The 54451-nt window shown below is 63.2% G+C and carries 49 protein-coding genes, 1 tRNA gene and 1 pseudogene; 29 read left to right on the top strand and 22 right to left on the bottom strand.

Annotation, left to right across the window (positions count from 1 at the left end; genetic code table 11):
- The 4 genes from HMPREF3114_RS21455 to HMPREF3114_RS10920 all read left to right on the top strand — a co-directional run.
- On the top strand, positions 1-881 hold an 881-nt coding region (locus tag HMPREF3114_RS21455; protein ID WP_256337642.1), incomplete at its 5' end, for an RHS repeat-associated core domain-containing protein.
- A gap of 3 nt (positions 882-884) precedes the next feature.
- Positions 885-1304 carry a hypothetical protein gene (locus HMPREF3114_RS10930; RefSeq protein WP_134955282.1) on the top strand — a complete coding sequence of 140 codons (420 nt, stop codon included), beginning with the start codon at positions 885-887 and terminating at the stop codon, positions 1302-1304.
- Positions 1305-1606: 302 nt separating this feature from the next.
- Positions 1607-2041, top strand: coding sequence for a hypothetical protein (locus HMPREF3114_RS10925; protein ID WP_053497347.1), 435 nt, complete (start codon positions 1607-1609; stop codon positions 2039-2041).
- Positions 2038-2487, top strand: a complete 450-nt coding sequence (locus HMPREF3114_RS10920) for a Rossmann-fold NAD(P)-binding domain-containing protein (protein ID WP_053497349.1) — start codon at positions 2038-2040, stop codon at positions 2485-2487. The genes HMPREF3114_RS10925 and HMPREF3114_RS10920 overlap by 4 nt, the downstream gene beginning before the upstream one ends.
- 39 nt (positions 2488-2526) lie before the next feature.
- Here HMPREF3114_RS10920 and HMPREF3114_RS10915 read toward each other — a convergent pair.
- Positions 2527-2603, bottom strand: a tRNA-Arg gene (locus HMPREF3114_RS10915).
- A gap of 149 nt (positions 2604-2752) precedes the next feature.
- Here HMPREF3114_RS10915 and ubiA point away from each other — a divergent pair.
- From ubiA to HMPREF3114_RS21195, 3 genes are all read left to right on the top strand, one after another.
- Complete coding sequence (gene ubiA, locus HMPREF3114_RS10910; protein ID WP_053497351.1) at positions 2753-3646, top strand: 4-hydroxybenzoate octaprenyltransferase; 894 nt, start codon at positions 2753-2755, stop codon at positions 3644-3646.
- A gap of 176 nt (positions 3647-3822) precedes the next feature.
- Positions 3823-5247, top strand: a complete 1425-nt coding sequence (locus tag HMPREF3114_RS10905) for a short-chain fatty acid transporter (RefSeq protein WP_170944951.1) — start codon at positions 3823-3825, stop codon at positions 5245-5247.
- A gap of 272 nt (positions 5248-5519) precedes the next feature.
- A complete protein-coding gene (locus HMPREF3114_RS21195) occupies positions 5520-5684 on the top strand; it encodes a hypothetical protein (protein WP_005414774.1) in 165 nt (54 codons plus the stop codon).
- Between the two features lie 54 nt (positions 5685-5738).
- Here HMPREF3114_RS21195 and HMPREF3114_RS10900 read toward each other — a convergent pair whose 3' ends face one another.
- Positions 5739-6365, bottom strand: a complete 627-nt coding sequence (locus HMPREF3114_RS10900) for a YiiX/YebB-like N1pC/P60 family cysteine hydrolase (RefSeq protein WP_053497353.1) — start codon at positions 6363-6365, stop codon at positions 5739-5741.
- A gap of 205 nt (positions 6366-6570) precedes the next feature.
- Between HMPREF3114_RS10900 and HMPREF3114_RS10895 the strand changes: the two genes are divergently transcribed.
- From HMPREF3114_RS10895 to HMPREF3114_RS10880, 4 genes are all read left to right on the top strand, one after another.
- Positions 6571-7095, top strand: coding sequence for a hypothetical protein (locus HMPREF3114_RS10895; protein ID WP_053497355.1), 525 nt, complete (start codon positions 6571-6573; stop codon positions 7093-7095).
- Between the two features lie 52 nt (positions 7096-7147).
- Complete coding sequence (locus HMPREF3114_RS10890; protein WP_227836791.1) at positions 7148-7720, top strand: hypothetical protein; 573 nt, start codon at positions 7148-7150, stop codon at positions 7718-7720.
- Positions 7721-7860: 140 nt separating this feature from the next.
- Positions 7861-9585, top strand: a complete 1725-nt coding sequence (locus HMPREF3114_RS10885; RefSeq protein ID WP_053497357.1) for a peptidoglycan-binding protein — start codon at positions 7861-7863, stop codon at positions 9583-9585.
- A 139-nt stretch (positions 9586-9724) separates the two neighbouring features.
- Positions 9725-11137, top strand: coding sequence for a TPM domain-containing protein (locus HMPREF3114_RS10880; RefSeq protein ID WP_053497452.1), 1413 nt, complete (start codon positions 9725-9727; stop codon positions 11135-11137).
- Between the two features lies 1 nt (position 11138).
- On the opposite strand, the gene HMPREF3114_RS10875 is transcribed toward HMPREF3114_RS10880, so the two are convergent.
- From HMPREF3114_RS10875 to HMPREF3114_RS10865, 3 genes are read right to left on the bottom strand one after another with little or no spacing between them, the layout of a single operon-like run.
- Positions 11139-11810, bottom strand: a complete 672-nt coding sequence (locus tag HMPREF3114_RS10875; protein ID WP_053497358.1) for a VOC family protein — start codon at positions 11808-11810, stop codon at positions 11139-11141.
- Positions 11811-11864: 54 nt separating this feature from the next.
- Complete coding sequence (locus HMPREF3114_RS10870) at positions 11865-12944, bottom strand: alpha/beta hydrolase family protein (protein ID WP_053497360.1); 1080 nt, start codon at positions 12942-12944, stop codon at positions 11865-11867.
- 13 nt (positions 12945-12957) lie between these two features.
- The gene (locus HMPREF3114_RS10865) at positions 12958-13785 is read right to left on the bottom strand and encodes an AraC family transcriptional regulator (RefSeq protein WP_053497362.1); all 828 of its coding nucleotides are present in this window, start codon (positions 13783-13785) and stop codon (positions 12958-12960) included.
- Positions 13786-13986: 201 nt separating this feature from the next.
- Between HMPREF3114_RS10865 and HMPREF3114_RS10860 the strand changes: the two genes are divergently transcribed.
- Positions 13987-16389 (top strand): TonB-dependent receptor plug domain-containing protein, encoded by a 2403-nt coding sequence (locus HMPREF3114_RS10860; protein WP_080375058.1) that lies wholly within the window; start codon positions 13987-13989, stop codon positions 16387-16389.
- Positions 16389-17690 (top strand): aminotransferase class V-fold PLP-dependent enzyme, encoded by a 1302-nt coding sequence (locus HMPREF3114_RS10855; protein ID WP_053497366.1) that lies wholly within the window; start codon positions 16389-16391, stop codon positions 17688-17690. The genes HMPREF3114_RS10860 and HMPREF3114_RS10855 overlap by 1 nt, the downstream gene beginning before the upstream one ends.
- Before the next feature lie 261 nt (positions 17691-17951).
- Here HMPREF3114_RS10855 and HMPREF3114_RS10850 read toward each other — a convergent pair whose 3' ends face one another.
- From HMPREF3114_RS10850 to HMPREF3114_RS10835, 4 genes are read right to left on the bottom strand one after another with little or no spacing between them, the layout of a single operon-like run.
- Positions 17952-19466 (bottom strand): aminotransferase-like domain-containing protein, encoded by a 1515-nt coding sequence (locus HMPREF3114_RS10850; RefSeq protein WP_053497368.1) that lies wholly within the window; start codon positions 19464-19466, stop codon positions 17952-17954.
- A gap of 9 nt (positions 19467-19475) precedes the next feature.
- Positions 19476-20075: a DUF6436 domain-containing protein gene (locus HMPREF3114_RS10845; RefSeq protein WP_053497371.1), complete on the bottom strand. Its 600-nt coding sequence runs from the start codon at positions 20073-20075 to the stop codon at positions 19476-19478.
- Positions 20075-20353 (bottom strand): hypothetical protein, encoded by a 279-nt coding sequence (locus HMPREF3114_RS10840; protein ID WP_229765995.1) that lies wholly within the window; start codon positions 20351-20353, stop codon positions 20075-20077. The genes HMPREF3114_RS10845 and HMPREF3114_RS10840 overlap by 1 nt, the downstream gene beginning before the upstream one ends.
- Before the next feature lie 55 nt (positions 20354-20408).
- On the bottom strand, positions 20409-21824 hold the full coding sequence (locus HMPREF3114_RS10835) for an aminotransferase-like domain-containing protein (RefSeq protein ID WP_053497373.1): 1416 nt from the start codon (positions 21822-21824) through the stop codon (positions 20409-20411).
- A gap of 183 nt (positions 21825-22007) precedes the next feature.
- On the opposite strand from HMPREF3114_RS10835, the gene cyoA reads away from it, so the two are divergent.
- The 5 genes from cyoA to HMPREF3114_RS10810 are packed head-to-tail and all read left to right on the top strand — an operon-like array spanning position 22008 to position 26553.
- The gene (gene cyoA, locus HMPREF3114_RS10830; protein ID WP_005420037.1) at positions 22008-22913 is read left to right on the top strand and encodes a ubiquinol oxidase subunit II; all 906 of its coding nucleotides are present in this window, start codon (positions 22008-22010) and stop codon (positions 22911-22913) included.
- A 5-nt stretch (positions 22914-22918) separates the two neighbouring features.
- A complete protein-coding gene (gene cyoB, locus HMPREF3114_RS10825; protein WP_053497375.1) occupies positions 22919-24895 on the top strand; it encodes a cytochrome o ubiquinol oxidase subunit I in 1977 nt (658 codons plus the stop codon).
- Positions 24892-25527 carry a cytochrome o ubiquinol oxidase subunit III gene (cyoC, locus tag HMPREF3114_RS10820; protein ID WP_005420033.1) on the top strand — a complete coding sequence of 212 codons (636 nt, stop codon included), beginning with the start codon at positions 24892-24894 and terminating at the stop codon, positions 25525-25527. The genes cyoB and cyoC overlap by 4 nt, the downstream gene beginning before the upstream one ends.
- A gap of 1 nt (position 25528) precedes the next feature.
- Complete coding sequence (cyoD, locus tag HMPREF3114_RS10815; protein WP_005411473.1) at positions 25529-25861, top strand: cytochrome o ubiquinol oxidase subunit IV; 333 nt, start codon at positions 25529-25531, stop codon at positions 25859-25861.
- Positions 25862-25872: 11 nt separating this feature from the next.
- Positions 25873-26553 carry an SCO family protein gene (locus tag HMPREF3114_RS10810; RefSeq protein ID WP_053497377.1) on the top strand — a complete coding sequence of 227 codons (681 nt, stop codon included), beginning with the start codon at positions 25873-25875 and terminating at the stop codon, positions 26551-26553.
- 211 nt (positions 26554-26764) lie between these two features.
- On the opposite strand, the gene HMPREF3114_RS10805 is transcribed toward HMPREF3114_RS10810, so the two are convergent.
- On the bottom strand, positions 26765-27343 hold the full coding sequence (locus HMPREF3114_RS10805) for a hypothetical protein (RefSeq protein WP_053497379.1): 579 nt from the start codon (positions 27341-27343) through the stop codon (positions 26765-26767).
- Complete coding sequence (locus HMPREF3114_RS10800; RefSeq protein WP_070489766.1) at positions 27343-29109, bottom strand: S8 family serine peptidase; 1767 nt, start codon at positions 29107-29109, stop codon at positions 27343-27345. Before HMPREF3114_RS10800 ends, HMPREF3114_RS10805 begins: the two co-directional genes overlap by 1 nt.
- 251 nt (positions 29110-29360) lie before the next feature.
- Here HMPREF3114_RS10800 and HMPREF3114_RS10795 point away from each other — a divergent pair, with 251 nt between their 5' ends.
- The 3 genes from HMPREF3114_RS10795 (at position 29361) to HMPREF3114_RS10785 (ending at position 31623) form a co-directional block, all read left to right on the top strand.
- Positions 29361-29771: a hypothetical protein gene (locus HMPREF3114_RS10795; protein ID WP_229298491.1), complete on the top strand. Its 411-nt coding sequence runs from the start codon at positions 29361-29363 to the stop codon at positions 29769-29771.
- A 108-nt stretch (positions 29772-29879) separates the two neighbouring features.
- Positions 29880-30320, top strand: a complete 441-nt coding sequence (locus tag HMPREF3114_RS10790; protein WP_053497385.1) for a DUF2231 domain-containing protein — start codon at positions 29880-29882, stop codon at positions 30318-30320.
- Positions 30313-31623: a PQQ-dependent sugar dehydrogenase gene (locus HMPREF3114_RS10785; RefSeq protein ID WP_053497386.1), complete on the top strand. Its 1311-nt coding sequence runs from the start codon at positions 30313-30315 to the stop codon at positions 31621-31623. The genes HMPREF3114_RS10790 and HMPREF3114_RS10785 overlap by 8 nt, the downstream gene beginning before the upstream one ends.
- Positions 31624-31711: 88 nt before the next feature.
- Here the strand turns inward: HMPREF3114_RS10785 and HMPREF3114_RS10780 are convergent, their stop codons facing one another.
- Positions 31712-32374, bottom strand: a complete 663-nt coding sequence (locus tag HMPREF3114_RS10780; protein ID WP_053497388.1) for an exopolysaccharide biosynthesis protein — start codon at positions 32372-32374, stop codon at positions 31712-31714.
- Positions 32375-32523: 149 nt separating this feature from the next.
- On the opposite strand from HMPREF3114_RS10780, the gene yidA reads away from it, so the two are divergent.
- From yidA to HMPREF3114_RS10760, 4 genes are all read left to right on the top strand, one after another.
- The gene (gene yidA, locus HMPREF3114_RS10775; RefSeq protein WP_053497390.1) at positions 32524-33357 is read left to right on the top strand and encodes a sugar-phosphatase; all 834 of its coding nucleotides are present in this window, start codon (positions 32524-32526) and stop codon (positions 33355-33357) included.
- Positions 33358-33370: 13 nt separating this feature from the next.
- On the top strand, positions 33371-33658 hold the full coding sequence (locus tag HMPREF3114_RS10770; RefSeq protein ID WP_032954607.1) for a colicin immunity domain-containing protein: 288 nt from the start codon (positions 33371-33373) through the stop codon (positions 33656-33658).
- Positions 33659-33943: 285 nt separating this feature from the next.
- A complete protein-coding gene (locus HMPREF3114_RS10765; RefSeq protein WP_053497392.1) occupies positions 33944-36262 on the top strand; it encodes a TonB-dependent receptor in 2319 nt (772 codons plus the stop codon).
- Positions 36263-36440: 178 nt separating this feature from the next.
- Positions 36441-36827 (top strand): hypothetical protein, encoded by a 387-nt coding sequence (locus tag HMPREF3114_RS10760; protein ID WP_053497394.1) that lies wholly within the window; start codon positions 36441-36443, stop codon positions 36825-36827.
- Positions 36828-36852: 25 nt separating this feature from the next.
- On the opposite strand, the gene HMPREF3114_RS10755 is transcribed toward HMPREF3114_RS10760, so the two are convergent.
- The 3 genes and pseudogenes from HMPREF3114_RS10755 to HMPREF3114_RS10745 form a co-directional block, all read right to left on the bottom strand.
- On the bottom strand, positions 36853-37797 hold the full coding sequence (locus HMPREF3114_RS10755) for an IS481-like element ISStma12 family transposase (protein WP_053497396.1): 945 nt from the start codon (positions 37795-37797) through the stop codon (positions 36853-36855).
- Positions 37798-37926: 129 nt separating this feature from the next.
- Complete coding sequence (locus HMPREF3114_RS10750; protein WP_053497398.1) at positions 37927-38592, bottom strand: Abi family protein; 666 nt, start codon at positions 38590-38592, stop codon at positions 37927-37929.
- A 163-nt stretch (positions 38593-38755) separates the two neighbouring features.
- Positions 38756-39415, bottom strand: a pseudogene (locus HMPREF3114_RS10745) (ATP-binding protein); the annotation flags it as partial.
- Between the two features lie 236 nt (positions 39416-39651).
- On the opposite strand from HMPREF3114_RS10745, the gene HMPREF3114_RS10740 reads away from it, so the two are divergent.
- Genes HMPREF3114_RS10740 through HMPREF3114_RS10730 form a run of 3 tightly spaced genes read left to right on the top strand, consistent with a single transcriptional unit; the run spans position 39652 to position 43004 of the window.
- Positions 39652-40221, top strand: a complete 570-nt coding sequence (locus HMPREF3114_RS10740) for a heteromeric transposase endonuclease subunit TnsA (protein WP_070489764.1) — start codon at positions 39652-39654, stop codon at positions 40219-40221.
- A 3-nt stretch (positions 40222-40224) separates the two neighbouring features.
- Positions 40225-42123, top strand: a complete 1899-nt coding sequence (locus HMPREF3114_RS10735; RefSeq protein WP_070489762.1) for a Mu transposase C-terminal domain-containing protein — start codon at positions 40225-40227, stop codon at positions 42121-42123.
- Positions 42123-43004, top strand: coding sequence for a TniB family NTP-binding protein (locus HMPREF3114_RS10730; protein WP_070489760.1), 882 nt, complete (start codon positions 42123-42125; stop codon positions 43002-43004). Before HMPREF3114_RS10735 ends, HMPREF3114_RS10730 begins: the two co-directional genes overlap by 1 nt.
- A gap of 2553 nt (positions 43005-45557) precedes the next feature.
- Here the strand turns inward: HMPREF3114_RS10730 and HMPREF3114_RS10715 are convergent.
- A complete protein-coding gene (locus HMPREF3114_RS10715; protein WP_070489755.1) occupies positions 45558-46361 on the bottom strand; it encodes a hypothetical protein in 804 nt (267 codons plus the stop codon).
- Positions 46362-46489: 128 nt separating this feature from the next.
- The gene (locus HMPREF3114_RS10710) at positions 46490-47770 is read right to left on the bottom strand and encodes a hypothetical protein (protein WP_070489753.1); all 1281 of its coding nucleotides are present in this window, start codon (positions 47768-47770) and stop codon (positions 46490-46492) included.
- Between the two features lie 246 nt (positions 47771-48016).
- Between HMPREF3114_RS10710 and HMPREF3114_RS10705 the strand changes: the two genes are divergently transcribed.
- The gene (locus HMPREF3114_RS10705; protein ID WP_141750804.1) at positions 48017-48535 is read left to right on the top strand and encodes a hypothetical protein; all 519 of its coding nucleotides are present in this window, start codon (positions 48017-48019) and stop codon (positions 48533-48535) included.
- 105 nt (positions 48536-48640) lie between these two features.
- Here the strand turns inward: HMPREF3114_RS10705 and HMPREF3114_RS10700 are convergent, their stop codons facing one another.
- The 5 genes from HMPREF3114_RS10700 to HMPREF3114_RS10680 form a co-directional block, all read right to left on the bottom strand.
- Entirely contained in the window at positions 48641-49600 is a 960-nt protein-coding gene (locus tag HMPREF3114_RS10700; protein WP_070489748.1) for an AlbA family DNA-binding domain-containing protein, read from the bottom strand.
- A 53-nt stretch (positions 49601-49653) separates the two neighbouring features.
- The gene (locus tag HMPREF3114_RS10695) at positions 49654-49995 is read right to left on the bottom strand and encodes a hypothetical protein (protein WP_070489746.1); all 342 of its coding nucleotides are present in this window, start codon (positions 49993-49995) and stop codon (positions 49654-49656) included.
- A gap of 57 nt (positions 49996-50052) precedes the next feature.
- Entirely contained in the window at positions 50053-50904 is an 852-nt protein-coding gene (locus tag HMPREF3114_RS10690) for a hypothetical protein (RefSeq protein ID WP_070489744.1), read from the bottom strand.
- Positions 50905-50918: 14 nt separating this feature from the next.
- Positions 50919-51845: a hypothetical protein gene (locus tag HMPREF3114_RS10685; RefSeq protein ID WP_070489743.1), complete on the bottom strand. Its 927-nt coding sequence runs from the start codon at positions 51843-51845 to the stop codon at positions 50919-50921.
- Positions 51846-52373: 528 nt separating this feature from the next.
- Positions 52374-54332 (bottom strand): hypothetical protein, encoded by a 1959-nt coding sequence (locus HMPREF3114_RS10680; protein WP_070489740.1) that lies wholly within the window; start codon positions 54330-54332, stop codon positions 52374-52376.
- Positions 54333-54451: the final 119 nt, after the last annotated feature.

Here is a 54451-nt window from a genome sequence, read left to right as displayed (position 1 = left end):
CGGGCCAGGCGCAGCAGCAGGCCATCTGGCTGGACAACTATCCGGTAGCGCTGATCAACGTGCCGAGCGCCGGCGTGCCGGAACTGACCTACGTGCAGCCGGATCATCTGGGTACGCCGCGCGTGGTGATCGATCCGGTGCGCGATGTCGCGATCTGGGAGTGGAGCAACAAGAGCGAAGTGTTCGGCAACCAGATTCCGAGTGCCGACCCGGATGGCGATGGCGTGGCATTCGAGCTGGCACTGCGCTTCCCGGGCCAGCAGGCCACGGATGCGAGTGGGTTGTTCTACAACTACCAGCGTGAGTATGAACCAATGGTGGGGCGGTACTCGCAGAGTGATCCGATTGGTTTGGTTGGAGGCATCAGTACTTATTCATATGTGAGTGGGAACCCTGCGTCTGCTTTGGATCGTCTTGGCTTACAGTCCGGTGCAGCTCGGGCTATGCGATTGCCACCTCCAGCGTATCGGCCTGGAAGTGGTTACCAGCAGTGGAATCCTGACCTCCCGGGCTATGGGGAAGGGCAAGCTCCTGCGCCATACATTGATATGAGTCCGATCCACTCGCCAATCGATGCTTTCATTGGTGCGACGGTAAGTTTGCCAGTAATCGTGGATGCTCTCGCCAACCTCTACTTCAGCAAGAAAAAGGACGGTGCGCGATCCAAGCCTACGAACTGTCCAGTAGGAACACTCCCTATAGACACGGCCAAAAAATCCTTCGGGCTTGATCATGGTGCCGTTGAAACCATTAAGGAAGGTTCCGCTGCTAGCCCGACGCACTGGACTGGTATAGCCCCAAATGGCGATATTTGGGTTGGGACGCAGGACGGCAAAGGTAGAATAGAGGGGAATATTAGTGATTATGGTTTTGGGAGGTGATGCGTGAGTGGTCTTTTGGTGAATATTTCACTTAGGTTTTTCCATCCCTCTGTTTCTGCTGAATCCATTAGGGAGGAAATTGGTTTGGAGTCCCGCTTTGCCCGCAGTGCAGGCGAGCCTAGACCAGCTCGGCAGGGTGAGGATCAGCAGCTCTATGAATTTACCTATCTATCTATTCCTCTCGCGAGGAAGGTGAATGTCGAGTTGGATGAGGAGATCTCCCGTTGGTGCGATTTTCTGATAAACAAGCGTGAGTTCATTGGCCACATCACAGATACGGGAGGGAGGGCAGAATTCTATATCAGCATCTTTGTGGGCGGACTTGGCGGATTTGAACTGGATCGTGCAGTTCTCACCAGAGTCACAACTTTGGGCCTCGGTTTGGCGGTGGAAATTTACCCGCCTTCGGGCGACGAGACGTAGAGCGCCTCGGGTGCGCGGTCGAATCGGCTGCATCGGTAATGTGGTCGGCAGAGGGGATGTCATCTATCTATCCCTGGATCCAGATGCGGTTCTGGAGGAGGACGTCTGGGAACTGGCCGCATTGTTCAGGAGGTATCGGATTCCACTGGCCCAGCTGCGAACGCTGGAGGCAGGCAGGTACTTTCGAGCGCTGCGCGATGCCTTGCGCGAGTTGGGCGCCAAGCGGGAGGCAAGGTGCATGAGCTCCCGCACTCCTCCACAAAAGAACGCGATCGGGCTGCACGCCCTCGGAGAGGTACAAGATGAAAGCCAGGCAGATTCTTCGGTACGGGCTGGCCTACGCGGTGTCGTGTGGAGCACTCTGGCTGTTCCTGCACTTTGTGGGCAGGGCGCTTTACGCCTTCGACTCACATCGAGTTTTCTTCTGGCTGTATGCCGTCAGCCTTTTGTTGCTGGGAATCTGCGCACGGGTTCCCGCCGCGGGCCGCCTTACGGTCAGGCGGCTTGCCAAGGGGGCTGGCTTGGGGCTGCTCGCGGGCCTTCTGGCCCAGGTCGTGGTGCTTGTACTGGAAGCCTATAGATTCAGCGGATTCAGCCCATCGCTGCTCTGGCAGGTACCGGTTTCGCTGACGGTGATGAGCGTCGTGCTGCTCACGCCGCTCTGGGGCGTAGTGCTGGTTGCCCTCACTGCCGAACACCGCCGCGACAACCACCCACATCAGGCCTCGAAGCCATGAAGCACCTGACCGCCTTCTGCCTCGTGGTTGCACTGACATCCTGTGCAGCGCATCCGAACCGCACCACGAAGTGTCCGCCGGCCCATTTCACCTACGTCGGCACCGAGAGCGTCGACGGACTGACCTACGGGCGCTTCCAGGTCACCCACAATGCTGATCAGCCGCTTCAGCTGTGGGTGGATGAGAGACGCAGGTTGAACCCAAGGACCGCTCGCGCAGAAATGAGGCGCACAGGCGAGGATGCCTGGCGGCCTTACAACGTGATCCTTGAGGAAATCACACCGGGAGCGATCGGGCTGTCGATCGGGCAGGATGAACAGCAGAGCGTTCTGTTCGATGGTGATGGCCTGTTCCTGCCCGGCGCATCCAGCGCGGGCGCGAATTACTCCATCGTGGTACAGGACGCTGCCGGTTGCGAGCATCGCTCGGCAACGTTCATTCCCTGACATTTCTGGCGGCGCGCCGGCCAGGCAACGAAGGAAAAATGGCGCGCCCGGAGGGATTCGAACCCCCGACCAATGGCTTCGGAAGCCACTACTCTATCCGGCTGAGCTACGGGCGCGTTGTAGAACCGCCGCGCCGTCGGCCAGTGCCGGGGCGGGCATCGCAGCGCCATGAGGCGGTGCGGGACCGGCATTCTATCCAGTTTCGTCGAACAAATCTCCCCCCACCGGCAAAGCCCTGCCAGAGGGGCAGGAGTATCCTATCGCCATGGCTGATACCCCCCTCACTTCGCCGCAGTCGCAGGCGACGCCGCGTTGGCGGCATTACTGGAGTCTGATGCGCGCTGATCGCCCGATCGGCACGTTGCTGCTGCTGTGGCCCACGTGGTGGGCGTTATGGCTGGCTGCCGGCGGCCTGCCGCCGCTGTGGACGCTGTTCGTGTTCACCGCCGGCGTGTGGCTGACCCGCTCGGCCGGTTGCGTCATCAACGACTACGCTGACCGCTGGCTCGACCCGCATGTGGAGCGCACCAAGGCGCGGCCGCTGGCCACCGGCGCGATCAGCGGTCGCGCAGCGCTGGCGCTGTTCGCCGTACTGATGCTGGTGGCCTTCGGCCTGGTGCTGACCCTGAACGGGCTGACCATCGGCCTGAGCTTCATCGGCGTGTTCCTGGCCGCCAGCTATCCGTACCTGAAGCGCTACACCCATCTGCCGCAGGTCTACCTGGGCATGTCGTTCGGCTGGGGCATCCCGATGGCGTTCGCCGCCGTGCAGGGCGAGGTGCCGATGCTGGGCTGGCTGCTGTATGCCGGCAACATCCTGTGGTCGACCGCCTACGACACCTGGTATGCCATGGTCGACCGCGAGGACGACCTGAAGATGGGCTCGCACTCCACCGCGATCCTGTTCGGCGATCTCGATCTGGTCATCCAGGGCGTGCTGTACGCGCTGTTCCTGGCCACCATGGCGCTGGTTGGCGTGCGCGGCGGGCTGGGTGGCTACTACCTGGCCGGCGTGGCCGTGGCCACCGCGCTGGTGGTGTACGAATTCTGGATCTGCCGCAACCGCGAGCGCGGCCCGTGTTTCAAGGCGTTCCTGCACAACAACTGGGTCGGCGCCGCGCTGTTTGCCGGTATCGCCGTGGACCTGGCGCTGCGTTGAGAAGCGCAGCCGAGCGTGGGCTCGGCTCTACAGCTGAGAGTGCTTCTGTAGCGCCCGAGCCTACGCTCGGGCGGCGGCGCGCAGCGCCGGGCCTACCGCCACCTACGACCAATAGGTGGCAGACAGCCCACACCCCACCGCCCAGAATCGGTCCATCGAACCTGGGAGGGTAGGCGATGGCCTCGACGGCAGCAGTACAGGACGGCTGGATGGCGCGCGCAGCGCTGCGCTCGGCCGCCTGGGCGGAAAAGTGGTTCCCCGATGCGTACGTGTTCGCGGTGCTGGGCGTGGTCATCGTCGCACTGGCCGCGATGGGCTTCGGTTCGACCCCTCAGGCCACCGCCAGCGCCTTTGGTGACGGCTTCTGGAGCCTGATCCCCTTCACCATGCAGATGGCCTTCGTGGTCATCGGCGGCTACGCCGTGGCGACCGCGCCGGTGGTCGCACGCTTCATCGACTTCCTGGCCCGGGTGCCGCGCACCGGTCGCGGTGCGGTGGTGTACGTGGGCCTGGTCAGCATGCTCGCCTCGCTGCTCAGCTGGGGCTTCTCGCTGGTGTTCGGTGGCCTGCTGGTCCGCGCGCTGGCCCGTCGCACCGAACTGCGCATGGACTACCGCGCCGCCGGTGCGTCGGCCTATCTCGGCCTGGGCGCAGTGTGGGCGATGGGGCTGAGCTCGTCGGCCGCACAGTTGCAGGCCAACCCGGCCAGCATGCCGCCGGGGCTGGTGGAGATCACCGGCGTATTGCCGTTCACCGAAACCATCTTTCTGTGGCAGTCGATCGCCCTGACCGCAGTGCTGATCCTTGTCTCGCTGCTGATCGCCTGGCTGACCGCGCCTGCAGCCGGCAGTGCGCGTACCGCCGAGGAATTTCCCGGCGCTGCGCAGGCCGAGCCGGAACCGCTGCAGCGACGCACGCGCCCGGGCGAATGGCTGGAATACAGCCCGTTGCTGACCGTGCTGCTCTCGCTGCTGGCGTTCGGCTGGCTGTTCAACGAGTTCGCCAACAAGCCGGTGGTCACTGCCATCGCCAACCTCAACACCTACAACTTCCTTTTCATTTCGCTGGGCCTGCTGCTGCACTGGCGCCCACGCAGCTTCCTCAACGCGGTGGCCAAGGCGGTGCCGAGCACCACCGGCGTGCTGATCCAGTTCCCGCTGTACGGCGGTATCGCGATGATCCTCACCCACGCCGCCGGTGGTGACGGGCAGACCCTGGCGCACCGGCTGTCGAGCCTGTTCGTGCACGTGGCCAGCACCGATAGCTTCGCGCTGGTGATGGGCATCTACTCGGCGGTGCTGGGCTTCTTCGTGCCGTCCGGTGGCGGCAAGTGGATCATCGAGGCGCCGTACGTGATGCAGGCCGCCAACGAGCTGAAGGCGCACCTGGGCTGGGCAGTGCAGGTCTACAACGCGGCCGAAGCGCTGCCGAACCTGATCAACCCGTTCTGGATGCTGCCATTGCTGGGCGTGCTGGGGCTGAAGGCACGCGACATCGTGGGCTTCACCTTCATCCAGTTGCTGGTGCACATCCCGCTGGTGCTGGGCCTGTTGTGGCTGCTGGGCATGACCCTGGCGTATGTGCCGCCGGTGATGCCGTGAGTGCAGGGCTGGCGTCCGTGCGCGAGCAGGACGCCAGCTCCGTTCAGCGCGTGTTTCCAGCAGAGCACGCCATGAATGCGCGCAGTCGGGCTGACGGCATGAGCACATGCCGAACCCATATGAATCCTTCATCGGCTTGTGCCGCAAGGGGCTTTGCCCGTTCATTCACGCGCGTACACACCAATGTAGCCGCCCACCAACGCGCGATTAACTCTTCGCTGCAGACGATGGCCCCGTCCACCGCATTCCGCGTGTGGCTTTGGAGATCGGACATGGCACAGCAGAACCAGAACCCGAACCAGAAGCAGCAGGGCCAGCAGAACCAGCAGGATCAGCAGCAGGGGCGTGGCCGCGACCAGCAGCAGCAACAGCAGCAGGAACAGCAGCAGCGCAACCAGCGCAACCAGCAACAGGGTGGGCAGGACGAGGAGGAGTGACTTCGGTACCCACTTCCTGTGATGCGCGAAGCCCCGCCCCGTGCGGGGCTTCGCTTATTCCAGCACGCCAATGCGTTGCAGCACCGGCGCTGCTGACATGTCGTTCGGGTTGGTGCCCGGCTGATCCTGCGGCACCTCCATGCCCATGGCGCGGTAGAGATCGACCCAGTGCTGTGCGATCTGCCCGGTCTTCGGGTTGCGGAAGTTCATCGGCTGCAGTGCGAACACATGGTGCGCACGGAACGCACGTTCGATGAAATCCGAACAGTAGTAGCTGTCCTCATTCAACACATACGACGTGTTGTAGGGCTTGCCCAGCATCATGCGTGCGGTCGCGATCGCATCCTTGATGGCAGCCTGCTGCGATGCGCGCAGCCGATAGACCACGACCTGCCGCTGCTTGCCTCGGGCGTCCTCGCGGAACTGATCCAGCGTCTGCCGGCGCGAGCCTTTCTCATCCGCATGCAGTACCTCCCAGCCGTCTGGCGCCGCAGCGACCAGGGCCACGTGATCGAAGCTGGGTGCGCCCTGCTTGCCGGTGGCATCGTCGATGGCCGCGCTCAGGCCGGCATGGCCGGCGGTGACGAACAGCAGATCGCCTTCCCGGACCTCCAGCGCGGCCGCACCACCAGGCCACAGCGTTGGCAGCAGCAGGGAGAGGGCAAGCAGGAATGCGCGCATGGGGCCAGGGTCGAAGCGTGTGCGGCGTAGTCTAACGGCTGCTGCGATGACGTTGATTTCAGTATTAGTGTGATATTGGTCACAATTCGGCATGTCGGGATATTCCTGACAGCGGATGTTGAAACTGAATTGACCGAGGCATGGCTATCCTTGCCTCCCTACCGCGCCGGAACCGCGCGCGACCGCCCGGAATCAGGAGGATCCCGTGAACCAGCTCCGCCCCGTTGCCCTGCTTGCGCTTGCCCTGGGGCTTGCGCTGTCCGGCTGCAAGCCTGCGCCCCAGGCAGCCCCCGCTGACGCCGCCGCACCGGCTCCGACCAGCACGGCCACTGCCACGACGCCGGCCACGCCGGTTGCCGCGGCCCCGGCAGACGCTTCTGCCAGCTGCCCCCATCCGGTCTTCGACGACTTCCTCAAGCATTTCGGCAACGAGATCGCGCTGCAGGAAACGTCCACTGCCGATCCGCTGCTGGACAGCCACATCGACAGCGAAGCCGAGCCGGAGCCACGCAAGGTGGAGGAGAAGGTGCCGCTTGCCAAGGTCGAATGGCCGGTGATGCCGGACCCGGCCACGCTGCAGCGCCAGGGCCGCGAGATGCAGGTCACCCGCCTGCCCGATGGCCAGGTACAGGTGCAGATGCGCACTCCCGATACCAGCGACCAGCAGATCTACACCTTTGCCCAGAAGCCGTGCTGGCAACTGGTCAAGCGTGAGGACGAATCGATCTGACCCCTGAGCGACCGCCTGCGAGCGGTCGTGTGATTCACCCAAGGAGCCCCGCATGCGTCTGTCTCCCGTTGCCCCCGTACTGGCCCTGATGCTTGCTGCCTGCAGCGGCCCTGAGGCGGCTGCACCGGCGGCCCCTGCTTCCACTGACCCGGCAGCGACGCCGGCCGCACCTGCGGCTGCCGTTGCGGACCATTCCACCTCTCTTACGCGCGACGAGACCGGCATGCATATCGATTGCCAAGGCACCCGCCTGCACCTGGCGGCCCAGCCCACCCAAGACACGGACGCTTCCCGGCTGACCACGCTGGAAATTGAAAAGGACGGCGCACGCCAGGCCATTGCTGCGCCCAAGGAGATGGACGGCTATACCGCCGTTGGCCTGGCCTGCGTGCAGGACCGCAGCGGTACGCCGTACTTCGTCGTGCAGTACGGTGAACTGCCGTTCGGCTGCAGCTTCTGCGAGTGGTACTACCTGTACGACGCCAGTGGCCGCCAGTTGACCCACAGCACACCGCCGCTGCGCGGCGCGGAAGGCGAGGAGCAGGAGCCCAACAACGACGAGTACGAGAAGTTGATCGACTCGCTCGGCATCAAGCACCCGGAGGTGAACTACATCGAAGACTGAGCGCAGCGGCAGGACGTCGCACGCGCGCTGTGAACGCAGCACTGCAGTACCGCAGTACCAGAAGTACCAGAAGTACCAGAAGTACCAGGAGCAGTACCCCTTAAGGAAATTCCCTTTTTCATAGAATGGATAGCACAGACATGGCAGACATCTACCAGGACATGGTCCAGCCCCGCGGGGCGGCCTACAGCAGTGACCGCATCAAGTCGTGGAGCCACTACCGCGAGCCGATCGACCAGAGCGACGGCCGCCTGCATGGCAACTCCCGTCGGTGGGGCGATGCGACCCCGGAAGTACAGTCACGGGTGATCGACACGATCATCGAGTCGGCGCGCGAGAAGGGCCTGACCCCACGCGAAACGGCGCACGTACTGGCCATCGCCCGCGTTGAATCGGGTTTCAACCCCGATGCCGCCGCTGGCACCACCTCGGCCTCGGGCCTGGGCCAGTTCATCGACAAGACCGGCAACCACTACCACCTCAACAACCGCAACCGCTTCGACGTCGGCGCACAGTCCGATGCACTGGTTGACCATTACATCGATAACCGCACGCTGGCGCACAAGCGCGGCCAGGGTGAGGAGTACATCTACAAGTACCATCACGACGGCCCGACCCGCGATTACGGCGGCCTCACCCTGTCTGAAAAGAAGGTGATGCCGTACGTGGACAAGTACGAGCGGTTCGTGGAGCAGCGCCTGGGACTGACCCACGGCCAGCCCCAGGGCAGCCACGCGGCCCCCGCCGTAGCCGCGGCCACGCACGCGCAGGCCAAGCCGGCAGCGGCGCATGCCGAAGCCCAGACCCGCAACTTCGAGCAGACGATGCAGGTGATGCTGCCCCCGCAGAACGGGGTCAAGCCGCACATTACCGGTGAGTTCGGCGAACACCGCGCGCACAAGCCGCACGGTGGCACCGACTTCAACTATGTCGGCGGCCAGCACGGCCGTAATCTGCAGCACCCGACCGTCAACGCGCCGATCTCCGGAACGGTGACGTTCGTCGGTGGCGACTACGGTACGGTGAAGATCAGGGATGCACAGGGCAACTCGCACGAGATCCTGCACCTGCAGTCGACCCAGGTGAAGGAAGGCCAGCCGATCAAGGCGGGCGAGCCGATCGGCACCATGGGCGGGCGTGGCCCGGGCGGTGCGGGTCAGTATGCCCAGCACGTGCATTACCAGTTGAAGGATCCGCACGGCAAGCTGCTCAGCCCGCAGGACTTCTGGGACCACGGCAAGCTGAAGGAAACCGGCAAGGGTGGCCATTCGCATGATGCCGACCACAACGGTGTGCTGCGCCAGGGGGCCAAGGGCGAGGAAGTGACTGCGCTGCAGAAGGAACTCAACCGCCTGGGCGTGCGCGACGGCCAAGGCAATCCGCTGAGCGAGGACGGCAAGTTCGGTGCCAATACCAGGGACGCACTGATCGCCTACCAGAAGCAGCACGGGCTCTCCGCCGACGGCGTGGCGGGTCCGGCGACGCTGGGCAAGCTGGCCGAAGGCCGCAGCCATGCCGAGGCGGCGCCGAAGGGGCCGCAGCTGGGCGACAAGGCGCATCCGGATACGCCGCTGCACAATGCGATCCGTGGCCACATGCCGGGCATGATCTCCAACGAGATGAGCGCGCATGTGACCGCCCAGGCCAAGGCCGCCGGCATCGATTCGCCGGAAAAGCTGCAGGGCGTCACCGTGCAGGATGGCAAGGCCTTCGTCGTGGGCACCGTTCCCGGCTTCCGTACTGCGGTGGACATGACCCAGGCGGCACCGAGCCTGCAGGAGACCAGCGCTGCAATGCTGGCCAAGCATGAGCCTTCGCAGCAACACGTGCAGGACGAGCAGCAGCGGGTGGCCATGGGCCGTTGACCGCTGCGTGTGAAGAAGTGTGTGGTAAAGGAGGCCGGCCGGGGTAATCCGGCCGGCTTTTCCGTTCATGGGGCAAGGACATACACGGATGCCGTTTCGCATGATGCGCAGCACCGCCATTGCAAGGCACGGCGTCCACATGAGCCGGGTGCTGCCGTGGCGCAACGCATGGCAGTGGGTAGGGCTGGCACTGCTGCTCTGCCTGCTGCCGCTGCCAGTGCTGGCGGCGGCCCCGATTCCGGCACTGGACGACCCGGTGGTGGACACCGCCAACGCGCTGTCCGCCAGCACCCGCGCCACGCTGCGCGAGCAGGCATTGCAGCTGCAGGCACGCAAAGGCGCGCAACTGCAGGTGCTGGTGGTGCCCAGTGTTGGCGATGACGGCATCGAAGCCTATGCACAGCGTGTCTTCGACCAGTGGCAGCTGGGCCGCGCCGGTGTCGATGACGGGGTGTTGCTGCTGGTGGCGGTGCAGGACAGGCGCGTACGCATCCAGACAGGCTATGGCCTGGAAGGCACCATTCCCGATGCCTATGCCGCGCGCATCATCGACAAGGCGATCGTGCCGCGCCTGCGCGAAGGAGACCTGGACCAGGGCATGCTGGACGGCAGCAGGGTGCTGGTGGCGCTGATCGATGGCGAGCCGCTGCCGCCCGAGCAGGATTCATCCGCACGCAACCTGTTGCCAGCGGATTGGCGTACAGGGGATTCGGTCGTTGCCCTGACCTTGCTGGTGGGGTTCCTGGCCGGTCTGTGGCGATCACCGCCACGCCTGCTGGCCACCAGGACCGAGGCCGAGTTCAGCGGTAAGCGCCGTGAGCGGCGGCGCAAGGCACTGGCAGCCAATGCGGCAATGCCCAGGCCGAATTGGCCGACATTGCCTGCCTGGGGCAGACCGTTGCTGGTAACGGCAGTGATGGCCGCTGGGTTGGTTTCGGCGACGCTGCTGCTGCCGCGGCATGTGCTGCCTGCGCTGTTCTTCGTGCTGTTACCGGCCGTACCGGTGGCGGCGCTGCTGGGGTGGTGCTGGCGTCGCAGCCGTGGTGTGCGCATCGTGCTGTCCGGCATGTTGGCCGTCAGTATCGGTTTCTTCATGGTGATGCTGGTTCGTGGTCAGTTGCCGCCCAGCCTTGCCCTGCACACGTTGCTGAACCTGGCGGTCGCCATTGCCGCCATGCTGGTGTTCTTCCTGGTGCAGGCCGGCCGCGCGCGCTGGCGGAAGAACCGCAACAGCTTCGCCGTGCGCCTGGTGGTGCTGGTGCTGTTGACCGGCGGCTATGCGCTGGGCGCGCTGCTGGCCATCGACCAGGCCAGCGACGAGAACGCACGCGAGTTGGCGACGATCGTGTCCTGCGCAAGCACGCTGTTCCTGTACTTCATCTGGGTGTTCACCCTGTTGCCCGGCGAAAAAGCACGCAGCGGACAAAGGTCGTCCCAAGGCTACCGTTCCTCGTCCAGCACCTCGTCGTCGAGTTCGTCCTCGAGCAGTTCCGGCGGCTGGTCCGGTGGCGGTGGTCGCAGCGGCGGTGGCGGCGCTTCGGGCAGCTGGTAGCTCAGGCCGCCCACACCCGCCAGCCCAGCGCCGCATCGCGCAGTTCGCCGCTGCCGCTCACATCACCCACCTGCAGCTGCACGCCCTGCGCATTGGGCAGGTCTTTCTGCTCGGGGAACCAACGACGGTCGGCGGCGACGATGATCAGCAGGCCCTCGTCGTCGCCCACCGGTGCGAACTGCGGCGAAGGCGGGCTGATCGGCTGCAGGCCGAAGCGCTGGCTGGACTGTTCGCGCACCGCATCGACATCGTGGCTGGGCAGGCCAACCTCGCTCAGGCAGGTCAGCTCGCTGCCATGGAAAGCGCCTGCGCGCGTGCTGACTGGCAGACGGCGCCGGCCGATCAACTCGAGGATCAGGCCATCGGGACCGGTGAAGTACACCGACTGCGACTGCCAGCTGCTCTCCAGCGCAAAGTAATCCAGGCCCTCAGGATTACGTTGCAGCGGGGTACGTTCGCGCAACCAGGCCATCGCCTCGCTGAAGCGGTTGTCCGGTACGTTGAAGGCCAGGTGCACGCCACCGACGGGGTGATCACCCGCCGCCTGCAGTTCGATCGTGCTCCAGCCGATGTGCACATGGTTGCCGACCACGCGCTGCTGCAGCACATCGTGGAAATACGCGGCGACGGTGGCGACGTCGGACACCGGCAGGGTGAGGTGAAGCAGGCGCATGACCGATTCTCCATGGACGCGCTCACTGTAACGCTGGGGCCTGCCCGGCGGCCACTAGCGCAGTGAATGGTTGAAGAATCGTATTGCTGCGTCCACTGCCTGGGCGTGGGTCTGCGCCTTCGGCACCGACGTCCTGCACAGGTCCTGCAGCCGCCGCTGTCCGGTCGGGGTGCATGCGGCGAGGAAATCGTAATGGCCGACACCGGGCAGCGCCTGCAGTGCAGCGCCCGCAATCACCGCACGCGCAGCCTCGCCATTGGTCTGCGGTGGCGCAACCGTGTCAGCCTCGCCCAGTACGATCGACACGGGCTGTTCCAGCGAGGAGAGCTGCTCGGGCGCAAAGGCCTGCACGATTGCCGGTGCCAGCAGGAACACCGCGCGCACGCCGGGAATGGCGCGCGCGTCGTTGGCGTGGGACATCCACGGCGACAGCTCGGGCGACGCCGCAGCGGCAACACGCGCCTCCATCGTGTGCGTGGCCGCTTCCTGCTGGGGCCGGCAGACGCCGTCATCCGGATGCGCCGTGCAGAAGGCCAGCAGTCGCTGCAGGTCCGGTCGCGCACCGGCCGCCACCAGTGCGGTGTAGCCGCCGGCCGAGAATCCGGCGACCCCCAGGCGCTCGGGATCGACATGGGGGCCCAGCACCGGATCGGCCTGCACAGCCGCCAGTGCGGCACGCAGGTCATCGGCGCGCAGCCAAGTCAGCACGCTGCCGGGCAGGGTCATGCTGTCAACGCCGTTGTTGCCCGGATGATCAACTGCGATCACCAGATAGCCTGCCCGCGCCAACGCGGTGCCCAGCCAGCCCATCATGCGCGCGCTGCCGCCGTTGCCATGGGAGAGCAGCAAGGTCGGCAGGCGATCACCGGCGACCGGCGCATCCTTGGACGACCGGCCGACCTCGAACAGCGGCGCGTCGGGTGGACCGATGGTCAGCACGGTCTCCCGGCTGCCTGCAGGTGCCGGATACCAGACCGTGTAGCGCAAGGCGTCGCGGCGCTCTGCGTCGCGCACGGCCGCGCTGGCCAGCGTCGTTGTGCCGTGGCGCTCGCCGGCCACCCCGCTTTCGCGAGCGGCGCCGGTGCTTGTGAACGCCATCAGCATCGCTCCCAGCACAGCAGCGGTCATGCGCATCTTCAACTCCTTGTCAGTGGGGACGGTCGTCGACGGGCAGCCAGATTTCCACGCCGCCCTGGCCGGTGTGCTCGTCGAACCGGGCGTCGTAGCGCTCCAGATCCGGCGCATCGGCGAGGCTCAGGTTGGAAGCAGGAAGATAATGATCCAGCAACCAGAACCAGGTCGAGCGGATGGCCGAGATGTGCCCGCTGTGCCAGGCCACTAGGTAGCGGCGCGCCGGGATGTCCACGCGTTGCCAGTGCGCAGGCACGCTCGGCACCGTGCTTGCCGGCAGTGCCGCGATGTAATCGAAGCCACCCTTGTCATCACTGTTGCAGCACACGCCGAAGCTGATCGGCGCCGGCATCGGCCATTCGCGGTTGAGCTGCGCCCACTGGCCGGGAATCGCGCCGCCACTGTCACGGGTATGCCGCACGCCGATGCCGGCCACCTGGAACGCGGGCGTCTCGAGCAGGCGGGGGGCTTCAATGCAGGCGGACGGGGCCTCGTCCATGCGGATCGCCTGCACCAGCGCCAGCCCATCGGTGCCCTGTTCGCGTACGCGCTCCGGCGTCTGTCCGAACTGTTCGCTGAAGGCACGCGTGAAGGCGGCATGGGTGGTATAGCCGGCACCCAGCGCCACCTGCAGGATGTCGCCGGCGCCGTTGGCCAACTGCTGCGCGGCAGCGGTCAGGCGGCGCCCGCGCAGGTAGCGCACCACCGAGGTGCCGGTGCGGGCCTGGAACAGGCGCGACAGATGGAATGGCGACAGGCCCGCCGCAGCGGCAATGTCGGCCAGCGCCAGTGGCTGGTCCGCGTGGGTTTCGATGTACCACAACGCCTTGCCTGTCGCGCTCATCCTGCCGTTCCTTGAATCCAATGCTGGGCACAGTAGCGGATCGGCAGGCGCGGCGTTTAGCAGTTCTTGCGCCTGTGCGGACTCAAGCTGTCGCACTGACGTCATGCCTCCTTCACACATCGCGCCGAGACTGCGCGCCTTGTCCAGGCCTGTTGTGTGTGCACAGGTGCTGGCCCTGTCGCGTCCTCCCGGAGCCCTGCCGTGCATCGTTCGAAGCTTTCGCGTTCCATCCTCCTTGCCCTTTGCATGGCCAGCGCAGGAGGCGCGATTGCAGCGGAGGCCGATGCGGTCGATGCCGCCGGCGGCAGCCGCGCCGTGCCCACCCAGCTCGACGCGATGCTGGTCACCGGTACCCGCGCGTCCAACCGCACCCAGTTCGAAACGCTGGCGCCGGTGGATGTGTTCAGCAAGGAAGACATCAGGTCCGTCGAATCCACCGACCTGAAGGACGTGCTGGCGCAGCTGGTGCCATCATTCGTGGTGCAGCGCCTGCCGATGGCGGACGGCCAGGTGTTCGTGCGTCCGGCCACCCTGCGTGGCCTGTCGCCGGACCAGACCCTGGTGCTGGTCAACGGTCGCCGCTTCCATCGCAGCGCGCTGCTCGGCAACCGCGGTGCGCAGGCGGCTGATCTGGCACAGATTCCCACCAGTGCGATCAAGCGCATCGAGGTGCTGCGTGATGGCGCGTCGGCGCAGTACGGCTCGGACGCCATCGCCGGTGTCATCAACATCATCCTCGAGGATGGCCCGGGTAGCGAGATCACCGCCGGCTATTCGCAGTACGCGCAGGGTGACGGTGCCTCGCGCGATTTCAGTGCGCGCACCGGCTGGTCGCTGGGCGACTATGGCAGCCTGGTGCTGTTCGCCGAATCGTCCAACTCCGACGCTACCTCGCGCACGCGCCAGCGCCCGGACGCGATCGCCTTCCAGGCTGCACATCCGGAGCTGGACGTGCCCAATCCGGTGCAGCGCTGGGGCCAGCCGGAACTGGAAAGCCGCCGCGTCGGCTTCAACGTGAAGGCCAATGCCAGCGAGACGCTGGAGTTCTATGCCTTCGGCTTGTACAGCCACAGCGATGGCGTCAGTGATTTCAACTGGCGCAATCCGGACACTACCACCGGTGCGTACCGCACCACCGCCATCTTCCCGGGCTGGAACCTGCGCTCGCTGTATCCGGTCGGCTTCAGCCCGCAGTACGGCAACGTCCAGAACGACCTGCAGCTGGTCGGTGGCCTGCGCGGCGAGATCACGCCCAAGCTGCGCTGGGATGTCAGCGCCTCGTATGGCCGAAACGCCATCGACTACAGCTTGAAGAACTCGATCAATGCCTCGCTCGGCCCGGCCAGCCCGACCGCGTTCGATCTTGGCCGACTGACCCAGACCGAGAAGAACGCCAACGCAGACTTCAACTACGAGTGGGACGTGGCCGCGCTGTCCCAGCCGGTCAACGTCGCCTTCGGTGGCGAGTTCCGCCAGGAGACCTACCAGGTGCGTGCCGGCGACCCGGCCTCGTACGCGGTGGGTCCGGGCGCGGCTGCAGGCCTGGAGGCCAATTCCAATGGCGCGCCCGGCTTCTCGGCCAGCCAGGCCGGGCAGTGGAGCCAGCGCAGCAAGGCCGCCTACGTGGACATGGAAGTACCGCTGGGCGAGCGCTGGAGCATCGGTGCGGCCAGCCGCTACGAGGACTTTTCCAGCTTCGGCAGCACGCTGGACGGCAAGCTCTCGGCGCGCTTCGCGATCACCCCGGACGTAGCCCTGCGCGGTACCGTGTCCAGCGGCTTCCGTGCGCCGACGCCGGCGCAGCTCAATACCACCAGCACCACCCAGGGGTTGGATACGCGCACGCTGCAGATCTTCACCAGTGGCCGTCTGTCGCCGAACGATCCGCTGGCGCAGCTGCTCGGCGCCAGGCCGCTGAAGCCGGAACAATCGCGTACCGCGTCGCTGGGCCTGGCCTGGCGCACCGACCTGGGCCTGTCCGGCTCGGTGGATGTCTACCAGATCAAGCTCAGCGACCGCTTCAGCCAGTCGGCCAGTTTCGCCATTCCGGCCGGTACGCCCAATCCGCTGGGCTATACCTCGGTGAACTATTTCACCAACGACTTCGATACCACCACTACCGGCGTGGACGTGGTCGGCAACTACCTGCGCGATCTCGGCGCCGGCCGCATGACGCTGACCCTGGCCTACAACTACAACCGCACCCGCGTGGACAACGGCAGCACCTCGGTGGCCACCAACGAGACCCAGCGCGTGCTGTTCGAAGATCGCCTGCCCGAGCACAAGGGCAGCCTGACCGGCAGCTGGGACATCGGCGCCTGGTCGCTGATGGCACGCATGCGCTACTACGGCGCCTGGACCGATTCCAGCGGCAATGCAGTGGGCGATATCTACCAGCGCTTCGGCGCGATGAGCTTCCTCGACCTGGCCGTCGGCTATCGCATCAACGAACATCACAGCCTGCGTGTGGGGGCCGACAACGTATTCGACCGCTATCCGGACGAAGCCACCTTCCAGGCCAGTCGCGGCCTGGTCTACTCGCGCAACGCGCCGTACGACACCGACGGCGCCAAGCTGTACGCACAGTACCGGCTGAGCTTCTGATGGACCCGGCCCGCCGCTCCCTGTTGCGTGCCGGCACCTTGCTGCCGGCCGCAGCCGCACTTTCTTCACTGCCGGCCATGGCTGCCACGCGTTACGCTGCGTCCATGCAGATTCCCGCAACGACCGTGGCGCCGGACGTGCTGGCCCGCGATGAAAACTACTGGGCCGCCGTGGCCAGCCACTTCGATGTCACCGACGAAGTGAACCATCTGGAGAACGGCTACTGGGGCGCGATGGGCCGCGAGACGCTGGCCAGCTACCAGCGCCACACCGCGGAAGTGAACCGAGGCAATGCCTGGTATGGCCGCCGTGAGTTCCCGGCGCAGTACATGGCGGTGCAGCGGCAGGTGGCCGAACTGCTGGGCGTGGGCGCCGACGAGATCGCACTGACCCGCGGTGCCACCGAGGCGATGCTGGCGCTGATCGGCGGCTACAACCGCCTGCAGCCCGGCGACCAGGTGCTGTACGCCGATATCGACTACGACAGCATGATCGGCGCGATGCGCTGGCTGCAGCAGCGCCGCGGCGTGCAGGCCGAGCGCATCGCGCTGCCGGCAGTGCCCGACCATGCGCAGATCCTGCAGGCCTACGAGGCTACGTTCGCGCGGCTGCCTCGCCTGAAACTGGTGCTGCTGACCCAGGTCAGCCATCGCCATGGACTGGTGCTGCCGGTGGCCGAAATCGCCGAACGTGCGCGCGCACGCGGCATCGACGTGATCGTTGATGCCGCACACGGGTTTGGCCAGATCGACTACGCGGTGCCGCAGCTCAAGGCCGATTTCGTTGGCATCAACCTGCACAAGTGGATCGGTGCGCCGGTCGGCGTCGGCGCGATGTATGTGCGCAAGGGCCGCGTTGCGGACCTGGACCCGTACATGGGCGAGACCGACGATGGCCGCGTGGGCAGCCGTGTGCACACCGGCACGGTCAACTTCGCCGCTTACCTGGCGCTGCCGGAAGCGATCGGGCTGCACCAGCGTATCGGCGCGGCCAACAAGCAGGCGCGCCTGCGCTACCTGCGCGAGCGCTGGACCGTCCCTGCGCGGCAGATGGCGCATATCGAAGTGCTGTCGTCGCCTGATCCGGCGCTGGCCAGCGCATTGGCCAGCTTCCGCCTGCGCGGGCGCACCAGCGTGGCAGACAACATGGCGCTTCAGAAGCGCCTGCTGGACGAGCATCGCGTGTTCACCACGCATCGTGACGGGTTGGACTCCGGCGCCTGCGTGCGGGTGACGCCGTCGGTGTTCACCCGGCCGGCGCAGATGGATGCGCTGGTACAGGCCCTCGCGGCCCTGGCCTGACCCTGCTTTGGTGGGTGCCAATCTTGGTTGGCACATTCCCACCGTGCCGGGGAATCTTCCGCCGGCCAGCGGCCGGCGCTACCGGTCGGGTGGGTGCCAACTGTTGGTCGGCACATCCCATTCCACGATCTACCTCCGATCTGGTGGGTGCCAACCTTGGTTGGCACATTCCAACCGTGCCGGAGAATCTTCCGCCGGCCAGCGGCCGGCACTACCGGTCGGGTGGGTGCCGACCGTTGGTCGGCACATCCCATTCCAGGGCTACCGCTCGATCGCCGGCAACGCGTCCGACAACAGCAGCCGGTCAACCCGCCGCAACGCGCTCTCCAGCTGCCGTCGGTCCGCCGCCAGCCCCAACGACAGCCGCATGCCGTGCTGATGCTGCACCCCGGGCGGACAGAACGCCGATGAAGGAGCGATGGCCAGCCCCTGCAGCTGCGCGGTACGCACCAGCGTGGCGTCGGTCCATGGCGCTGGTACCCTGCACCAGGCATGCAGGCCTTCGGCGCGCAGCAGCAGCGACGGCGCCAGCAGGTAGCGGGCCATGCGCACGCGCTCGCGCGCCTCGGCACGCACCTGCGCCAGCAGCGATTGTGCCGAACCATCCAGCAACAGTTGGCTGGCCAGCGCCGACACCAATGGATGGCCCATCAGCCGCGTCGCCCGCAGCGCGGCGGTCATCGCCTCGGCATGCGCGGCACTCGGGCAGCGCACGAAGGCGGTGCGCAGGCCCGGGCTGATCACCTTCGACAGCGTCGCCACATGGAACACATGGCGCGGTGCCAGCATCGCCAGGGGTACCGGCGCCTCTTCGGCAAGGTGCCAGTACGGATCATCCTCGATCGCCAGCAGGCCTTCACTCTCCAGCACACGCGCCAGCGCTTCGCGCCGCTGCAACGGCAACGTCAGCGCGGTCGGGTTCTGGCAGGTGGGGTTGAGATAGAGCAGCCGCGCGCCACTCCCGCGTGCCTGCCGCACCAGCGCTTCAGGGCACATGCCGTGTTCGTCGCAGTCCACCGGCAGCAGCCGCCGGCCAAGCGCCGCTGCGGCCTGCAGCAGGCCCGGATAGACCAGCGCATCGCACAGGATCGCGTCGCCATCGCGGCCCTGGCTGAGCAGGATCGCGGCCAGCGCCACCTGGGCGCCTTCGGTCAGTAGCAGGCAGGCATCGTCCACCGTGCCCAGCATCGGTTGCAGCCAGCGCGCTGCCGCATGGCGGTCGGTCGGGTTGCCGCCGCCCAGGTGGTAGGTCATCAGGTTCGGTGCATTGCTGCGCGCAAGCACGGCGGCGGCACCGCGGCGCAGGGTCTCGGCCAGCGCGTCGGCATCGGGTACCGGTGGCACGTTCATGCTCAGGTCCACCACCTGGTCGAAGCCAGCCTTGGGCGGTGCGATGAAACTGCCTTGTGGCCCACGCGCTTCGATCAGGCCGCGCTTGCGCGCTTCATCGAATGCCCGCGTTACCGTGGTCAGGTCGACGCCGAGCTGCTGCGCCAACGCGCGCTGCGAGGGAAGGCGCTGCCCCGGTGCAAGACCACCGCGACGCACCGTGCGCTCCAGCGAATTGACGATGCGCAGATAGATCGGCCCGTTGTGCGCGAGCACGTCCTGCACCCATTCGCGCGCTGCGACATCCGGTCGCGGCATGTACGGAGCATGTCGGGGCGTATCGTTGCTTCCAACGGCGGGAGCCTGTCCATAACCATCGGTCGGTTCGGACAGGTGACCGCCGTTGTTGTTTGCGGCGGCCACGCCACCCAGAGCCAGTGATGTCATTGCGCGTCCTCAGCGCTTGGCCTGCCACGGGCAGTAACAGCCCACGGCGAGCAGTCCTTTCGGGCGCACGGATTCGCCGCGCACCAGTCTGTCCAGCAGCGGTTCGACGAAACTGTTGGCCGAGTTGCAGACCATGCCGATGCTGTACGGCCCAGCGTAGGCCAGATGACCCTGCCGGTCCCAGATCGCCACGGCAGGGCTGGCCGGAATGTGCTCGATGCCATCGATGGTCGGCAGGTTGATCACCTTGTTGCGCAGCGGCTCGGGCAGTTCGCCCTGCGTGCCAGGGCGACGGATCGCGTAGAAGTCGATGCCGGCGCGGCGGTACATGCTGATCAGGTAGCTCAGGTGCGCACCAGTCTCGCGGTTGCACACGCCGCAGGCCGGGTCCCAGAAATGCACCACGCGGATGCGGCCGGTATTACCGGCCAGATCGGCCGGCAGGCGCAGCTGCGAGTCGTCGAAGACGATGGCCTGTTCGGTGAACGTGGACTGCGCGCTGTAGCCGAAGTACTGCCACAGCGCCGCCGCCACGCCGGCCATGAACAGGCAGGCGAGGGCGATCATCGTCGGCAGCAACCAGCGGCGACGCGGCGCGGCTGCGCCCATCAGGACGCGTCCCCGCCGAACTTGTGCACATATTGCTTGCGCATCTCGCGGCAGGAATCGGCCTGCGCCCGGCGCTGGATCTCGCTACGCGACGGATCCTCGCTGCGATGCACGCATTGCTCGATGGCGTGGCGTTCGGCGGCCTGCACCTCCACGGTCTGCGGCTGCAGGCAGACCCAGGCCAGCGCGGCCAGCATCAGCACCACAAAGCCACCGCAGCCGGCCATCACCAGGTGGAACTTCAGTTTCTCCGCGCGCATCGAGGCACGTCCCTTCATCCATACATTGCATACAAAATATCATCTTGTATGGATGAAGTGCCATGCACCCGGTTCAGACGATGGCGTTATGCCGGGCCTCGGGGGCCTCCGACAGGATCTCGTTCAGCTTGGCCAGCGCCCCGGCGAGCGCACCCTGGTCAACCGCGCCGCCCAGTGACAGGCGGATCGCGTTGCCCGGAGGCGGTTCTTCCACGCTGAAGGCGTCGGAACTGGCGATGCCCAGCCCCTGTTCCTGCGCGGCCTGGATCAGCCGGTACTGGTCCAGCCGTGGCGGCAGCGGCAGCCACACATGCAGGCCGGCCGGATGGGCCTGGGCACGGGACGGCAAGTACTGCGCAGCAATCGCCTGGCGCTCGCGCAGCTCCTGCTGGAAGCGCTGCACCATGTCCTGGGCCTTGCCGCTGCGGATCCACTGCGAGGCCACCGCCACCATTGACTGGGTCGGCATCAGCGCGATCGCACGCAGGGCGTCCAGCACCGGTTCCATCGGTTCGCCGGCCGGCACCACCAGGTAGGCGGTGCGCAGGCCCGGTGCCAGGCACTTGGACAGGGTGGAGATGTAATACACCGGGCAGCCGGCGTCGCGGTGGGCGGCCAGCGGCGGTGCGGCGTCCCCGGCCAGCAACCAGTAGGGATCGTCTTCGATCACGGTCAGATCGTGGCGCTTGGCGACCGCCAACAGGGCCTGCCGGCGTTGTGCCGACATCGTTGCCGTGGTCGGGTTCTGGATGGTCGGTACCAGGTACAGCAGGCGCGGGCGGCGCAGCTGGCAGGCTTCTTCCAGCGCATCGGGCAGCATGCCTTCGGCGTCCATCGCTACCGGCACCACGCCCCGCTGCAGCACGCGCGCGGCGGCCAGCAGGCCCGGGTAGGTCAGCTGCTCGGCGGCGATCAGCTCGCCCGGCTGGGTGCGGGCCAGGATCAGCGCGCACAGTGCGGTCTGCGCACCGGGGCAGATCACCACCTGGTCGGCACCGACCATCCCCAGCATCGGTAACAGCCACTGCACGGCGGCGGCGCGGTCCTCGCGGGTGCCGGCGCCGACGTGGTAGCTCATCAGTTCGCCCTGGCCCAGCTGCTGCCCGACGTGCTGGAAACCGGCCTCCATGCCCTGTGCGAACGGCGCGCTGCCCAGCAGCGGCGGGATGTTCATGCTCAGGTCCACCGAGGTGCTGCGGTTTCCGGCCGACAGCGCGATGAAGGTGCCGCCGGCGCCCTGCGCGTCGAGCAGGCCGGCCTGGCGCAGCTCGGCGAACGCCCGGGTAACCGTGGTCAGGTCCACGCCCACCTGCTGGGCCAGGTCGCGCTGCGGCGGCAGGCGGTCGCCCGGGCGCAGCACGCCGTCATCCACCGCCTCGCGCACCTGCTGGGCAATCTGCAGGTAGAGCGGGCCGGCGCCCTCGCGGAAAGGGCGAACCCAGGTGCGATTGGGGTGTTTCAGGCGGCGGCCGGCGGCAGGTGGCGTCATCGGTCAGGTTTTTCCATACGTGCAGGTGCACAAGTCCATACAATGATGTATCTTGTATGGGCTTGATTGGAGTGGTTCGCCCTCTTGTAGGCGACCTCGTACCCACAGTGTAGCCGCTCCACGCCCGGGCGCTGCGCGCAGGCGAGCCGGTCAAGCGCGCTTCTTCAACAGGGTTGACCTCCAATGAATATCTGCTGGAACCGCATCCGCCTGGCGCTGGTCGCCCTGGCCTGCGTCGGCCTGTCGGGCTGTGACTGGGTGCTGCTGGATTCGAAGGGCATGGTCGGGCTCGCCCAGCGCGACCTGATCCTGATCTGCATCGGCCTGATGCTGATCGTGGTGATACCGGCCATTGTGCTGACCTTCGTTTTCGCCTGGCGCTTCCGCGCCGGCAACACCCAAGCGAAATACACGCCGGACTGGTCGCACTCCACCAAGGTGGAAATCGTGGTCTGGGGCGTGCCGCTGCTGATCATTGCCGGCCTGGCAGTGATCGTGTGGAAGTCGACCCACGAGCTGGACCCGTACAAGCCGCTGGACGTGGCCGGTGAACCGCTGCACGTGGACGTGATCGCCACCGACTGGAAGTGGGTGTTCGTGTACCCGGACCTGGGCATCGCCACGGTCAACCAGCTCAACTTCCCGGCCAACCGCCCGCTGGCGTTCAACATCACCTCCAACTCGACGATGAATACCTTCTTCATCCCGCAGCTGGGCGGGCAGATCTACGCGATGGCGGGCATGCGCACGCAGCTGCACCTGATCGCCAACGAGCCTGGCCAGTTCCGTGGCATGTCCGGCAACTACAGCGGGCATGGCTTCTCGAACATGAAGTTCATTGCCACCGCCAGCAGCAACGAAGACTTCGAGCGCTGGGTGGCCGAGGTGCGCAGCGCGCCGGACGCGCTCAGCTTCGCGCAGTTCAAGGCGCTGGCCGCGCCGTCGAAGAACGCACCGGTGCAGCACTTCTCCAGTGTTGAACCGCTGCTGTTCAAGAAGGTCATCGACCAGTTCATCGGCGTCGGTGAGAACACCGCTGCGGCTACCCCGGCGGGCGCTGCCGGCGGTGCCCAGGTTTCCCAGGAGTAACGAACATGTTGGGTAAATTGACGTGGGAGGCCGTGCCGCTGCACGAGCCGATCGTCGTGGTCACATTGGTGGCCATGGTGCTGGGTGGCCTCGCGCTGCTTGGCGCGGTGACGTACTTCAAGCTGTGGGGCCCGTTGTGGCGTGACTGGTTCACCACCGTGGACCACAAGAAGATCGGCATCATGTACGTGGTGGTGGCGCTGGTCATGCTGGTGCGTGGCTTCGCCGATGCGCTGATGATGCGCGCGCAGCTGGCGGCGGCCGGGCCGGGCAGTGATGGCTTCCTGCCACCGGAGCACTACGACCAGATCTTCACCGCGCACGGCGTGATCATGATCTTCTTCGTGGCCACCCCGTTCGTGGTCGGCCTGATGAACATCATCGTGCCGTTGCAGATCGGCGCTCGCGACATGGCGTTCCCGTTCCTCAACGCCTTCAGCTTCTGGATCTTCGTGGTCGGCGCAGCGCTGATGATGATCTCGCTGGGCGTTGGCGAATTCGCCATGACCGGCTGGGTGGCTTATCCGCCGCTGTCGGGCATCGAGTTCAGTCCAGGCGTGGGCGTGGACTACTACATCTGGGCATTGCAGGCTTCGGGCATCGGCACCTTGCTGACCGGCGTCAACCTGTTCATCACCATCCTGCGCATGCGTGCGCCGGGCATGACCCTGATGAAGATGCCGGTGTTCACCTGGACCGTGCTGGTCACCAGCGTGATCATCATCGCCGCCTTCCCGATCCTGACCGTGGCGCTGGGTGCGCTCACCCTGGACCGCTACCTGGACTTCAACTTCTACACCAACACGTTGGGTGGCAACCCGATGATGTACGTGAACCTGGTGTGGGCCTGGGGCCACCCGGAGGTGTACATCCTGGTGCTGCCGGCGTTCGGCATCTTCTCTGAAGTCACCGCCACGTTCGCGCGCAAGAAGCTGTTTGGCTACAAGTCGATGGTCGGTGCAACGCTGGCGATCGGCATCCTGTCGTTCATCGTCTGGTTGCACCACTTCTTCACCATGGGTTCCGGTGCCAGCGTCAACGCCTTCTTCGGCATCATGACGATGATCATCGCCATTCCCACCGGCGTGAAGATCTTCACTTGGCTGTTCACCATGTACGGCGGCCGCGTCGAGTTCAGCGTGCCGATGCTGTGGACCATCGCCTTCCTGGTTACCTTCACCATTGGTGGCATGACCGGCGTGCTGCTGGCCATCCCGGGCGCGGACTTCCTGCTGCACAACAGCCTGTTCCTGGTCGCGCACTTCCACAACACCATCATCGGTGGCGCGCTGTTCGGCTACCTGGCCGGCTTCGCGTACTGGTTCCCGAAGGTGTTCGGCTTCACCCTCAACGAGCGCCTGGGCAAGTGGTCGTTCGCGTGCTGGGTGATCGGCTTCTACCTGGCCTTCATGCCGCTGTACATGCTGGGCTTCATGGGCATGACCCGCCGCATGAACCAGTACGACAACCCGGCGTGGACGCCGTACCTGATCGCCGCCTTCATCGGCGCGCTGTTCGTGTTCGCGGGCATCATCCTGATGCTGGTGCAGATCTACGTGAGCGTGCGCGACCGCAAGCGCAACCTGGACCTGACCGGCGACCCGTGGAACGCACGCACGCTGGAATGGGCCACGCCGTCGCCGCCGCCGTTCTACAACTTCGCCGTGGTGCCCAAGGCCGACGAGCTTGACGCCTTCCATGAAGCGAAGAAGCGCGGCCTGCCGCCGCCGCCGAAGACGTACGCCCCGATCCACATGCCGAAGAACACCGGCGTGCCGCTGATCCTCAACATCTGGATCCTGGTGCTGTGCTTCGCCCTGGTCTGGCACATCTGGTGGATGGCCGCGGCCAGCTTCATCGCGATGATCGTCACCCTGATCGTGCGGTCCTACGACGAGGACGTGGACTACTACGTCAGTTCCGAAGAGGTGGCGCGCACCGAAGCGGCCAACCTTGCCAAGCTGAAGGAGGTGCGCGCATGAACCTGTTGACCCGCCCCGAGCTGGCCAGCGACACGCAGGCGCACGAGGACCACCACGAGCACGACCACAGCCACGAGCAGGGCGGCATGAAGGTGTTCGGCATGTGGGTCTACCTCATGTCCGACCTGGTGCTGTTCGGTTCGCTGTTCGCCTCGTACGCGGTGCTCAGCACCGCCTACGCCGGCGGCCCTACCGGCAAGGAGCTGTTCTCGTTGCCGTTCGTGATGGCCGAGACCTTCCTGCTGCTGGTGTCCAGCATCACCTACGGCCAGGCCGTGCTGGCGATGCATCGCCATGATGCGTCGGCGGTGCTGCGCTGGCTGGGCGTGACCTTCGTGCTCGGTGCCTCGTTCATCGGCATGGAAATCTACGAGTTCTCGCACCTGATCCACGAAGGCGCAGGCCCGAGCACCAGTGCCTACCTGTCGGCGTTCTTTGCGCTGGTCGCCACCCACGGCCTGCACGTCGCCAGCGGCCTGATCTGGATGGCGGTGGTCATGCACCAGGTCTACCGCCGTGGCCTGACCCCGACCAACATCACCCGCGTTTCGTGCCTGAGCCTGTTCTGGCACTTCCTGGACCTGGTGTGGATCTGCGTCTTCACCTTCGTCTACCTGATCGGAGCCTTCTGACATGGCCCACGTCGAAACCTCGCGCGCCGGCAATGCGCACGGCTCCACCAAGTCCTACCTGATCGGCTTCGTGCTGTGCGCGCTGCTGACCGTGGTGCCGTTCGCGCTGGTGATGAACCCGGTGCTGTCGCGGCCGCTCACGCTGTTCCTGCTGGTCGGCTTCGCGGTGGCACAGATCCTGGTGCAGCTGGTCTATTTCCTGCACATGGACCGCAAGTCCGAAGGCGGCTGGAACCTGGCCAGCTTCGTGTTCACCCTGGTGATCCTGTTCATCATCGTCGCGCTGTCGGTCTGGATCATCTGGAGCATGCACTACCACATGATGATCAACTGAGCCTGCGAACCGTGAAAGGCATTGCGTTCTCCCATCGTGGCCTGCGGCTGGCCGCAGGCCTGCTGCTCGGCCTGCTGGTCGGCTGCAGTGCGCAGTCGCGCATGGACTTCTATTCCAAGGACATTGCCTGCGAAGAACTTGGCCAACAGTGGTCGATGCCCGACAGCCACGGCACCGTGCGTGGCCCGAAGGACCTGCAGGGCCAGGTGACCTATCTGTTCTTCGGCTTCACCAGCTGCCCGGACGTGTGCCCGACCACCATGGTCGAGCTGAGCCAGGTCAAGCACCTGATGGGCAGGGATGCCGACCAGCTGCAGGTGGTGTTCGTCAGCGTCGACCCGGCGCGTGACACGCCCGAGGTCGCGCGCACCTATGTGGAAGCCTTCGATCCCAAGGCGATCGCGCTGGTCGGCAACGAAGCACAGCTGGCGGCGATGGCCAGCGACTTCAAGGCGTTCTACGAAAAGGAGCCCGGCCAGGTACCGGATACCTACACCATGAGCCACATCGCCGGTGGCTACGTGTTCGACCGCCAGGGCCGCCTGCGCCTGTTCGCACCCTACGGCATGCCGGTGGACAAGCTGTTCTCCGACGTGCAGCGCCTGCTGCTGGAACCGGCCCATCCAGCGGCAGGCAACGACGCACTGGCCAGCTGCCACCTCAAGCACAGCGGCACACTCGCCGCCCGCTGACGCCGGTGGGTGCTGACCACTGCCCCCGGCAGGTGCCAACCTTGGTTGGCACAGCTGTAGAGCCGAGCCCATGCTCGGCTCAACGCGATACGCGCGCACCGAGCAGACAGCAGCCGAGCATAGGCTCGGCTCTACATGCTCGCCGCCCCTCGCAGGACCAATCCCCCGGCCGGCCAGGAGAGCCAACCGGCCAGGGGCACCACTCAACGCCTTACTTGGTTTCTTCCCACTGCACCACGTCCGGCTCGGTCGCGCGGATACCGGCGGTGGACAGCAGCCTGGTGGTCGCATCCAGCGCCGCGTTCACCGACGGGTACTCCACGATGGCCTGGCCTGAAGCCTTGGAGACCTTCACCACGGTACCGCCAGTGGCGGCGGCTGCGCGCTGGGCCGAGGCTGCATCGGTGAAGAACACCTTGACCCGCGACGTCGCCACCACCGGCGCGCCGTCACGGGAGACCGCCGCCGCGAACTTGCCGGCACCGGCATCAGCAGGTGCCGCCGCTGCGCCATCCAGCGAACGCTTGGTACGCGAGCTGGTGGTCGCCGCCGCCTGCGGGGTGATCGTGAACTGGCCGCCGCTGGCCTGCTTCACCGTGGCCGAGGGGGACAGCTGGAAACGCGTGCCGCCCACATCGAACGCGCGGCCGGTAGCGGACGCCTTCAGTTCCTGCGCATCCACGGTCGACAGGGTCCTGGCCGGAGGAGTCTGCCCCGAGCTCTGTGCCCAGGCAGGGGAGATCATCGCCGCGAGGGCGAGCGTGCTCAACAGAATGGTGGTCTTCATCATCAGTGCCCCAGAACGCGGATCTTGAAGAATTCGAGGTTGCCGCGCGAAGCTGCGGTCGCGGCCTGCCCCATGTCGGTCACTTCCAGCGTCCAGGTGCCGCTGGCATTCTCATCCAGGAAGGCATTGCTGGACAGCAGGTCCCAGCTGGTGAAGTTGCTCTGCGCGCCACCCGTGCCCGAACCGATCGCGGTGAACGCCGGTTGCACCACGCTGCGCGTGCCGCTGGGCGACACCAGCACGAACTGCAGCTGGCGCGTGTTGCGGTGGTTGACCCGGAAGCCCAGCTGCACGCTTTCGATGTTGCGCGCGCCGTTGGCCAACTGGAAGGTCAGGCGTGCCGCGGCGGCCGAAGTGTTGCCGATGGCCACGGTACGCGTCGTGGTGCGCCAGCCGCTGTCGACCAGTGCACCGAGCGACTGGAAGTTCTCGGCCACCTGCACTGCACGTGCAGCGTTGACCACGCCGAAGCCATACCAGTTGCTGTAGGCACGGCCGGCGGCATTCACCGTCCAGCCCGGCACCAGCGTGCGCCCGTCGGCCAGCGTCACCGCCGGCTGGTTCGGGTGGTTGCGGGTGGCGGTAGTGGCCAGGATGTACTTCACATCGCGATAGGACAGGTTCGGATTGGCTTCCAGCACCAGTGCCGCCACGCCCGATACCATCGGCGCCGATGCCGAGGTGCCGTTCATCTTGGCGGTGTAGTTGCAGGTGCTGTCGATGGCCGACAGGTTGCTGTCCAGCGTGTTCTGGCGGTTGGTGTTCTTGTTGCTGCCCTGCGCGCACCCGGTCACATCGGTGGTGACGATCGCCGGGTCGTACGCGCGTGCCACCAGGCCGGGCGCGTACTGCGCCTGCAGGCCGTACTCACCGCCAAAGGCCGACACCCACAGCGCCGAGCCGGTGGAGGAGTACGATGAGCGCACGCCATCGGCGCGCACCGCGCCCACGGTGATCACGTTGAACAGGTTGTTGCGCGGATCGCGGCCGGCCGGCACGCAGCCGGTGTTGCGGTTCTTGGTGTCGGTGGTGCAGACATCCTGGGTCTGGCTGATCGAGGCATTGTTGAAGTTGTTGCCGGCCGACTTCACGTAGATGCCGCCGCGGCCACCGCGCGTGCCCGACAGTGCCTGCTCGTACGAACGAATCGTGTTTTCGCTGTACGCCAGCGGCAGGTTCGGATTGCCCGGGCCGGCGCCCCAGCTGTTGTTGAACACCTGCACGTCGGCCGATTCCGCGCCGTCCCACCAGGCGTACTCGATGTTGCTCTGCTGGTTGCCCAGGGCCGAGCGCGAAATCGGGTTGAAGCCCTTCAACGTCGCCGCCGGGGCCACACCGCGCACGCCCAGGTTGTTGGCGCCCACCGCGCCGGCGATGCCGCCGACCATGGTGCCGTGGTTGTCGACATCCGGGTTGGTCGGGGTGGGGTTGTTCGAGCCATTGGTGAAGTTCTTGCCGGCCACCGCGGCCACGTTGGCCGCCAGGTCCGGATGCGCGATCTGCAGGCCGTCATCGACGATGGCGATGGTGACGCCCTGGCCGCGGATGCCATTGCGGAACAGGCCATCCACGTTCAGATCGTTGCCGGCCACCGGTAGCGTGTCAGCCGGGACCGTCTGCCCGGTGTTGAGCAGGTGCCACTGTATTGCCGCCAGTGGATCGGCCTGCTGGGCCTGGGCGGTGGCGGCCAGGCTGCCCAGTACCAAGGCAGTGGCGAGGGCCAGGCGCGCAGAGCGCGGTGGCGCGGAGCGTTGCGTGTGTCGCTTCATACACGAATCCTTCTGTTGTGAATCGGCATGGCAGGACGGCGGGGCGGAACTGCCCCATCGCAACGAGCCAAACGCGACACAACGAAGAACCCCCTACCTCTTCACGCCCGCAATGTGCGAATGTGCCAATTGCGTCACAAACACTTAGTACGCCAAGTTATGACAGGTCACGCGAATACCTTCACGCCATCTTCGCGCGCTTGCTTCGAGGTACGGGAAACGTGGGTAATCACATGCAGGTGAAGTCACACATGAAGAAGGCACGCCAGCGTGCCCGTGCGCGCGCGGACCAGACTCCGCTCTCGGTTGCCGTCATCCGCAAGGTGGTGCTGTCGATGTACCACCGTCGCCATGATTACTGGACCGATGCGGATATCGCCGAGCTGCTGCCGGCGCTCGCCACATTCAATATCACCACGATCAAACAGTTGCGCTTGCTGATGAAGCGGCACCGACGCACGCTGCTGCAGGAGGAAAGAGTGAAGATGCGTAGGGCGCAGACACTGCACCTGCTGGCTGAGGATGGTCCCTGTGGCATCGATGTGCACGCCAATACCAGCTACTACGCCATCGGCGGCCTGGTCCGCACCAGCATGGAACACGAATTCGGCTTCGAGACGATGCTGCCCTTCCACGAGGTGCGCGAGGACGAGCCCGCGTAGTGAGGTGCCTGCCCGGCCGGTGCGGCAGTCCTGCCGGGGCATCATCGCGCCCCCTCACACGCGGCTGTGCTACTACAGCCCGTGCACCCTTCCGCACGGAGCACGATGATGGTCAATCCGCTCGCCCAGGCCCATCGCGGCCTCGGCACCACACTGTTCAGCCTGTTGAACCCGATACCTTTCGGCTTCTTCGTCGGCGCACTGATCTTCGACGCGATCTATCTCAACAGCGCCGAGGTGATGTGGGGCAAGGCCGCTGCCTGGCTGATCACCTTCGGCCTGCTGATCGCCATCGTGCCGCGCCTGATCAACCTGTTCGCGGTCTGGCGCCGCAACGGTACCGCCACCCGCATCGACCGCATCGACTTCTTCCTCAACCTGGTCGCGGTGGTGCTGGCCATCTGGAACGCCTTCGTGCACAGCCGCGATGCGTACGCCGTTGCGGTGCCGGGCACGATCCTGTCGGCGTTGACGGTGGTCCTGATCGCACTGGGCCTGATCCTGCTGTCACTGCAGCCGCCGGTGCTGCAGGGAGGTCGTCATGGCTAAGCACATCCTGCCCACCGTGGGCGCCCTGGCGCTGGCCGTGATGCTGTCGGCCTGCGCCGGCAAGGCTGAATACCATCCCGCCGACCAGTCGGGCCCGCAGCCGCCGCTGCCCAAGCCGGCCAACTTCCTGATGCCGCCGATGCAGGTGCCCAAGGGCGTCGGCTGGGCTGATGGGCAGACCCCCACGGTGGCCGAGGGCCTGAAGATCGAGCGCATCGCCGCCAACCTGCAGCATCCGCGGCGCCTGCTGACCCTGCCCAATGGCGATGTACTGGTGGTGGAAGGCAACGGCCCCGGCGAAGAACCGGTCACCACGCCCAAGCAGTGGATTGCCGGCAAGGTCAAAGCGCGCTCGGGCAAGGCCGGCAAGGGCGGGAACCGGGTCACCCTGCTGCGCCGCACGCCGGGAACGAGCACGTGGACCCAGCATGTCTACATCGAGGGCCTGCATTCGCCGTTCGGCATCCAGCTGATCGGCGACACGCTGTACGTGGCCAACACCGGCAACATCATGCAGTACCACTACGTGCCCGGCGAAACCCGCATGTCGGACAAGGGCCGCGAGTTCACCGACCTGCCCAGCACCATCAACCATCACTGGACCAAGGAACTGCTGGCCAGCCGTGATGGCCGCAAGCTGTATGTGGGCGTGGGCTCCAACAGCAACATCACCGAGAACGGCCTGGCCGTCGAATACCGCCGTGCGGTGGTGCTGGAAGTGGACGTGGCCACCCGTGGCAGCCGCATCTACGCCTCGGGCATCCGCAATCCGACCGGGCTGGACTGGGAGCCGAGTACCGGGAAGCTGTGGGCGGTAGCAAACGAACGCGATGAGATCGGTGCCGACCTGGTGCCTGACTACCTCACCTCGGTGAAGGAAGATGGCTTCTACGGCTGGCCCTACAGCTACTACGGGCAGCACGTGGACGAACGCGTGCAGCCGCAGCGGCCGGACCTGGTGGCCAAGGCAATCGTGCCGGATTACGCCATCGGCTCGCACGTGGCGCCGCTGGGCCTGCTGTTCTACACCGGCCAGGCGCTGCCGACGCAGTATCACGGCGGTGCCTTCATCGGCGAGCACGGCAGCTGGGACCGTTCACCGCTGAGCGGCTACGAAGTGGTGTATGTACCGTTCAAGGACGGCAAGCCGACCGGGCGCCCGCAGACCGTGGTCAGCGGCTTCACCTCGAAGGACGAGAAGACCCTGATGGGTGCACCGGTGGGCATGGCCATGGACGCCGAAGGCGCGCTGCTGGTGGCCGACGACGTGGGCGACGTGGTGTGGCGGGTGTCGGCCAAGTAGTTCTGTAGAGCCGAGCCATGCTCGGCTTACGCGCGCAGCGCGGGGTTTCCGCGTACAGGTCGAAGAGCAGCCGAGCGTGGGCTCGGCTCTACAGTTCCGCAGTACCGCTGCGGAACCCGCTGAACACCGACTCGGCAGCAAACCCCACGCCACCCAGCAGTACGCCGAAATACACCGCCGTGGCCACCACGAAGCCATAACCGGCCGCTACCGCTGCGCCGTCGCGCTGGATGAAGCCGATGGCGAAGGACATCAGCGCCAATGCGGGCAGCGTGTTGCTGAAGGGAATCGGCCCGGCCGGCGCCATCAACAGCAGGGTCGCGAACACCAGCATCAGGTTGTTCAGGCGCATCATCTTCTTCGAGCGCACCATCACCGCCAGCCGCATCGGCCGCGACAGCCGCTCCATGCGGTGCACCCATTTCAGCGCACGGCCGAGGTTGGTCTTCAGCTTGTCGGTGGCGATCTCGCGGCGGGCCAGCTTCTGTGGCACCCACAGCGGGCGGTTGCGCACCCGGCTCAGGCCGATCAGCAGGATCGAGGCGCCAAACACCGTACTCAGCCCGGGAATCGACACCGGAATGATGAAGATGGCCGAGAGCAGGATCACGATCAGCAGCAGGCCCTCATCGCCCAGCGCGCTGAGCAGGGTGCCGACGCTCACCTGGTCGCCGGGCAGCTCGTCGATCATCTGCTCGATCTGCTGGGCCAGGGGCGCGCTGTCATTGGTTTCGGGGGCACGGTAGGTCATGCGTCGCAAGGTTCTCCAGGGAAGGGCGGTCAACGGGCCGTCCTGCGGTGGGGGACGCACAGGCTCCCGCAGTATCCCGGCCAACGTGGGCAAAGAGGTGAACCGGGCATGAGGGGGTAAACTGGCGTGCCCCGCACGAGTTGAACGCAATGGACATGGGCCGCCGGCAATCGACCATCGAACTGGTCGCCATCGACATGGATGGCACGCTGCTGGACCCGTCGCACCAGCTCACCGCACGCGCTCGGCAGGCCATCGCGCAGGCGCGCGCACTGGGCGTGCACATCGTGCTGACCAGTGGCCGCCCGGTTCCCGGCCTGGCGCCGTACCTGCACGAGCTCGGCATCACCGGCAACGACGACTACTGCATCGCCTGCAATGGCGGCCTGGTGCAGCGCATCGGCACGCGCGAAACCGTGGTCGAGTATCCGCTCAGCTTCGACGACTTCCTGTTCTGCGAGCAGGTGGCCCGCGACCTGGGCGTGCACTTCCAGGCGCTGGACAGCCAGCGCATGTACACGCCCAACCAGGACATCAGCTACTACACCGTGGCCGACTCGCATCTTTCGCGGATGCCGCTGTCGTATCGCCGCGTGGTCGACATGGACCCGTCCATGTCCTTCATCAAGCTGATGATGATCGACGAACCCGACGTGCTGGATGCCGCCATCGCGCGCCTGCCCACCGACCTGACCGAGCGCTTCGCGGTACTGAAGAGCGCGCCGTTCTTCCTGGAAGTGTTCGACCACCGCGCCGGCAAGGGCCCGAGCCTGCAGAAGCTGGCCGAGCACCTGGGCATCGACCGTGCCAACGTGATGGCCATCGGTGACCAGGAGAACGACCTGACCATGCTGCAGTACGCCGGCACCAGCGTGGCGATGGGCAATGCCATCGACGCGGTGAAGGCGGTGGCGCGGTTTGAGACCAGCAGCAATGCCGACGAAGGCGTGGCGCGCGCGATCGAGCGTTTCGTCCTGCAATGATCGGTCGCACATCATGAGCTGGACTTTGATGATGTTTGCTCAGTCCTTCGTCAATGAGCGGATGTCGGCGCACGTTTTCTCCGAGTCCTACATCGAGCTATGGAAGATCGAGCGGGATCTCGACTTGCTGGCTTTGGATGACGTAGCGCTTTCAACGTGCCTGTCCAGCATCTTCTGTGCTGCCGACATGTATTGCGACGAAGATGTAGATCGCCATGCGTATGAGCTTGATGCCGCCCAGCTGCATGCTGCCGTTGTGGCTCTGATCGATGAGTGGAAGCAGTCCACGACTGCTCGCTAGCCTGGCTTGGATGTATACCTGCGTATAGCCCATACATCCCCATCGCCATCTGCGCTGTACCACGGTGCAATGGCGGATGCGGCAATGCGATGCAAGAATTCCGCACGTCGAAATCACCCCACCCAATCCCACGGCAGATGAGCGTCTTCGTCTGCTGACCGGCGCGCACCGCGCCGTCGCTCCCTCAACGCAATCGCATCGCCAGCCAGGGCGCCGCATACCGGTGCTGCGTCGCGCTGGGCGTGCGCCTGCGCCGCTCTCTCCCTGCACCCTGGATCTGCTGCTATGAACGCCCCACCCACGACGCGCCTCGCCCTGGCCATCATCGCGGCCATCACCGCACCTGCGTACGCCGCAGAAACGCACGACGCCGCGCACGACACGCCCACCACGCTCAACGCCCTGCAGGTCATCGCCACCCCACGTGGCGCGGCCGTGGCACCGACCCAAGTGATTGGTCCCAACCGCTACATCATCAAGGCCGAAGACCTCGACGCGATGGTCACCGGCAACAACGGCCTGGCCATGCTGAAGCAGGTACCGGGCGCCAGCTACACCGCCACCGATGGACTGGGCCTGGATATCTCGGCCACCAGCCTGTTCGTGCGCGGCTTCCGCATGAATGAAATGGGCATCACCTTCGAAGGCGTGCCGCTGAACGACAACGGCTTCCTCTCGCTTACCGGCACCAGCGTGGTGAACGTGGGCGTGCCCGATGGCATCGGTGCGATCACGGTCAGCCCCGGTGGCGCACCGGTCAGCGTGTTCTCCAGCAGCGTCAACGGCGGCAGCCTGGAATACCGCCTGCGCGACCTGCAGGACACGCCCAGCCTGCGCGTGAAGCAGGGCGTGGGCAGCAACAGCACGTTGGTCACCACCGTATCCGGGCAGAGCGGCCAGCTCGGCGAGCAGGGCCCGAAAGTGCTGGTCGACCTGCAGCGCGTGTCCGCCGACAAGTACCAGGGCGAGGGCACGCAGAACTTCTTGCGCGGCGACCTGAAGCTGCAGCAGGACGTCGCCTGGGGCGATGTCACCGTGTTCCTGTCCGACAGCAAGGCCAAGGTCTGGGGCTACAACAACATTTCCTTCGACATGATCCGCAAGCTGGGCTGGAAGGCCGACATCTTCTATCCCGATTATGCGTGGGCGTGGTACGTGGCCTCGCCGGAGAATGCAGACAAGTCCTGCGGCGCCTACACCTGCGGCGAGCTGTCCGAACTGATTCCGTACGACACCGGCCAGATCACCCGCGACCGCGTGTCATCGATCAACCATCGCTTCCAGATCACCCCGGCGCTGAGTGGCAACGTGCAGCTGTACAACGCCAACAGCCACACCCAGGCCACGCTGACCGACCCGACCGTGCCATCGCCCAACGGTGCGCCGTTCTCCGAACAGGTGCAGACGCCGCGCCTCAACCGGCTGGGCGGCATGGTCAACCTGCAGTTCGAGACCGGCGCGCACACCTTCACCGCCGGCTTCTGGCAGGAGAAGAGCAAGGCCGCCTCCAAGACCGAGTGGTACCAGCAGCCACTGCTGGGCGAGGGCCCGCCGCTGAAGGCCACCGGTCCGTTCGATGTGTACGGTCCCGCGTTCAAGACCGACAACGCATCGAGCTGGGTGACCCGCTCGCGCCAGTTCTACCTGCAGGACGACATCGTGTTGAACGACACGCTGAAGCTGGGCGTTGGTTTCAAGGCCGTGGACTTCCGCACCCGCGGCGGCGGCCTCGGCGATGCCAAGGACCGGCCGGTGAACGGCACGCTGCGCGCGAAGAGCAACTTCCTGCCGCATGTCTCGCTGTTCTGGAGCCCCACCGAATCCACCGATGCCTTCATCGACCTGGCCAATACCATGAACGGCTATCGCGTCGCTCAGCGCGGCAACATCGGTTACACCGCCTCGGCGTGGACCATCACCGACCAGGAAGAGTTCGACCGCGTGGCGGGTACCCTGCGTCCGGAAAAGAACTGGAACCTTACCGTGGGCGCATCGCACCGCTTCGACCGGCTGTCGATCACCGGCGATGTGTTCTACAACGACATCCGCAACCGCCTGTTGTCGGCGGCCATCGGCACCCAGTTCGCGCAGATCAACACCGTGCGGTTGATGCCGAAGATGCACGTGATCGGTGCCGACCTCGGCATCACCGCCGACCTGACCGACCACCTGCAGTTCTACCAGGGCGTGGCCGTGGCCCGTTCGTACTATGACAGCGATTTCGTGGTGGGTGACACGGTGTACCCGATCAAGGGCAACGCCCAGCCGGGCTACCCGCAGATCTCGCTGGTCAGCGACCTGTCCGCCCACTTCGGTGACTGGCGTTTTGGTGCCACCAGCACCTCGTACCTGCGCCAGCCCTTCACCTACGAGAACGACATCCGCGTGCCGACCTTCTGGCAGGTCAACACCTACGCCGCTTACCGCTTCGGTGCGGACAGCGTAGTGCCGGGGCTGGAACTGCGGCTCGACGTGAGCAACCTGTCCAACCGCCACAACATCGGCACCGCCACCATCGCCGGCTCGTCGTTCTCGGGGGATTACCAGACCCTGCAGCGCAGCGCGCCACGGCAGCTGATGTTCAGTACCTCGATGGCGTTCTGAGGCGACGAGGGCGGGGGTCAGAGCCCTTTGCTGCGCAAAGGGATCCGACCCCGCAGCCATCCCGTGATCGGGGGTCAGATCCCTTTGCACGGCAAAGGGCTCTGACCCCGAAGCCCGCCCTGAAGCCCGCCTTGCGCAATCAACAGGGATTTTCTGGCGGCGACGCAAGGTTCCCACAATGTTGCTGGGTCATCCTGTTGGCATGGCACAGCAGACCCCGCCAACCCGGTTGTTCGGCATCCGAGGCCCAGGACGGCCCCGGCAGGCGCCGTCCGTGGCACCTGTGATCGACCTGCAGGCCGAGTACCATTTCTGGCACGTCTACGAACGCGTGGTCCGCCCGCTACCCGGCGGTGGGCTGCCGCAGGCCTGGCTGGTGTGCCAGAAGGTATATCGCGACCGCTGGCAGCACCCGGAGGACAGCGACGCGGCGGGGCTGTCGCGGGTGCTGTTCGGCGACAACATGACGGCTGGCCGGGCGTCGGAGCTGGCGGAGCTGCACGCGCTGGTCAGCCGTCGGGTGGCGCTGCTGGCGAAGCGGGGACGGTTGCATTCGGCAGCCTGATGCCTGCCCTTGGTAGGGTCGACTGTTAGTTGTGTAAACCCACCACGTTGTTCAGCGGGATTCTGGAAATAGGCGGCTGGCTGCCGATCCCCATGTGGGGTCGGTGCCAGTTGTAGTGATGCAGCCATTCAGGTAGCACGGCATCGCGTTGCTCTGACGAAGCGTACTCGCAGGCGTAGGCCCATTCGCGCAAGCTGGTCTGGATGAAGCGCTCGGCCTTACCGTTGGTTCGCGGGGTGTAGGGCTTGGTCCGATAGTGCTTCATGCCCAACGAGGCGACGAGTCGAGCGAAGACGCCGGAGCGATAGCAGGCGCCGTTGTCAGTCAGGACACGCTGGAAGGTGACCCCCAGCGTCTTGTAGTACGCCAAAGCGGCCAGCAGCGCTTGGCAGGCCGTTGGGCCCTTCTCATCGGTGTGAACACTACTGAAGGCGACTCGGGAGTGGTCATCAATGGCCACATGGACATAGCCCCAGCCACCGCCGCCAGCATTGCCACGCCGATTCGGATCGACCCGGTGTCCGGGCCGGTGGAAGTTGCCGAGTTTCTTGATATCCAAGTGCAGCAAGCCGCCCGGGCTGTCGTACTCATACCGGACCGCCTTCTTCGGTGGGTCCAGAAGGCACAGGCGATTGAGTCCTCGTCGGCGCATCAGTCGTGAAATGGTGCTGTGAGCCACACCCAGTGCCTTGGAAATGGTCAGGTAGGTTTGCCGTTGACGTCGACGCTGGACGATCTGCTCTACCAGTGCCTCGGGGGTGCCATGGGGGCTGCGGCTGGGCCGAGAGCTGCGGTTCTGCAGCCCAATCAGGCCCTCGGCTCGATATCGGGCCAGCCACTTGTAAGCCGTGCGTACACTCACCCCGCAAGCCTGGGCGGCCTCTTCTGGCCGAAGGCCTTGCTCAGTGATGCGGCGGACAAGAAGTTCTCGACTAAACGGCGTCAAACGGGCATTTTTATGATGGTTCATCCGGGCTCTTTGGGGACTGGATAGGTGTGGTAACCACCATTTTCCAAAGATGCCCCGGATGAACAACCTACCGAGAGATCACAGTTAGTCGACCGCTCTTCGCACCCGGCCGCAGGAGGATGCGCGCAGTCAGCGTCTATTCGACTCGGGCGAACATACCAAGGTGATTCCGTCTTCCGGGTATGCCTGCGGAAAGCGGTTGTTCTCACGACACCATGTCGCAGCGGGTGGCGATAGCCATTCGATCAGCGTCAGAATCTCATCGTGGTGCCCGCGCAGGTTCCAGCCGAGGATCGGTTCGTGATGGGCGATGCGGTTGCGTAGCACGCGTATGCGAGTCAGCGGTCCCGAAAAGCTCCTCCTCTTCAGTCCCCTGGGCGCACTGGGGTCCGCAATCCGGTGAAGCATCTGCTGCCAAAGGGCCTCGTAGTCCTTGTTGAACATTGTTGTCCAGAAACTGAAGGTGAGACTGGCGACCACACCGCCTGCTGTTACCGTTTTTCCCGCTCTGACCAATTCGTTGACGGCTTTGGCGACCTGCTCGAGTTGATGAGCAACCTTCAGGGCGCCAGTGCCTGGGCCGTACCACGCCTCGCCCTTGGCCTGGGTCAGAACGGTGTGGATGCGGTTTCGCAGTGCCACTTCCAACGTCTGTAGTGGTGCGTAGAGGCTTTCAGACAAGTGGGTATTGCATCCATACAGGGCGATGGCTCGGCTACGGTCGCCCCCCGCCCAATCCAGGTAGCGGCCAAAGCGCTCCAGGGAAAGGGCTTCTTCTAATCTGTCATGGCTCATCGCTGCCTGGACGCCTCCACCGATGCCGATTGCAGTGTGCCGCCGTGTGGGGTACGGTGGTCATGTACACCCCGGTACCGTCTCTGTCCTTCTGGGCACGCGGCCGGGGTATTTTTTTGATTGTTGCTGCTCCCGTGCGGACGAGGGCTCCCGGCAATCAGGCTCATGCATTTCCCCGGTCCAACTGCCGATAGCCGATCGCCTCAGCCAGGTGCGCGGTCTGGATGTCCTCGCAACCCGCCAGATCCGCAATCGTGCGCGCCACCCGCAGAATCCGGTGCATCGCACGTGCTGAAAGCTGCAGACGCTCGATGGCCTGTTCCAGCATGTCCTGATTGGCCTCGCTCAGCTTCGTGCACGCCCGCAGCGCCGCTGGCGGCAGATGCGCATTGAGTCCGCCACGCGCCTGCTGCCGGGCATGGGCGGCTTCCACCCGTGCACGCACCGCAGCACTGGGCTCACCCAGTGGCGTGCTCTCCCGCAGCTCCACGGCATCCATGCGCGTCACGCTGATATGCAGGTCGATGCGGTCCAGCAGCGGGCCGGACACGCGCGCGCGGTAGCGGTTGATGCGCTCATCACTGCACAGGCAGCGATTGCTGCGGTCACCGGCCCAGCCGCAGGGGCAGGGATTCATCGCCGCCACCAGCTGGAATCGCGCCGGATACTGCACGCTGCGTGCCGCGCGGGCGATGCGGATGTGGCCGGACTCCAGCGGCTCGCGCAGGGTTTCCAACGCACTTCGATTCCACTCGGGAAGCTCATCGAGGAACAGGACACCGTGATGGGCCAGCGAGATTTCGCCAGGGCAGGGCGGATTGCCGCTGTCACTTCTAGCTAAATCATAGACACGTATCGCGAAAAAGGGCCGGTTAGCGCCCTAAACTCAAGCGCACCCCGTCTATGCTCAACAACAGAGAGCGCGACCGCACACATCAAATAACGAGACTGCATTGCAGGGCACATCAAATGAGAAGACTGCGTACCCATTCTCCCGTTCGAAAATTGAAAAATAGCCACCGCGCCCTTACCGGGAAGGTCAATTTGGAAGGTGGCGGGATGGCCGGATTCGAGTCCTCACTGGAGCGCGACTTGCTTCTCATCCTGGACTTTGATCGGACAGTTATGTCCGTAAAGGAGCAGCCTTTCTCCCTTACGTACATTCATGAGGCTTCAGTGCGTCGCTACACCCCCGACGTGATGGCGGAGTACGATCGAGATGTTCTCCCAACGGTCGTATTTGAGGTCAAACCGATCGATAAGCTGCGGGCTGATTGGGTGTCTCTGCGCCCGGGCTTCAAGGCGGCGGTGGCCCACTGTCGCCTGCGGGATTGGCAGTTCAAGATCGTCACTGAGCGGCATATCCGCACGCCCTACCTGGCAAACGTGAAGTTCCTGAGGCGCTATCGGGATCTGGCACCCCTTCTACTGCGGCAAGCGCAGTTGAGGTACACCGCCACCGCAGTGGGTCCCACAACACCCCAAGGCCTGCTCGCAGCCGCCTATTGGCCGAAGGAAGAGCAAGCGCAAGCGATTCCAGCGCTTTGGCAGATGGTAGCCGCGGGCGAGTTCGATATCGATTTGACCAAGCCGCTAAGCATGCGGATGCCGATTCAGTTGGTGGAGTAAGACATGGTCTCCTCAAACTTCATCAACATCTCGCCTGGCGTAGAGGTCATGGTTGGCCAGCGCCGGTACCGGATTACCCGTTCCTTGGACATCAACAGTGTCTTGGCCGAAGACGTCGAGACCGACAAGGTTGCCAGGCTTCGAATCGAGACTATGTCCCGAGTTCTGGAAGTGGAAGATGGGGATGAGACACCTAACTTCTCCGTTCACCACTTCTCGGATGATCTATGGGCAGTGGCGCAACGGCGTTTTGAAGCTATCAAGCCCCTGCTGGACAATCCTCGCCGAAGCCGGTCATCAGTTGCCGCAGCGGCGTTGAGTGCCGGCGTCAACACTTCCACGCTTTACAAGTGGCTAGCGCTCTATCACGACCATCAGCACGTAGCGGCCCTGGTCCCAACTCGACGCGGACGGAATAGAGGTACACGCTTTCTGCAGGCGGACCAGGAGCTAGTGATCGCCTCGGTTATCGAGGACTTCTACCTCCAGAAACAGAAGCCGAGCCCGAAGTCGGTCGTGGATGAGGTGATGCGCCGCTGCCGCGTGGCCAAGATTGATCCGCCGCATCCCAACACTGTTCGCAATCGCATCGCCGATATCCGGCCAGCTACAGCACTGCGTCGCCGGGGCCAGAAAGACAAGGCGCGTGACAAGTACGAGCCCATCCGAGGTTCCTTCCCTGGTGCTGACTTTCCTCTGGCAGTGGTCCAGATCGACCACACACCGTTGGACGTGATGGTCGTCGACGAGGAGCACCGCAAACCCATCGGCCGTCCATACCTCACTTTGGCCATTGACGTATTCAGCCGAGCCGTTGTTGGTCTGTACGTCACCCTGGACGCACCCTCTGCAACGTCAGTCGCGATGTGTATATCGCATGCGATGAACACGAAGAACGAGTATCTACGCGAACTGGGTGTAGAGGGAGACTGGCCCGTGTGGGGCCAGATCGGAACCCTGCATGCTGACAACGCTAGGGAGTTCAAGTGCAAGGCGGTGAACAGGGGCTGCGAGGCCAACGAGATCATCATGCAGTGGCGGCCGGTCAAGAAGCCAAACTATGGCGGTCACATTGAGCGCTATATGGGGGTAGTTGCCACTGAAATGAAGAAAGTGCCGGGGGCAACATTCTCCAACATCCAGGAGAAGGGCAACTATGACTCCGAGAAGGAGGCGAGCTTGACCCTGAGGGAAGTGGAGCACTACTTGGTGAACTTTATCGTCAACAACTATCACCAATGCGTGCACAGTCAGCTCGACGCAGCCCCCATCAAGGTTTGGGAGGACGCGATCCTGGGCGATGAGAAGCCTGGTGTGGGTCGAATGCTGCCGGCAGATCCAGACCGGGTTCGTATGGACTTCCTTCCCTACTTCCAAGTCACGGTGCAGCGGTACGGCGTGCGAATTGAGAATGTCTTCTACTATGACCCAATTCTTGATCGCCACATTGGGGCGACGGATGAGGACAACCCGAAGCTGAAGCGCAAGTTCATCTTCGCAAGAGATCCTCGAAACATCAGCGAAATCTATTTCTTGGATCCAAATTCCGAAAGATACATCGCTGTTCCCTATCGAAACGTGGCTCATCCGGCGATCTCTGCCGGCGAACTACGTGAAGCAAAGAAGCGAATCAAGGCTGAGGGTAAGGATGCTGTAGACGAGGAACGCATCTTCCAGAGCATTGAGAGCAATCGAAAGTTGGTCGAAGAGTCAAAAGCCAAATCCAAGGCTGCTCGCCGCCAAGCGGCGAAAGCTCCCAAGGCAAAGCCTAGTTCGATTGCGTCCCAGTCCGCGCAAAGCTCGCAAGCCACGCCGCCGCCGCACCAGTCAGCAGCGAAGGCCCCTGACCGCAACATCTTCTCGCAGCCGCTCGAAGTCCTTGAAATTGGAGAGATCAACTGATGAGTAGCTATCCCCATCTGCATGATCAGGTCGCTGCTTACATGGGCGCATCCAACGAGGAACGCATCGCAGTTGCCCGTAAAGATCGTTGGATTGGTTACCCGAAGGCAATGAGTGTGCTGGATGAGTTGGATCAACTCATCGTGTACCCCTCCACACAGCGGCCGCCGTGCAGGCTGATTGTGGCTCGAGGCGACAATGGCAAGACGGCACTCCTCCGGCAGTTCCAGTTGCGCCATCCAGCCGTACAACTGGGCGACGGGGGCACTAGCCTTCCGGTGCTCCGGATCAACATGCCTGCTCAGCCGGATCTATCCCAACTCTGGTCAGAGGTGCTCACTCGCTGTGCGACTACTCACCGTAGAAGCGACCCGGCCAGTGCCAAGTACACCATGGTGGTCTCCGTCCTTCGCGTACTGAAGGTTCGCGTGCTCGCAATCGATGAATTCAATGACGTTGCTCTTGCCAGGAAGGGGACGTCGGATGTTCTGGCAGGCATCCGTAAGCTCAGCAATGAGCTGAATCTAAGTATTGTTGCTGCCGGCACCGAGGCGGCGGTTCATGCTTTGGCCTTCGATGCCCAAATGCGATCGCGATTCAGTGCTTTGTCCATGCCCAAGTGGGCCATGGACTTGCCGTATCTGAACTTCCTCAACACCTATGAGCGCCTGCTCCCCCTGGCCAAGCCCTCTGGGCTGGCGGGAGAGACGCTGGCGCCGGTCTTGCATTCCGCGGGCGGGGAGGCCATTGGTGGGACCGTGACTCTGCTTCGTAGCGCAGCAGCCATGGCGATCAGGTCTGGCGAAGAGAAGATCACTATCGAGATTATCAGGGCCGCCCAAGACAGCGCTTCTCATGCTAGCGCTCTAGCCGAGATCTGATCATGCGCATCGTCTGGCCGCCGCATGTGCCAGACGAACTGCTTTCCAGCTACTTGGCTCGAATCGCAATCGACTACGGAATTTCGTCTCACAAGCTCATGGCGCTCCATGCGCCTGGCTTTCAGGTCTGGACCAGGGATGTTGATGTCTGCGCCTCCGAAGCCCTGTTGGAGCGGCTGACGTATCCGTCAGGAAGATCTCTACAGATGCTCAATGGACTCACCCTTGGCGAATGGAATGCAGTGACACGGCGCACCTGCGATCCGCCCCAAGGGGTGTACCACTGGATCAACAGCATGGGCGTGTATCACCGGACTCGCCTCAGACACGGTCTAACGTTCTGCCCGGAGTGCTTGGAGGAAAATGGAGCATATCTTCGCCAGTGGCGACTGTCATTCTGGACGGTTTGCCCGTTGCACCAAAGGGTTCTGCAGGACGCATGCCCCTATTGCGGGGCGGTGGTTCAACCCCATCGACATGGATTCGATCTTCGTAGATGTTGGTACTGCAATCGTTTCTTAACTACTTCCACGACGGCAGCAATGCGCGCTTTGCCCTTGCAGTCATTCCTGTTCAGATGCCTGATGGATCCCAGCAACGAAGTTGAGTTCAACGGTCATTGCTGCTCCGGGGCTGAGGTGCTTTGGGGGAGCGATGTACTTCTCCAATCACTCAAGCCGGTCTGCAGGTCGATGGGGATGGGGCCAGAGCGGGGGCTGAGGATCGAACTGCGCAGGGTGCCGGATCGTCACGCGGACATAGAGTTGCTCTCGCACCTGCTCGGTCTTGGACCCGCTGGCTTGGTAGCGATGGTTGAGTCTATGGGAGTGACCCAGAGGTGCTTTCGCCAACAGATGCCCCCCTGGATAAAGCGGTTAGCGGAGCAGCTTTCTGCGGGACGCGTGAATCGCGGGCCGATATCCAATCGGGCCGAGCTGAGGTCCGCAGGTGAGGCTCAGCGAAAGCGCGTCAGTGGATGGCGCGAGATGAGGGCAGATGTGTTGTTCAAGATGATTGGAAGAAGCAATGAGTACAGATAAACAGGGGCGCCGAACTTGCGATGGCTGTTACGCCCCGATGATCAATGCCCATAAGCTGTACAAAGGTAGCGAGTACTGCGGGACGTGCTATAGCAGTCAATTCGTGAGTTGCAGTTGCCCAACATGCAGCGGGACAGTGGTACATCACGCGTCAGAGCCACAAGCTCCATCCTGTGATGCTTGTCTTCGTAACCAGAGGCGCTGTATCAGGTGTGACCGGCCCGCGCCCGAGGCGCGCATCATCCGGGATACCACGCCTGGCCCCGACGGTGGATCACCCATCACCTATGAGCATTTCGTGTGCCCATCGTGCTTCCCGTACACCACGTCCGAGATTGAATGCCCTATCTGCAAGCGGCCAAGTCAACGTCTGGCAGGTGCTGCACACCTGCCGGAAAACCTAAAGGCTTGCCCATCGTGTTTGAACAAGCACACGCATGCCACCTGCGTGCGATGCCGGAAGTACAGGAAGGTGGTCTCGGTCACTGAAGAGGGCAGGCCACTGTGTATCGGATGTGGCGGTGACCAGCCAGCCGAGCACATGTGTCCAGACTGTGGTTCAACGGTTAAGGGCGCCGGATCGGCCCGCTGTGATTCATGCTCGATCGCGGCACGCCTCAGGCGAGAGGTTGCGCTGAGCGCGGCAACCATTGAGCGCGAGTGGGTTGCCTCCCTGTACACCGCATTTGGCGAGTGGCTGCTCGCGAGGAACGTTGCTACTGGCGGACTTCCCAGGAAAGCTGTCCAAGCTGCACCGTTCTTTCGTGCCATCGACCTGGATGCTGGCACCCATCAGCCGATAGTGGCGGCCGATTTGCTCCGTCTGTTCGACTCCAAGCAACTGAGAGCCAATCTGAACGTGACCCGTTTCATCTGTGAGCGCTACGGGTTCCAGATTGACGAGAATGCTCGTGCCCGAGCTCGTGACGTCGCGCTGATAGAACGTGGTCTGGAGGAGAGTGCATCAAGACCCTGGGCCAGGTATCTGACTGATTACAGGACATGGCTGGCAGGTAAGCCAACTCGTACCCAGGCCCAGTATCTGAGGACGGCACAGGCGTTCTGTGAGGCCGCCGATCTCGGCGGCCCCTTTGCGCAGGAGCATCTAGTGAGGTACCTGGATTCGGCACCTGGCTCGCGCGCCAACCTGAGCGTCTGGGTCGGATTCGTTCGGGCGCGGTACGGCTGGGCTGTGACTATGCCCCCAAAGGTCGCCAAGAAGGCAAGCCTTAGGCGGGATGCGCAGACACTGATGGACCTACTGCTGCGGGTACGCGTTCCAGGCACTGCCTCGGATGAGGACCTGGCTGCGACAATCGCCCTCGCTTACGGATTTGAGTTGCGCACCCTACGTCGCCAAGTGACTGGGGTGACGGATGTAGGAGACTTGATCACCAGAGACGGAATCGTCGAGGTGAGAATGGAGTTGAGGGCTGTTGTTGCCGAATGGTCGAGGCGAGCGTTCTAGAGTTGTTTTCTGGAAGGACACGAGAGCCAGCCTGGATCGGCCGGCTCATGCTTCTGGAGGCAGGTCGTCCGGATGCGGAGGTAGGCCGAGCAGCTGCCGGGCATCTGCACTCAATGGATTGGCGATGAGGTCAGCGATCTTGCGGGTGCACCAGTCATAGAACTCCGGATGATCATGCATGAGGTTCGCCTGACCTTGTTCGCTGTAGCTGACGCGGAAGCAGTAGCGTACCGGCCCAACTGTTAGCGTCGAATAGAATGACGTAGGGGCTAGGGTATCCTTGTCTCCAGTGACAATCAGCCCGCCATGTGCAGCGTAAGGTTTCGCTGAAAGCTCGTTCTGCAGGCGTTTGTATACCTCATCCAGGTCAACTCTCAGTTCCACGATGTTGCGATCACTAAGACCGATTGCGAAGGCCGCAAGCTCATCCTGGAACGGCGCGCCCATCTCCGCGAGATGGCAGCACATCAACTTGGCGAAGTATCTGAATACGTCTAAGTAGAGTTCCCCAGAGGCGTCCCTGAATCGAGGGTCATGCGTGACGTCGGCTGGGTCATGGCTACGACTGGCGAGGTGGGATGCCACGGCATGGAACTCGTCGAAGGCAAGGTCTGCCGGCCGCGTTCGAGCGCTGTTACATGGCACGCAGACTCGCGCTTGAAAGTGATAGGCCTTTGACCTCGAACTCTGAGCGTGCCGGAACCCTCCTCCGTCGCGAACGATCACTGCCTTCTGGTCGCCAAACACTGATCGCAATGCCGATGCCTTGATTTTATGCTCTCCTGAGAGCGCCTCTGTTGATCCACACAGGCAGCAGCGATAAATGAGCGGCGGGGCATAGGAGTCCATCTGTTGATCTCTGCGCAGTAGGCGGAGGGGGAGGATGTCCTGCCCCCGTCTATCAATCCCGTTCGAAACAGCGATTCAGTTCAGGGCTGAGCCCAAGTGAGACACGCTCGCAAAGTTGGGGCCGGCTACTACCTTGCATCCGGGCGCTCGAGTTGGCGGATTCCTTTGCGATCCAGTGAGAGTTCCTGATCGCCGATCTTTAGCCGAGCCGACGCAGCGGACCCCAACAGAGCCTCGGCAAGCTGGCTGGCCGGAGTCTGCGGGTCTTCGACATCGTCCTTTGTCGATTGGAACAGACCAGTAGATAGGCGACTGGCCAAGAGTTCTGGGAATGGCTCCTTAGAGCTTTGATTCCATTCCAAGACCGTCTCGGTCAACCAGGATGCTCTCTCAATGTCCAAGCGGAACTGTTGCAACTTGAACTCGGCGTCGGCGATCCTCTGAAGCCATCGATTCAACCACTTCAAGTACCACGCACCCAAGGCGATTGCAGCCGCACCGGCCAGCAAGGAGCGCGCGGCAGAGAGCGCAAATGCAGTTGGCGGTAGAGTACTGTCGAACTTGACGGCGGTGACCGCCGCGAGTCCAAGCAAGAACAGGATTCCCGCTGAGCAAACCGCGTGCACCAGAATGTACTGGGTTCGGGTCTCAGGTGAAACGCGAAAATTCAGCAGTCGCTCCTTAGTAAGGTCAAGGAGGCTGGAGCGGATCTCGCGTCTAACGTGAGTGTTGTTGCGATCGTCCAGAGTCTTCTTCAGCGAGTCCAGCTCACCTTCGCGAAGGTCTAGGGCGGCTACTCGCTCTGCATGGGCGACCTGGGCGGCTTCTCGCTCCTGACTGAGGCGCTCTTCATCCTGCTGACGAACTTGGCTGAAACGTTCCTCCCGCGCGGCTTCCCTGGCCGCGAAGTCGATCTCCAGCTTGGTCCGATGCTCCGCCGTCTCTGTGAGCAGTCTCTGAGACGCCGTCTGTAGCGCCTGTAGTACCTCGCGACCGGTAGCCAGACTCAATGGCGAGGACGGGTCGATTTCGGTCAATGGCAACTGCAGTGCTAGCTTAAGAGTTCGATCGATGGCAAGAGCAACCGGTCTCTGCTGTGGAGTTAAGCCATTGTACTGGTTGCCTCTAAACTCAATTCTGTCGTACTCGGCGGCCTGCGGGTAAGTCTTGGAGTCAGGAGGTCCAAGTCGATACCACGTCCAGGAGCATTCGGTGAAGTCAAGTTTGACCCTTATCAGTGAGAGGCTGCCCGATTCCCGGTAGGCCGCAATTTCCTCACCATGCACTTCTCCAAACTGGCCGATGAAGTGAACCTCAAGTTGATTCGGGAACTCCTTCTGGACCTTCTCAACAGCCTCAATGATTGCTCTATCGTCCAGCTTCGCTATGAAAATCGAACCATCTGACATCTCTGTCTCACTACGTCCCCTGTAATTGGCAGAACTCTATGATGGGAACCGCCCAAAATCCAGTCCGAGTAGATCGTCCGTACGGCGGCTTTCCAGAGTCGGGTTCTGACGATTCAGGTGTTCAAACGGGGGTAGACATGCCGACTGAGGGATGTCAGAACTTACTCATTTGGCGATATGCAGGCGGCTATCGATTCCGACACCGAGTGGCAAGAAGCGCTACCTCACCGCAACTGGAGGAACGTCATGGCCCTGGCACTGCTGGAACTTACCGAAACCACGACTGGGGACGTGCTGGAGCAGTTGCTCTCGATCCCAATTGCTGAAGCGAAAAAGTGTCAACAAACGGTCTCAGTCCGGGTGGTCAGTAGCGTCCGCTTGTATGCGGAGATCGGTAGTAATCCTCTTGGTGTGACTCCGATCATCCGCTCGCGGTTGGAATGCGCCACCATGTCCTGCCTGGACCAAGTCGCGGGGCGCCAGAGCAACGCCCTTCAGGGGGTACCCGTCACATTCACGGCACTTTGGCGGGATGGCGTACTCCAGCAACTGCAGTCTCAGTCGCTGGCAGACAGTATTGCGGTTTGGTCTCGGCAGCCGAATCCCAGAGAGGCATACGTGTTATTCGATCTTCGCAGTCTGGCGCAGTCAGAAATTTCTACCGCGGAGTGCCAACTTGAGTTGCTCTACGGCCGACTGCGCGACAACGTGACCAGGCACATACAGTTCTGCCGTGGTCATCGTAGTTCACTCAGTCTAATCTGACACTGGAGCAGTTGGCTCCGCTTGCTCTGGACGCCACTCTATCTGTTGCGTGCCGCACATACAGGTATTCCGGGATGCCACCCGTGAGGAACCCGGGCCCTTCACTCAGAAGTTGCACCACTGCTCGAATGGCACCGAACCCGAGACAGGCTGGCCGTGGTTGGTGTACAGCGTCCACTGGAGTTCCGGCGCTCGATGTACCAAGCTGCGAAAGATTCGGTCATTGAACTCGACAACTATGGGGGGGAGGGGGGCTTGAGTGTGGAGCGAGTCGTTGCTCGGCCCGAAATCCAGTGACTGTCCTGGGTGGAGAATGTAGCGATCGCCATCGAAGAAGGGGTCTCCCCACGAGAACCTGATGAAGTCGAAGCCGCCCTTATCTACTTCGCGCACAACTTTGCCGAAACGTGGGTGGGTTCGCAGTTCCGATTGTGGATACGTCAGTCCAGCAAGGCATTCCTTAGGAACATCAATGGAAATCCACCACTTCTCCATTGAAACCATACCGGTGTTCAGCAGTTCGACTCTCAGCCGGTAGACATGGTTGTCGCGATTGATGGTAATGCGTTCCAGACGAACCCGGACTTCGCAACTTGGTGATGAGCGACGAGACATCAGGTCGCGGATCTGGAAGTCCGCCATGAACCGGGACACCGTGTTTACCCGCTGATGATAGCGGTAGTCCAGAAGATTCTGGTGAGCGGTGGAAGCCTCTTCTACCTTGATGACAAGGACCCTGCCGCCGTCCACTGGGAACTCGAAGACCTCAAAATCAGTGAGGCTTGGCGAAGTGTTGTCGGTAATGACCTTGGTCACCCAGTCCTTGTTGAGCTTCTTGTCAGTGACTGGGCGGAGTCGTACTGCAGCCGGAATGTCATTGACCGGCTCTTCTTCAATCCCGTAGACCAGGTGCCCACCACTGGCATGCGCGAGCGCAGTGACGTCCTTGATCATCTCTGTCTTACTGTTGTTCTGAGGCGAGAGGGCATCGCCTCTCTTGAGCTCCAGATACAGTGATTCCTGTACTTGGTTGTCGACCAATGACTGTACCCAGCTCAGTTCCATGTTCTCTCCTGGCCGATCACTTGTACGTGGCGCTATGTCCAATCGCGGGCCCGCTAGGCCAGCCTTGCCCAGTCCAAGAGTTCCTTGGCCAGGTCGGGGTCCTTCAATCTGACACGATACAAGGGACGAGTGGATGCAAGTTTGGTGGAGACTCGACGCAGCGCGCTTGATGGCTCATCGTCGTCCTCGTAGATGACCAGGTCATCGGGGTGATAGAGCCCAGCAGGCGGCTTCTTAGCCAAGAAAACGGAGCACTTTTTGACTGTGCGTGGGTCGAAGGCGACCTCAGTTCCCGTGTCGAAGCGATAGCTGACTAGGTAGTCATTTGCGTCGCTCAGGTGATGTTTGGCATCAGGGTGTGCTTCAAGCAAATCTCTCAGATCCTTCCCTTGCAAGTACCTTCTCCTGGCTGCCGGTCGGTCGGCTGTTGGTGGCTAGCCTGAATGCACAGGTTAGCCATGCTCCCATTGGACGTTTCGCGTGATCTGGATGAGATCCTTGGGCGGATGAGGCCCGACGTAGAGGAGGAACAGACGGAACTGCTGATCGCGGTCGAGATGCTGGAAGTAGATGCGAGGGCACGCAATTGGCGCTGTCGCATCCCCTTCCTTGAGGTGCATGTTCGATGACCTCTTCTCGATGATGCGATCCGACTTCATTAGGTAGATGGTTGTCTTGACGCCACCGGTCGTCGCAAGGTCCACGCCGCGATCACCGAAGTAACTGGCCAGTCCCATCTGGACGGCACCGCGCTTCTTGCAAAACTTCTCCAAGAGTTCCGCCGAGGTCTTGAGAAATCGGTGTCTTGTGTGGTGGATGTCATCACACTTGTCCAGGGCATCCCCCAGGATCTGATAGTCGCCATACTTCTGAGCTGACCTGCGGAATTTCTCGGCGGGGGATGCTGTGGTAGTCGCCCAGCCGAGTTGCTCCACCAGCGCCTTGTAGACCTCGCCAGTGAAATCGTCGTCCGCCTCCTGGCCCACAAGTCGAAGAGGCCAGCCATTCTCGCCACGAACAGGTCGAATGATCCTGACGCCTTCATCGGCCAGCACCTGAAGTTCGGGCTTCATCTCCGCGGGGAGGGCTACGTATGGCAGAACTACGACCGTGAGGTCAGGCCAGGCTTCCTGCATGGCAAAGTTGTTCAGGTCCGCAACGCACTGACCGTTGGGAGGACTGAATTCATAACGGTACTGCTGTTTCACAACCAAGCTGAGTTCTGGCCTCTGCCCCTGACGAGCGGCTTCCGCGATGAAGCGTGCTCTGAGATTGCTTGGAAGTCCGATTACGAAGATTGCCATCCTTGGATCTCCTGCTAGCGCTGTGCCTTCACCATGATGATCGAAGCCATGAGCGGTACCAGAGTGCTAGATATCTCTTCGTCGGTGAGGGCATCCATGAGCTTGAGCGCCCGCGCTCTGGCAGACAGGCCAGAGGTGACTGCTTCCTGCTTGGGTGTTTCAACCGCAGTTGCCTCTGAACGATTGGTAGCCGCAGGGGTGAGTGTTGCCAGGGCGATGTTGACCCTTGCTGACCACTTCTGAATCGCTTCGACCATCTTTGCAGTGCGGAACTTGGTCCACTGCTTGCCTAGAGGGCCGAGTTCCTTTGCGAAGACGGCGCTGGCGTAAGTCCTGTACGACTGTCCGAGTACTGCATGGTCCTCCGGATTGACGCCCTCAGTCTGTGCTGCAAACTCGCGCATCCAGGAGGCTTGGACGTCTGCAGCCACCGGTTCAATCTGAACCCAGTCCTGGCCCGGGCGGATGCCATCTACCGTTTCGCCGGCAGCCAAGACGTGGTGCATGACCTCGCCGGTAGTGCGATTGATGAACCTGATGCGATTGGGATCGGGGTTGGAGAATGCTATCCAGACGTCACTTCGAATTGAAGAAGGAGCCGGACGCACTGCCTCCGAGCGGGCATCAACTGTGGTTCCGCGGAGCGAGACCAGCATGTCGCCATGAGCGCTGATGTGCTGATCCAGAACGTCGGAGCAGGCATCCAAGAAATTCTTGAACCGCGGAAAGCCCATCTGCTTGTAGTCAAAGCCTCCAAGTGCTTTGGCCTCGGGGCTCTTGGCCAACCGCTGAAGGAGCCGAGCTGCAGGTTCGGGAGGCTGACCTCTCAGCATCTGCTGGAGGAGGGGTTTCCAAATGGCTGCGCTTTCCACACCAAATTCCTTGTTGGATGCCAAAACGAAAAGGCCGTTACCCATAGTAAGTAACGGCCTTTCCAACATCAACGTTCATTTTTGTAAGCTAAGTTCCAACCTTCGATGACGTCGTCCGGACGAGAGAACCTAGCAGCACTCTTCCGGCCCTTGGGCGCCATAAAAGTTCCATCAGTGCAGCATCGATCGATTCGGTGCACTGACAGTCAGTCTCGGCGAGCGATGCATCACTCGAGCCGAGTGGTGGCAGTATCGGACATCGGGAACGGGGTGTCAATTTGTGACCTGGGCCCAGTTAGGGGCCATTTGCCTGCCCAAAAAATTTGGCTGATTTGAGAAAAATATTGAAAATTCAATAATTTGGGATGATCTCGGGCGCCTTCTTGAGCCTTCATCCGGAGCGGCCTAGCGCTAATCGACGGGCGGATCTGACCGTGAACTGACCTTTGAGTCGATCAAGCCTGACAGACTCGTTGGGGCCATGGCCCTATCGGCCACGCAAGCTCTTATCTACCTGATGCATCCGGTGGCAATGGTCGTGATCGATGGGCAGGCGCCTTAGCGGAAGGGGCGGCTTTGGTGCATGGTGCGACCAAGCTATGGTTGGGGCTGACCGTTGCCTATGGATTTCAGGAAGGCCTCCAATGGCGCCAAGCTCCACTTTTCGCTACCTGGCTTCTCCATGTAGTGAGGGTGGGTGTAGCAGACGCGTCCTTTCCTCTCAAATGCCTTGCCTAGCGAGACACCCTGAACCGATCGGATGATGCTGAGTGCAGCCTGCGTCTCTGCTCGGATAGCGAGATCGTCTGAAACGACAAACGCTGACGCAATGGACTCATTGCTCTTGTCTCTCTTGCTTCTTCTCTCGACCTCAATCCATAGGCCTGCAAGGCCATTGGGCAGCAACAGTCTGATTACAAATGCTGTGCGAGCGAGGGCTCTGTAGTGTGACTCTGCCTTCTGAAGGTACATCCAAGATCGCGTCCCCCAATCAGCTTTTCCAATGCGGACTGCCTTGCGTTCGTCCTCGCCCAGGAAGTTCCAACAAGGGTAGGCGCCAACTTGGACGCGTTGCTCGGAGTCAACGGGGGCGACGACCTGGTACTCGGCAATGGTCCCCTTCGTCTTGAGTATCTTCAGAATCGCCATCAGTTCAGTCAGCAACTCCGATGCGTCGCGTTTTTCATGAGCACTGTGGGCGTGGCTGAGATCCTCTTGCTTGCCGGCTTTTCGGCCGCCAGAAATCTCTGTGGTGGGCTCCTGACTGTCCTTCTTTCGCTTGGAACTGTACTTGAAGCTCTGATCCTTTTTGAGGCGGATGATCTTTGGCTTCGGATGAAAAGCGAAGGAGATCGAGGGCATATCAAACCCTGGCTTCCGCTCGGTTGCTTCATGCGTGTCTACGGTCGGCTTGCCATTAGGACGAGGCGATCGAGGCCTATTGCCATTGTTGTGTGGCCTAGGTCCTCCCGTATGAATGACCTTCTCACCCTCGGTGGCATCATTAACCAAGATTGTAGCGATTGCCGGTAGTCGCTTTGAGAAGGACATCTGGTGAATCGCTGTCACCAAGAAGGTCCTGCCGGCGAAACCGCCGTCTTTGCGGCGGTTCAAGAAGTAGCCAGATACGGTGCCTTGGTAAGGTCCCAAGAATGGATTCAACGGGATCTCGGCATTGGAGCACCAATGCGAATCCTCGGCGCCCCAAAGGGCAGCGTCCAACTGGGCTCTCAGAATGGGCTCGTGAATGCGCTTGGCCCGGGCCTCGGCATAGTGATCAAACCGGAAGAGGGCCATCATTGGGCCATCATCCAACGTCATACCCAACGCAAGCACGATCTTCCAGTAGCCGCTCTGCTCGTCGATGCCGGTAACGTGTCCGGCGAACTCCTGCTCGGAAATCGCCTTGGACCTGACGGTACTCCAAGGGCCTGCGGTGAAGATGTCTGCAATGGTGGAATTGAACGCGTAGAACGCCCGGAAGATCACCGTCCTGGGGATGATGTACTCAACCTGATTTCGCTCGTCACGGCTCCTCGTGTCCCTAGCCACCAGGATTCTGGAGCCGTAACTCAGGGCGTCCTGAAGGTGCAACTGGGATTGGGGAAGTGCGACAACTGCCTCGCCCGTGGTGCGCTCTCCAACTTTGGTGGACGGGAATAGCCCGCTCTCGTGGTCTTCCTCGTACTCCTTGTACAGCCTGGACTCCTCGCCGAAGGCCAAGGCATTGCCCAGCCTTCGCTGCTTCGGAATCAGCATTCCGGCATAGACGCCCCTTCCATCCTCTCCGCGGATGAAGCATTGCCCTGCAACGTAGGTTGCTAGTGACCCCGCGAAGATGGTGCTGATGAAACCCTCAGGATTCTTGTCGGAGAACAGACGCGCGATCTGACGATCATCGAGTTTGGATGGATCTGACCCCCACCCATGTGGAATGGGCGCCAAATAGCACCTGACAGACGTGGACTCCGTTCCCTTGTGTGGCTGGGTGTACCCGTCGATGTGACGGATGAAGTACACGCGGGGGTCATCGGGGAAGTCGGTTAGATCAGTCATGCGGCCAGTACACGGGGTGCATCTCCATCATTAGCGGCACGCAGTCTCGTTAATTGAGTTTTCGTTCTTCATGGCCAGGATGGCCGCTCGTTCATGAGAGCGAGCGATCGGGGGGGGGG

Origin of the sequence: Stenotrophomonas sp. HMSC10F07 (genome assembly GCF_001807895.1) — a bacterium.
Classification (GTDB): domain Bacteria; phylum Pseudomonadota; class Gammaproteobacteria; order Xanthomonadales; family Xanthomonadaceae; genus Stenotrophomonas; species Stenotrophomonas sepilia.
The sequence above is the reverse complement of the archived record's forward strand: the minus strand, read 5'-3'. Positions and strand labels throughout refer to the sequence as shown.

Bases quoted from the DNA above. Each gene is read 5' to 3' on its own strand.
- HMPREF3114_RS21195 (WP_005414774.1), top strand. From the start codon at position 5,520: ATGGCACAGCAGAACCAGAACCCGAACCAGAAGCAGCAGGGCCAGCAG.
- HMPREF3114_RS10790 (WP_053497385.1), top strand. From the start codon at position 29,880: ATGGTCAATCCGCTCGCCCAGGCCCATCGCGGCCTCGGCACCACACTG.
- HMPREF3114_RS10765 (WP_053497392.1), top strand. From the start codon at position 33,944: ATGAACGCCCCACCCACGACGCGCCTCGCCCTGGCCATCATCGCGGCC.
- HMPREF3114_RS10685 (WP_070489743.1), bottom strand. From the start codon at position 51,845: ATGTTGGAAAGGCCGTTACTTACTATGGGTAACGGCCTTTTCGTTTTG.
- HMPREF3114_RS10855 (WP_053497366.1), top strand. From the start codon at position 16,389: ATGGACCCGGCCCGCCGCTCCCTGTTGCGTGCCGGCACCTTGCTGCCG.
- HMPREF3114_RS10730 (WP_070489760.1), top strand. From the start codon at position 42,123: ATGAGTAGCTATCCCCATCTGCATGATCAGGTCGCTGCTTACATGGGC.
- HMPREF3114_RS10795 (WP_229298491.1), top strand. From the start codon at position 29,361: ATGAAGAAGGCACGCCAGCGTGCCCGTGCGCGCGCGGACCAGACTCCG.
- HMPREF3114_RS10920 (WP_053497349.1), top strand. From the start codon at position 2,038: ATGAAGCACCTGACCGCCTTCTGCCTCGTGGTTGCACTGACATCCTGT.
- HMPREF3114_RS10780 (WP_053497388.1), bottom strand. From the start codon at position 32,374: ATGACCTACCGTGCCCCCGAAACCAATGACAGCGCGCCCCTGGCCCAG.
- HMPREF3114_RS10850 (WP_053497368.1), bottom strand. From the start codon at position 19,466: ATGACATCACTGGCTCTGGGTGGCGTGGCCGCCGCAAACAACAACGGC.
- HMPREF3114_RS10750 (WP_053497398.1), bottom strand. From the start codon at position 38,592: ATGAGCCATGACAGATTAGAAGAAGCCCTTTCCCTGGAGCGCTTTGGC.
- HMPREF3114_RS10900 (WP_053497353.1), bottom strand. From the start codon at position 6,365: ATGCGCGCATTCCTGCTTGCCCTCTCCCTGCTGCTGCCAACGCTGTGG.
- HMPREF3114_RS10875 (WP_053497358.1), bottom strand. From the start codon at position 11,810: ATGCGCCTGCTTCACCTCACCCTGCCGGTGTCCGACGTCGCCACCGTC.
- HMPREF3114_RS10865 (WP_053497362.1), bottom strand. From the start codon at position 13,785: ATGAGCGCGACAGGCAAGGCGTTGTGGTACATCGAAACCCACGCGGAC.
- HMPREF3114_RS10740 (WP_070489764.1), top strand. From the start codon at position 39,652: ATGGCCGGATTCGAGTCCTCACTGGAGCGCGACTTGCTTCTCATCCTG.
- HMPREF3114_RS10755 (WP_053497396.1), bottom strand. From the start codon at position 37,797: ATGAACCATCATAAAAATGCCCGTTTGACGCCGTTTAGTCGAGAACTT.
- HMPREF3114_RS10870 (WP_053497360.1), bottom strand. From the start codon at position 12,944: ATGCGCATGACCGCTGCTGTGCTGGGAGCGATGCTGATGGCGTTCACA.
- HMPREF3114_RS10805 (WP_053497379.1), bottom strand. From the start codon at position 27,343: ATGATGAAGACCACCATTCTGTTGAGCACGCTCGCCCTCGCGGCGATG.
- HMPREF3114_RS10800 (WP_070489766.1), bottom strand. From the start codon at position 29,109: ATGAAGCGACACACGCAACGCTCCGCGCCACCGCGCTCTGCGCGCCTG.
- cyoC (WP_005420033.1), top strand. From the start codon at position 24,892: ATGAACCTGTTGACCCGCCCCGAGCTGGCCAGCGACACGCAGGCGCAC.
- HMPREF3114_RS10680 (WP_070489740.1), bottom strand. From the start codon at position 54,332: ATGACTGATCTAACCGACTTCCCCGATGACCCCCGCGTGTACTTCATC.
- HMPREF3114_RS10880 (WP_053497452.1), top strand. From the start codon at position 9,725: ATGAGCCGGGTGCTGCCGTGGCGCAACGCATGGCAGTGGGTAGGGCTG.
- HMPREF3114_RS10760 (WP_053497394.1), top strand. From the start codon at position 36,441: ATGTTGCTGGGTCATCCTGTTGGCATGGCACAGCAGACCCCGCCAACC.
- cyoA (WP_005420037.1), top strand. From the start codon at position 22,008: ATGAATATCTGCTGGAACCGCATCCGCCTGGCGCTGGTCGCCCTGGCC.
- HMPREF3114_RS10905 (WP_170944951.1), top strand. From the start codon at position 3,823: ATGGCCTCGACGGCAGCAGTACAGGACGGCTGGATGGCGCGCGCAGCG.
- HMPREF3114_RS10735 (WP_070489762.1), top strand. From the start codon at position 40,225: ATGGTCTCCTCAAACTTCATCAACATCTCGCCTGGCGTAGAGGTCATG.
- cyoB (WP_053497375.1), top strand. From the start codon at position 22,919: ATGTTGGGTAAATTGACGTGGGAGGCCGTGCCGCTGCACGAGCCGATC.
- HMPREF3114_RS10705 (WP_141750804.1), top strand. From the start codon at position 48,017: ATGGCCCTGGCACTGCTGGAACTTACCGAAACCACGACTGGGGACGTG.
- HMPREF3114_RS10925 (WP_053497347.1), top strand. From the start codon at position 1,607: ATGAAAGCCAGGCAGATTCTTCGGTACGGGCTGGCCTACGCGGTGTCG.
- ubiA (WP_053497351.1), top strand. From the start codon at position 2,753: ATGGCTGATACCCCCCTCACTTCGCCGCAGTCGCAGGCGACGCCGCGT.
- HMPREF3114_RS10885 (WP_053497357.1), top strand. From the start codon at position 7,861: ATGGCAGACATCTACCAGGACATGGTCCAGCCCCGCGGGGCGGCCTAC.
- HMPREF3114_RS10715 (WP_070489755.1), bottom strand. From the start codon at position 46,361: ATGGACTCCTATGCCCCGCCGCTCATTTATCGCTGCTGCCTGTGTGGA.
- cyoD (WP_005411473.1), top strand. From the start codon at position 25,529: ATGGCCCACGTCGAAACCTCGCGCGCCGGCAATGCGCACGGCTCCACC.
- HMPREF3114_RS10840 (WP_229765995.1), bottom strand. From the start codon at position 20,353: ATGAAGGGACGTGCCTCGATGCGCGCGGAGAAACTGAAGTTCCACCTG.
- HMPREF3114_RS10785 (WP_053497386.1), top strand. From the start codon at position 30,313: ATGGCTAAGCACATCCTGCCCACCGTGGGCGCCCTGGCGCTGGCCGTG.
- HMPREF3114_RS10845 (WP_053497371.1), bottom strand. From the start codon at position 20,075: ATGGGCGCAGCCGCGCCGCGTCGCCGCTGGTTGCTGCCGACGATGATC.
- HMPREF3114_RS10770 (WP_032954607.1), top strand. From the start codon at position 33,371: ATGAGCTGGACTTTGATGATGTTTGCTCAGTCCTTCGTCAATGAGCGG.
- HMPREF3114_RS10710 (WP_070489753.1), bottom strand. From the start codon at position 47,770: ATGTCAGATGGTTCGATTTTCATAGCGAAGCTGGACGATAGAGCAATC.
- HMPREF3114_RS10835 (WP_053497373.1), bottom strand. From the start codon at position 21,824: ATGACGCCACCTGCCGCCGGCCGCCGCCTGAAACACCCCAATCGCACC.
- HMPREF3114_RS10700 (WP_070489748.1), bottom strand. From the start codon at position 49,600: ATGGAACTGAGCTGGGTACAGTCATTGGTCGACAACCAAGTACAGGAA.
- HMPREF3114_RS10890 (WP_227836791.1), top strand. From the start codon at position 7,148: ATGCGTCTGTCTCCCGTTGCCCCCGTACTGGCCCTGATGCTTGCTGCC.
- yidA (WP_053497390.1), top strand. From the start codon at position 32,524: ATGGACATGGGCCGCCGGCAATCGACCATCGAACTGGTCGCCATCGAC.
- HMPREF3114_RS10690 (WP_070489744.1), bottom strand. From the start codon at position 50,904: ATGGCAATCTTCGTAATCGGACTTCCAAGCAATCTCAGAGCACGCTTC.